Genomic DNA, 47763 nt, shown 5'->3' on the forward strand with positions numbered 1-47763 from the left:
TGCCGGTCGAGGTCGAGGTCGACAGCGACGTGATCGAGCTGTTGGCCGACGACAGACCGGTCGAGGTCGAGGTCGACAGCGAAGCGATCGAGCTGTTGGCCGACGACAGGCCGGTCGACGTCGAGGTCGACAGCGACGTGATCGAGCTGTTGGCCGACGACAGACCGGTCGAGGTCGAGGTCGACAGCGAAGCGATCGAGCTGTTAGCCGACGACAGGCCGGTCGACGTCGAGGTCGACAGCGAAGTGATCGAGCTGTTCGCCGACGAGAGGCCGGTCGAGAGCGAACCGATCGAGCTGGTGGCCGACGAGAGGCCAGTCGAGGTCGACGTCGACAGGGACGTGATCGAGCTATTGGCCGACGACAGGCCAGTCGACGTGGAGGACGACAGCGACGTGACCGAGCTGTTGGTCGACGAGAGGCCGGTCGAGAGCGAGCCGATCGAGCTGGTGGCCGACGACAGGCCGGTCGACGTGGAGGACGACAGCGAAGTGACCGAGCTATTCGTCGACGAGAGGCCGGTCGAGAGCGAGCCGATCGAGCTGGTGGCCGACGACAAGCCGGTCGAGGTCGAAGTCGACAGCGACGTGATCGAGCTATTAGCCGACGACAGGCCAGTCGACGTGGAGGACGACAGCGACGTGACTGAGCTGTTCGTCGACGAGAGGCCGGTCGAGAGCGAGCCGATCGAGCTGGTGGCCGACGACAAGCCAGTCGAGGTCGAAGTCGACAGGGACGTGATCGAGCTATTGGCCGACGACAGGCCAGTCGACGTGGAGGACGACAGCGACGTGACCGAGCTGTTCGTCGACGAGAGACCGGTCGAGAGCGAACCGATCGAGCTATTGGCCGACGACAGACCCGTCGACGTGGAGGACGACAGCGAAGTGACCGAGCTGTTGGCCGACGAGAGACCGGTCGACAGCGAGCCGATCGAGCTGGTGGCCGACGACAGACCCGTCGACGTGGAGGAGGACAGCGAGGTGACCGAGCTGTTGGCCGACGAGAGACCGGTCGACAGCGAGCCGATCGAGCTGGTGGCCGACGACAGACCCGTCGACGTCGAGGACGACAGCGAAGTGATCGAACTTTTCGTCGACGAGAGGCCGGTCGACAGCGAGCCGATCGAACTGTTGGCCGACGACAGACCTGTCGACGTCGAGGTCGACAGCGACGTGATCGAGCTATTCGCCGACGACAAGCCGGTCGAAGCCGACGTCGACAGGCTCGTGATGCTCGACGTCGTCGTGCTCGCGACCGAGTAGAGCTGGCTACCGTTGATCGCATCGGTGCTGGTCGACGTGACGAGACCCGCCGCGACGTTCTGGATGCGACGCTCGTTGCCCGCCGAACCAACGCTGACGACGCCGTTGGCGGCGCTTGCGCCCGCAAAGTTACCGAACGTCTGTCCACCGATCGTGGCGGAGTTGACCGAACCGGTGCCGCCCGTCGCCGTGTCCGCCGCACCAATCGTCGCCGAGTTGTTGCCAAGGGCGACGGAGTTTGCAACGTTGGCCGTCGACAGGTAGCCGAGCGCCATCGCGTTGCCGGCGGAAGCGGTCGATTGATAGCCCATCGCGACCGCATTGCCGTTGCCGCTGGCCGTCGCAAACGAGCCGATCGAAATGTTGCCGGCTTGAGAAGCATTGGATTGCTGGCCGATTGCAACGCTCTGGAGCGCACTCGCAGTGGCCACGCCCAGCGCAACGCTGCCGCCGCCGGCAGCGCTGGCGTTGACGCCGATCGCGGTTGCATAGTTCGCCGTCGCGGAACTCCCGTTCCCGAAAGCGGAGGCAGGCGCCGAAGCCCCGCCCGCATACGACGAGGCACCGATTGCGCTCGAACCCGCATAGGTCGCCTTGGCGCCGCTGCCGATACCGACCGAACCCGTCCCCGTCACGCTGTTGCCACTGCCCAGCGCAACCGCACCGGTGCCGTTCGCCGAGTTGCCGTTGCCGAGCGCGACGGCGCCCGTACCACTTGCCGAATTGCTGGTGCCGAGCGCGACTGCGCCGTCGCCGCTGGACGTTTGCGCGCGGCCGATTGCCACCGCGCCGCCGTTCGCGCTACCACTGTTGGCCGTCGTACCCGACGAACCGATCGCGACGTTCTGGCCGGTTGCGCCGGAAATGGTGCCATCGCCCTGTGCAATGCCGTATGCGCCGTTGGTCGTCGCACCGCGGCCGATCGCGATGCCGGACGTTGCGCTGGAGGTGACCGACGATTGGCCGCCGATCGAAATCGAATCCTGTGCGGCCGCCTGTGCGCCTGCGGTGGCGTTGCTGCCGATTGCGGTCGAGCCGACGCCGGATGCCTGCGTCTGGATGCCGTTGACCGCGCTGGTGCTGCCCAGGGCGGTTGCGTAGTTGGCGGTTGCTTTCGTGCCGCTGCCGACGGCGGTCGCGAAATTACCGGTTGCCGACGTACCTTGACCGAACGCAGATGCCGCAGTCGCGGTGGCCGAGGAGCCGGTACCGAATGCCGTTGCATTCGATGCGGTGGCGACCGTATTGGTCGGCGAGTTCGCGCCAATGGCGACCGCGCCGCCGGCGGAGGCGGTCGGGCTCTGGCCGGGAACGGTTAATCCGCTGGAGCCGGCGCCGATGGCAATCGAGGTTGCATTGGTCGCGTTCCCGCCCCCGGCGCTGTACTGCGCATGCGCAACGTTGCCGACGCCTGCCCCCGCGACGAGCACGGCGGCTGCGACGGCCTTCACGACAGCCGACTTGTTCGGCTTGCCCCGTGCCGAATCGTGTTCAGACGCAGCGACCCAGGCGCCGAGGGCTTCGTTCCAGATCGAGCGGTATGTGCGGTTCATGTCCTGCTACCTCCAAATGTGCACGCCACACACCGGTCTCTTTTGTTAGAGGAATGCTCCGTGCGCTCGCGCGAATCTCAAAATTGATGGGCGGAGTTTATTGGAGGAGGATTTTTTAGATTGCTAAAAAGTGATAAATATCGTGTTTGAAAAGTTAAAGGATGGTTAATGGGCGGTGTTTTGATGCATCAATGATGAATGAATTTGTAAGATGTAAGAATGAAAAATGTAGGATCATAGCCTCTCGATGGGAATTACATATTTTTCATATAAATCAATAAGTTACGTGTGTTTTGTGCGGTAGATTACAGATGTGATTGGGCCGAAAGCAAGGAAATTGAAATAGCAAACGTTTGCGAGCGAAGACTTCCTTTCTTGTTTGTAATGTGAAGAAGCGTGTTGCGGGATAATGTGATGCTCGTCTTGTTAATTTGTTAATTCGTGATTTGCTTGTCGATTTCTGATTGATTTATTGGATTGTCTGTAAATCAATTTAATTCAAAATGAAGAATGCCTGGCTGTGCTGATATGCGCATTTCGTTCGCTGCGATGGCCCGTGTGACGGGCGTTCCGGGCGGGATGGCTCGTCGAATTTGTAAAAAAGTGCTACAGGGCGATGGACCGGCCGGTCGTCATTCGTATTTCGAATTTGTCCTATTGACTATTTCGTTGATGTTGACATTCGTGTGGGGTTTGGCGAGGAGGCGAACCCGTCCGGGAGGCATTACCCGCTCCCGTTTTGCGCGTGCTGGCGGCCGGGTGTTAAAGCCGCTGGCGGACGCCCGCTGAATTGTTAAATCCTGGGTGTGACAATTTGTCCGCACGCCCCGAAGCGCCGAAGAAAAAAGGGCGTGAGTGAATGTGTCGGGTGCGCCACATCTGGCAGGTGGATGCAGGCCGGTGAGGTTTCCCACCGCATGCGATGTGGCGATGCGGCGATGCGGCGATGTGGCGACGTCGAGCGGGCGGTGGGCCGGGTAGCCCGACCGATGCCGCTCGCCATGCAAAGCGTGACGAGCGCGCATCGAGGTGTGAACGGGACGCGGGGCGTGGAGTACGGAGCAGAACGGATGCGTCGACCACTACGTATCGTTGCGCATTGTGCTGCTGCGCGCCCGGATGCGGACGATGCGATTGCCACCTGTCGGCTCCGGCCGGCATTCAGCCGGCCCGGACGTGATGATGGCCGAGGCCCGGTTGCCAGGATGCTCGACCGGGCAACCGGGCCCTTGCCCGGAGCGGTTGCCTTACTTCTTGAGAAACCGCAGCGCGAGCCGTGCCATACGCGGCACGAACAACGGACGCAGCAGGCGCTTGTCGTAACCGGCCATCCGCCGATCGTTCTCGGCGAGACACAGTTCGATCAGCTCGCGTGGCTTGAGCGCTTCGCCGATGTCGGCGGTGTTCGTCGCCGGGAAGTTCGCGTCGCGCGCGACGCCGTCGGCGTCGATCCCGCGCGCGATGCCGATGCGCTCGCGGATCAAATGCACCCACACGGCCGCGACCCGCGCGAAGAACCAGGGCCGGCGCCACCACGTCAGGCTGCGCCAGTACCACGCGTACCAGTTCACGAAGAACAGGATGTGGCGGCCTTCTTCCTGGATCACGGGCTCGAACGTGTCGACGAGTTCGGGCGGGAAATAACCGGAGCGCTGCGCGGAACGGAACAGGCCGAACGCGAAGAAGCTGTCGATGCATTCGCTGAAGCCCGTGACCATCCACGACCACTCGGGATCCTTCGGCGCCGGGTAGGGGGGCTCGGGGGCGAGCCGGATGCCGTATGCCTCGACGAGCTTCGACAGCACGACCTTGTGGCGCGCTTCCTCGCCGCCGTCCATCTCGAGCGCGCGGCGCAGCAGCGGATTGCCGACCGTCGCCGCATAGGTTGCGACGCGGATCGATGCACGACCTTCGGTTTGCACCGCGATGTCCCAGATCGGCAGCGACGTGAGCCGCTTGAGCTCGGCGGGCTTGAGCGCCGGCCAGTCGATGACCGCCGGCTTGTACGGGTTGTGTGTGTCGAGCAGCATGCGGCAGAACATCTGCATGTGCGCATCGGAACCGATCCGGACCGGACCTTGCCTCTCGAAGGTCCAGTTGCGCATTGCGTGATCTGCGGCTGCGTGCTGTTCCTGCAGCGTGTCACTCATGGCTATTGTTGTGCGATTACGGATCGAAAGATTCTTGCATAGCTTCCGTAATCGCGTATTTTCGAGCGGCCATGTGCACGCCGGCCAGGCGTGCGTCACGCGTGCGTGTCGACCCAGAGGCGGCCCCAGCGGGACGCGTAGGCAAGCGCGTGTTCTTCCTCGAAGAAGAAATCGATCGCGTCGAACGACACGGAGCGCGGCGACGGGCCGCTGCTTGCCTTCGCGATCGTCAGGTTGGCGGCGAACAGCCCGTTCGGCAACCGGGCGGCAGCGGGGGCGACTTCGTAGCCCTTGTAGCGGATCGTACGGTTCATGGCGTGCGCGGAGAGAGTTCGGATGTTCAGCGTACGAAAACCCGCCGGCCGCGTGAACCAATCTTTCGGCCAATGCAAATCACGCGGCGGGCCGAATCGTTATCGGCGCGGGGTACGGGGAAAGGGCGACCGGGGAGCAGCGTCGGCGTGCACGGCGCGTGGCCGTTCGTCCGAATGTGCACCGCCCGCGCCGACGAACGGGGTCGTCCGGGCGCGGGCGGTGGAAGGCGGGGAAATTACTGGTTGGCGATCTTCAGCACAGGCGCGAGCGCATCGACCGATGCCGCATGCGAGGCCGCGCGATGCGACGCGAACGCAAGCGCGAACTCGGCCGCTTGCGTGCCGACCGTCTCGAGCTGGGCGACGACCTTCGGGTCCGAGCAATTGTCGGCGCTGTCGAAGCGCGTTTCGAGCGTGTTCACGGTCGCGCCGAACGGCGTCGGCCAGCCGCGCAGCGCATGCACGATCGAACGCAGCGACGTCAGCACGGTGCCCGCCGCCTGCCAGCCGTACGCGGTGACGATCAGGCCGACCGCGCGTCCGTCGAGATAGGGCCGATCGTCCGCACGCAGTTCCTCGAGCGTATCGAGCGCGTTCTTCACGAGGCCGGAGACGCCGCCGTGATAGCCGGGCGTCGCGATGATGATCGCGTCGGCCTGGCGCACGGCGTCGATCAGTTCGCGCTGCGCGTCGGTCAGCGTTTTGTGTTCGGGGGCGTAGTGCGGCAGCGTATGCAGGAACGGGCCGTCGAACAGGCGCGTGCGTGCGCCGGCTGCCTGCGCGCCGCGCAACGCGAACGACAGCGCGCGTTCGGTCGACGACGCTGCGCGGGTGGTACCGCCAATGCCGACGACGAACGGGCGGCGGTGTTGATCGAATGCAGTCAAGGGGCGCTCCTTGGGGATGGCTTGCCCGGCTAAGCACAGGCTTAAAAACCAGATGGTAACGACCCCGCCGCCACTCTGAAAACGACTTTTCGTTCTATCGATATGCCGGGAGGCACGGGCAATCGTGTGCGCGGCCGCACGGATCGATAGCAGAAATGCTTGGTTGGGCTGGCCGGCCGCGGTCGATAAGATGGGCCCGTCTCCTCCATGATGTCTCTACTGACATGGGTTGGCCCCGCCGCGCGGATGCAGGCGGGGCTTTTTTTCGTCCCGGTCAGGAAAAGGGGCGCGATGCGCCGGGCCGTGGCCCGTTATTCGAACACCGGCCGGAAGAAGCTGCGCTCGTAGCTGACGATGCAGCGCGTTTCCTCGGCGTAGCGGAACGCGGCCTGGCAGGCCGGATCGTCCATCGAGCGTTCGCGGTAGCGCTCGTATTCGGCGAGGCTCGGGAACGAGAACATCGCGAGCGCAATGTTGTTTGCCCCTTCGGACGGCAGGAAGTAACCGTGATGCGTGCCGCCGAACTGCTCGACGAGCGGAATCCACATCTTGCCGTAGGTTTCGAACTGGTCGAGCTTGTACGGATCGATGACGTAGCGAAGGAAGCAGGTGATCATGGGCGCGCCCGGAGCGAAGAGAATCCGGCGAGTGTGGATGGCGCTGCAGCATGTGTCAACGGCGCGCGCCGGCGATCGACGCCGTCGCGCTCGATGCATTGCTTGCGTGCGCAACGATCGGTGTGCCGTCATGCGTTCGCAGTGACGCACGCGACGCCGCGGCGTGCACCGTCGCAACCGTTTCTTCCGCACGCACGTCCCCAAACTTTTACGACATTTTTTCTTGCGGGGGCCATCGGCGCGCTCATAGACTTCGGGCATCCCAACCACGGAGCATGGCAATGTCGATACCCTGGAACGCGATCGCCGAACACACGCCTGCCGCGCCGCCTTCCGCGTGCGCCGACCGGGTGATCGTGCGGCGTTTCGATCCGGCCTTCGACAGCTATGCCCACCTCACGCAGATGCTGCATCGCGCGTTCGCGCGGCTCGGCGCGATGGGGCTCAACTGTACCTGTGTCGACCAGGACGAGGCCGTCACGCGCCGTCGCGCGGAAGCGGGCGAGTGCTACGTCGCCGTGTGCGGCGGGCGCGTGATCGGCACGGCCACGCTGTATGCGACCGATCCGTCGTCGGCCTGCCCGCTGTACCGGCGCGAAGGCGTCGCGAGCGTGCGGCAGGTGGCGGTGGACCCCGATTGCCAGAGCCGCGGGATCGGCGCGTTGCTGCTGTCGTTCGCCGAGCGGTGGGCCGCGTTGCGCGGCTACACGCTGCTCGCGCTCGATACGCCGCATCCCGCTTCGCACCTGCTGGCGTTCTACGGCTCGCAAGGTTTCGACGTCGTCGACGTGATGCGCTTCGATGGCAAGCGCTACGACAGCGCGATCCTCTGCAAGCAGCCTGTCACGCATGTCGCGCGCCGGGTGTTGTCGGCGTCACCGGCGTCGCGCATGGCCGCGCGCATGGCGGCCGTACGGCGTGTTGCTCATGCGTTGCCGTCGCGCGTGGCCGCGCTGGTCCGGCGCGATCGGTACGTGCGGCGTGGCGCTGGCTGGGCGGCGCGACGCGCGGCCGGTGCCGCGAGTTGCCGCTCGTCGCCGTGGCGCCCGCGTCAGCACGGGCGCTACACCTTCGGCTGAACGCCCTGCTCCGGTTCCTGCTCCTGTTTTGCCGCGTAAACGCCGAATGAGCGGAGTGTGGCGCTCCCGCTCGTGTACGGCCCTCGAGACACCCCCGCCGCGCCGCGGCGAAACGGACGTTTACGCGCTTTTTATGCGCTGACGCGGCCTTTCATAAGATGGCCGCACCGATCCGCACGTCGGTGGCCGGATCGGACAGGTTCTTCACTGCGCGACGAGATCGCGTTCGGCGGCGGCCCGCACCTGCATCAAACCGCGTGCGCCGGACATACATTGCGTGGCGATCGAAGCCCGACGCGGCCGCGCCGCATCACTCGTCGCGGCCGCTCGACTCGCCGCCGCCTTTCGCGAGGCGCCACGCGATCGTGCCGAGCACGCCGACCGCGACGACCAGCGCACCCCACAGCACGTAGCGGCGCGGTGCGTCCGTGTCGGCGGCCGGCGCCGGCGTGACCGCCGATACCGGCAACGCCGCGCCGACGCGCGCGGGCCGCACTTCGGGGGCCATGCCGACCAGCAGCGCGTCGCGGCCGACGGCCGACGACACGAGCGACGCATCGCCGACGCCGAGCGTAAACGGCGGTGCGCCGCGCGCCACGAAAGTCAGCGCGGCCGGATGCCAGCCGATCACGACGGCCGGCTGGCCGCTGCCGAATCCGCCGTTGCGCATGTCGACGACGATCCGCCACGTGCGATCCGTATTCGCCGCGAACTCGAGCGGCGGATTGCGCTGCTCGCCGGCCTTGCCCTGCAGCCGGAACAACACGGCGCCCGCGACGTCGCGCCACGGCGCCTGCGCGTCGGCGCGGCTCTGCAGCGTCGCACGCGCGACGGTATTCGGTTGCGGCAGGTCGATGCGCACGCGGTCGACCGGATACGCGCCGTCGGTGTCGAACAGGTACTCGCCGGGCGTGCCGCCGGCCCGCACGCGCACGGCGTTGCGCCATTGGCGCGGCACGGACGCGGTGTCGGTTCCACGCGTATCGCGCGGGTGCGTCTCAACGTCGATCGACGCGATCGCGGGCGCGCCGTCGAGCCAGTCGAGCCGCAGGTAGCGCGGTGCCGCGCCTTCGAGTGCGATGCGTTCCTGCACGAGCATGTCGTCGCCGTGGCCGACTTTCAGCAACTGCGTGCTGCCGAGCGAGCGCCAGCTGCGCAGGTCGTCGCTGGCTTCGACGGCGACACGCCCCTGGTAGCTGTCGTCGCCCACGTGTACGAGCAGCGCGTCGATGTCGCCATCTGCATGCGACAGGTCGACGAGATCCGCGCCGTGCTTTGCGCGCGCCGGTGCGGCGACGCCCGCGCGCAGCGCGCCGTCCGGGCCGACCGTCACGCCGAGCGGCGCGCTGCCGTTGTCGGCGCGGGCGGGCGGCAGCGGGAACCAGTGCACCGGCGTGCGCGTCGGCGGTACGGCGGGCGCGGCGGCTGCGGGCGCGTCGAGCGAATACGGCACCGGCTCGCCCGCGCCGTTGAAGATGCGCACGTCGCCGAGATCGTCGCGCCGGCTCGCCGCATAAACAGGCTGCGGCACGGTGAGCTGGTAATACGCGGCGGTGCCGTCGAGGTCGAGCGAGAAGCGCTGCGCGGGCGGGCCGTCGGCCGCCGCGAACGACGCGAGCAGGCTCAGCCCGAGCAGCGCGGCGAGTCGTTTCATTGCAGGCCGTCCTGTTGCGCGGCGGCCTTCGGCGGCAGCGGCGAGAAATAGCCGATCAACAGCAGCAGCACGCCGATGCCGATGAACGACACGATCCGCTCGATGCCGGTCACGTGCGACAGGTCGAACAGGAACAGCTTGACGACCGTGAGCGCGAGCAATGCGGCGCCGACGAACCACAGCGGTCGCAGTCCGCGGCGCGTGGCCCAGATCGTGATCGCGAGCGCACAGAGCGTCCAGTACACGGACACCGACGCCTGCACGAGCGTCGATTCCGCCATCGCGCCGAGTTCGTACGGCACGCCGGCCCAGTGATGCAGCGTGCGCAGCAGGATCGCGTTCAGCCACAGGAACGCGGTCGCCCCGGCGGCGCTCAGCAGCTCGACGCGATGGTTGCCGAACGACCAGCCGAGCTTGCGTGCGCGCACGAACCACGACGCGGCGAGCGCATAGACGACCGCGAGCACGAGGTCGAGCGGGTTGAAGAGCGGCACGCGCGCCCAGCTGCCGCCGTCCTGCGTGAAGTTCGCGTAGAAGGTCCACACCCACATCACGACGATGAGCGGCAGCGACGCGAGCGCGCACACGCGGGCGATACCGTCGCGGCGCGTCAGCCACATCCCGGCGAACGCGAACAGGCTCCAGCCGACCATGAACACCTGCTGGATGCCGAACGACGACAGCACCGTGTCGATGTCGTAGGTCATGTGGAAGCGGTGATGCAACGTGCGCAGCATCAGCGCGTTGAACCACAGGAACACGGTGGCGATCGCGGCGTAGTCGACGATGCGCGGATGCCATGCGATGCCGAGCGCGCGCAGGCGGCGCAGCCACACGGTGAACGCGACGAACACCAGGCACTGCGCGATGTCGAGCGGGTTGAGCAGCGGGAGCCAGAAGAGCGGCGCCGCGTTGCCGTCGCTGATCACGCTGGCGATGCTCCACAGCCACAGCAGCGCGGCGAGCGGTGCCGCGCCCCACACCTGGTAAGCACGCGGGAACGCCGCGACGGGCCAGCGCAGACGCGAGCCGGGGCCCGACACCAGCAGGAGCAGCACACCGAAGCCGTAGGCCCATGCGCTCCAGCTCCATGCGCCTTCGGGCACGAACGTGCGCAGGCGCCAGAACCCTTCGAGCGACAGCAGCCCGCACAGGGTCCAGAACGTCAGCGTGTGCAGCGGCGCGATGATGCCTGCGGCGACGGCTTGCACGAGGCCGGGCGCGGTGCCGGGCCTCGTGCCATTTGCGGGATCGGCACTTGCCGTGCCGCGCGCCTGGCGCCACAGCAGTGCGAGGCCGGCACCGACGGCGACAGGCCATGCGAACGCGCCCATCCCCGACAGCGGTGCTTCATGCGCTTCGAACGCACGCAGCGCGAGCAGTGCCAGCACGGGCGTCAACGCGAGCGCGGGCCATTCGGCGAGCGGCCACGCCAGCCGGCGGCGCGCGACATGCGCAAGCCATGCGGTGCCGGCCGCGAACAGCGCGGTCGAATCGACGACGAAGCGGTCGGCATGCAGGTCGACGTGACGGCTCGCGTAGACGAGGATCTCGTGCAGCCCGCCGCTGACCCACCACAGCAGTCCCCACGCGGCTGCCGCGGCGCCGATCTCGGGCATCCATGCATGCCACGCGCGCGCTTCCGCGCGCCCGTGCAGCCACCACCCAGTGAACAGGCCGGCGAGCGCGATCAGCAGCATCGCGATGTATGGGCTGTTGAGCACGGGCAGCGCGGTGGCGTCGGCCGGCCCGAGCAGGCTCGTGAAGAACGCGCCGGCCGCGGCGAGCTGCATCAGCAGCCCGAAGCCGAACCGCAGCATGCGCTTCTCGCGCACGCCGAGCCAGACGACGGCCGCGCCTTCGATCGCCCACGCGGCGCTGGTCGTCGGGCCGGAGAACGCGAGCGGCACGGCCAGCGTCGCGAAGATCACCGCGAGCGCGAGCGTGGATTCGAACAGCAGCGCGAGGCGGTCGCGGCGCCGCGCGAGCCATGCGGTGACGACGACGTAGAACGCCGACAGCGCGACGGCGCTCCATGCGAGCCCGAACGGCATGTCCTTCACGAGCGACGCCTGCAGCGCGGTCGCGACGATCGGCGTGCCGAACACGAGCGTGCCGTCGACATAGTGCCGCAGCGCGAGCTCGCGCTTCACCGCATACAGCAATGCGATGCCGACATACATCAGGAAGAACAGGATCAGGAACGGCTCGGTGCTCGCGAACAGCGCGGGGCGATAGGCCGTCACGCCCCACGCGGAGCCGATCGTGAACGTGAACGCGAAGCCGAGCAGGTTCAGCGGGCGCCAGGCCTTGAACCACGCGATCGCGAAGATGCCCGCGTTCAGCAGTGCGTAGTAACTGAACAGCGCGACGTGGTTGCCGTGCCCGGTCGACAGCAGCACCGGTGCGAGAAAGCCGCCCGCGGTGCCCATGAACGCGAGCGGCAGCGCGTTCTGCCGCACCGCGAGGAACGCGCTCAGCGCGCATACCGCGACCATCAGCGGAAACGCGGCGCCGACGGGCAGCAGCGCGTAAAGCTTGGTCGCGGCGAAGATCGTCAGGTACAGGATGCCGACGCCGCCGCCCTGCAGCACGAGCCCGTACGCCGCGCGGCGCGCACGCACGCGCCAGCCGGTCGCGAGCAGCGCGGCCGCGGCGAGCGCGGTGCCCGCGAGGCGGAATTCGATCGGCAGCATGTTGTTGTCGGCCGCGTACTTGAGCAGGAACGCGACCCCGAAGAACAGCACGACGATCCCGACGCGCACGACCGTGTTGCCGCCGAGCAGCCAGTCGCGCGCGGCGCGGAATGCACGCTCGACGATGTCGGGCTCGCGCGGCTTGGGCGGCGTGGGGGGAACCGACGGTGCGGGGGCCGCAGCGGCAGGTGTTTCAGTCGCGTGGAGCGCGGCCGGTACCGGTACCGGCGCGGCGGTGCGAACCGGCGCCGGGGCTGGCGCAGGAGCCGGTGCCGATAGCGACGCCGGTGCGTCCGCGCGCGCGGCGGCCGGTTGGGCTGGCGGGCGCGGCGGCAGCGCGGCCGAAGGCGGGACGGGGGCGGATGAGATCGCGGACGGGGCAGCGGACACCGATGCGGTGCCTGCGGCCGTGTGCGCCGGCGCCGCGGTCGGGATCGAGCCGGCCTTCGCGCCGGCCAGCTGGCCGCGCAGCGACGCGACTTCACGTGTCAGCGTCTCGACGGTGGCTTCGAGCCGCGCGACGCGATCGGCGAGCGGAACCGGCGGCTGGGCGGGTGGTGCCTGCATCGCGGACGTGTCGGGTGCCGCGCCTTTGCCCTTGCGCTTGCGCTGTTGCAGCGTGTGATCGAGACAGAACCCGATCGCGGCGCCGAGCACGGCGCCGTTGACGGCGGAGAAATCCCCGATCAATGCGGCAATCCCGCCCACGACGAAGCCGATTGCGGTAAAAGCCCAGTTCATCTCGCCTTGCTCCCTCTCTCGTATCGTTATCGGCCTGCGATCGGACGTATGCCGGTCGAGGCGGTGTCGCCATGGCCGGCAGGCGAACCGGCATGCACGGCTGAAGGCGGCCGCTGCATGGCGGCCTGCGGTGCAATCAGCCTGTTGGCGGGGAATGTATCACAGCGGCTGTCGGGGATTTTCCGGGTTGGCGCGGTATCGCGGCGTGCACCTGCCGGTGTCGTCGTGCGGCTTTTTGCACGGTCATGCTTTTTATCGGTGAATGCCGCGTGCGCATTTGTCAGGCCATATGGCCGCGGGATCGGACGTGGAATTGTCGTAAAGCGACGCGCGCCCGATGCGAATTCGCGCAAAAAACGACGCGATATGCGCGACGCTGCTGCGCACAAGTCCGGCGCGCGATGCCCGCCGTTGCTGGCCGTGCGCGTATTGCACCGCCGCAATCGCGTGCCGCCGCGCGCCGCGGCCCGCCCGGCGGGGCTGGAGGCCGTGTCGTATTTGCGCAAGCGTTTGTCGTAATTCGTCGGCAGGTCGGGGTTTTTTCTGGCAACTATGTAGGCACGCTATGACATACGTGAGTCCCCGCTACACGAGGAGAAGGTTTCGATGGATGCCCCCAAGGTCGTGGTCGAAGGTCTGTGCAAGGTGTTTGGAAGTAACCCGCAGCAGGCGCTCGACATGCTTGCCGCCGGCGCGACGAAGGACGACGTGCTCAAGCGCACCGGCCAGGTCGTCGGCGTGCACAACGTCTCCTTCGATGTGCAGGAAGGCGAAATTTTCGTGCTGATGGGCCTGTCCGGCTCCGGCAAGTCCACGCTGATCCGCCTCGTGAACCGGCTGGTCGATCCGAGCGCCGGCAAGGTGATGATCGACGGGCTCGACGTCGCGTCGGCGCGCCGCTCGGCGCTGACCGCGCTGCGCCGCAAGGACATGAGCATGGTGTTCCAGTCGTTCGCGCTGATGCCGCATCGCTCCGTGGTGTCGAACGCCGCGTTCGGCCTGGAAGTCGCGGGCGTCGGCAAGAAGGAACGCGAGCGCCGCGCGATGGAAGTGCTCGAGCAGGTCGGCCTTGCGCCGTTCTCGCACAAGCTGCCGTCCGAGCTGTCGGGCGGCATGCAGCAGCGCGTGGGCCTCGCCCGTGCGCTGGCCGTGAACCCGTCGCTGATGATCATGGACGAGGCGTTCTCCGCCCTCGATCCGCTCAAGCGCCGCGAAATGCAGGATGTGCTGCTGCAACTGCAGAAGGAACAGCGCCGCACGATCATGTTCGTGTCGCACGACCTGGAAGAAGCGCTGCGCATCGGCAACCGCATCGCGATCATGGAAGGCGGCCGGCTCGTGCAGGTCGGCACGCCGCAGGACATCATCGCGAACCCGGCCGACGATTACGTGCGCGCGTTCTTCGACGGCATCGACACCAGCCGCTACCTCACGGCCGGCGACCTGATGCAGACGGGCGCCGTGCCGATCGTGTCGAAGTGCGATGCCGCGAACGTCGCGGCCACGCTGAACGGCAGTGCCGACTATGCGTTCGTGCTCGACGCGCAACGCAAGATCCGCGGCTTCGTCACGCGCGATGCGATCGGTCAGGACACACCGTCCGTGAGCCCGATCGAAAGCATCCGGCGCGATGCGTCGCTCGAACATGTCGTCGCGCGCGTGGTCGCGAGCCCGAATGCACTGCCTGTCGTCGACGACGACGGCTGCTACTGCGGCTCGGTCGATCGTGCGCTCATCCTGAAGGCCATCACGCGTTCGCGAGGCTCCCATGTCTGAAATGATTCCGCTCGGTACCTGGGTCGACCAGTCCGTTCACTACCTGCTCGACCATGACGCGAAGACGTTCGACGCGATCGGTCAAGCGATCGAGGGGCTCGCGGCCTTCGTCGAGCATGGCCTGCAGGCGATCCCGATGTGGCTGATGATGGCGATCTTCATCGGCGTCGGGCTGTGGCGGGTGGGCTGGCGCTTCGCGCTGTTCACCACCGCGTCGCTGCTGCTGATCTTCGCGACCGGCTTCTGGGACCAGACCGTCATCACGCTCGGCCTCACGCTGTCGTCGACGATCATCAGCCTCGTGCTCGGCATCCCGCTCGGCATCTGGGCCGCGAAGAGCAAGTGGGTCGCCGCGATCGTGCGCCCGATCCTCGACCTGATGCAGACGATGCCCGCGTTCGTCTACCTGATTCCGGCCGCGATGCTGTTCGGTCTCGGCCGCGTGCCGGGAATCCTGTCGACGGTGATCTTCGCGATGCCGCCGGCGGTGCGCCTGACGAGCCTCGGCATCCGCCACGTGAACCGCGAGATCGTCGAAGCCGGCCAGGCCTTCGGCTGCACGCCGTGGCAGCTGCTGTACAAGGTGCAGTTCCCGAATGCGCTGCCGTCGATCATGCAGGGCGTGAACCAGACGATCATGATGGCGCTGTCGATGGTGATCATTGCGTCGATGGTCGGCGCGGGCGGCCTCGGCAACGACGTGCTCGCCAGTATCCAGCGCCTCGACATCGGCCTCGGTTTCGAAAGCGGCCTGTCGGTCGTGCTGCTCGCGATCATTCTCGACCGCATCACCGAAAGCTTCGGCCGCGCGCCGGGCACCGTGAAGGCGCCGCTGTTCTCGGGCCTCAAGCAGCTGTTTCGCGTGAAGGCTTCACCCGCACAGGCCTGACCTCCGGCGGCCGGAAGCCCCGGCCGCTTACCTTGACGATAGAAAACGACTTCCGCGGTTTCGGCCGCGGGGGTGGCCCCCTGCAACCTTGTCGCCAGGAGACCGATGTGACGTCCGCCGTCGCTGTCGCGCCCGCCGCCTGCGTTTCACCGGTTTCGTCCCTCGCCCATTTCGGCTTCCTGACGCTGCCGAACTTCTCGATGATCGCGTTCTCGAGCGCTGTCGAAGTGCTTCGGATGGCGAACTACGTCGGGCGGGCCGATCACTACCAGTGGTCGATCTACTCGCTCGACGGCAGCCCGGTGCATGCCAGCAACGGCATCGCGGTACGGCCGACTCAGGCGCTCGACTACACGAAGCTGCCCGACGTGATGATCGTGTGCGGCGGCATCCGCATCCGCGACGTGGTCGACGAAGGAGCGCGCGATACGCTCGCGGCGCTTGCCGAACGCGGGCTGCCGCTCGGCGGCATCTGCACGGGCGCGTATGCGCTGATGTCGAGCGGTCTGCTCGACGGCTATCGCTGCACCGTGCACTGGGAGAACCTGTCGTCGCTGCATGCCGAGTTTCCGCAGGTCGGATTCGCCGACGAACTGTTCGTCGTCGACCGCGACCGGCTGACCTGCACCGGCGGCACCGCGCCGCTCGACCTGATGCTGAACCTCGTCGGCATGCGGTTCGGCCAGCAGCTGGCCGCGCAGGTATCCGAGCAGTTCATCCTGGAGCGCATCCGCAGCTCGACCGATACGCAGCCGATTCCGGTCGATGCGCGCGTCGGCTTCTCGCGCGCGGAGCTGATCGAGGTCGTGCGGCTGATGGAGGCGAACATCGAGGAGCCGCTGTCGCTCGAGGAACTCGCGCGGCTCGTGCGGCTGTCGCAGCGGCACCTGCAGCGGATGTTCAAGGTGTATTTGAACGTGTCGCCGACCCACTATTACCTGACGCTGCGCCTGAAACGCGCGCGCGACCTGCTGCGCACGACCGATGCGTCGATCGCGCGCGTGACGACGGTCTGCGGGTTTCATTCGCCGTGCCATTTCAGCAAGGCCTACCGCGCGCAGTTCGGCCATGCGCCGAGCTACGAGCGCAGGCTGCCGGGGCGCTGACTGTCGAGAATCATCCAGTCCGCGACGTCGCCGGGATCGCGGCGCGCGGCTTCAATAAACGATCCCGCATTCAAGCAAACGACATCACTTTGAGGAGAAGCAAGATGAAGCGCCTATTGATCGCAGCGGTGTGCGGGATCGGGATAACCGCGCCGATGTCGGCCGTTTATGCGGCCGATCCGCCCGTGTGCAAGAACGTGCGCTTCGCGGATGTCGGCTGGTCCGACATCGCGGCAACCACGGGCCTCGCCACGACGATGCTGCAGGGGCTCGGCTACAACCCGACGAAGACGATCGCGTCGGTGCCGATCACGTTCGCGGGGATCAAGAGCAAGCAGATCGACGTGTTCCTCGGCTACTGGTCGCCGACGATGGACCCGATCATCCAGCCGTTCACGAAGGCCGGCACGATCAAGGTGCTCTCCACGCCCAACCTGACCGGCGCGAAATACACGCTCGCGGTGCCCGACTACGTCTATCAGGGCGGCCTGAAGTCGTTCGCGGACATCCAGAAATACGCGGACAAGCTGAACGGCAAGATCTACGGGATCGAGCCGGGCAACGACGGCAACCTGCTGATCAAGAAGATGATCGACGGCAACCAGTTCGGCCTCGGCAAGTTCAAGATGGTCGAGTCGAGCGAGGCCGGGATGCTGGTCGAGGTGAATCGCGCGATCCGCGACAAGCAGTGGATCGTGTTTCTCGGCTGGGAGCCGCATCCGATGAACGTGCAGATGAAGATCGACTACCTGAGCGGCGGCGACGACGTGTTCGGCCCGAACTACGGCGAAGCGAAGGTGCTGACGGCGACGCCGCCCGACTACGCGCAGCGCTGCCCGAACGTCGCGAAGTTCGTGTCGAACCTGCAGTTCACGACGACGATCGAGAACCACGTGATGGTGCCGATCATGAACAAGGTAGAGCCGAACAAGGCGGCCGCCGAGTGGCTGAAGGCGAACCCGCAGGCGCTCGACAAGTGGCTCGCGGGCGTGACGACGCTCGACGGCAAGCCGGGCCTGCCGGCGGTGAAGGCGTATCTCGGCGTGCATTGAGCGACGCGGCCGGGCGTTCGCCCGGCCCGCAAGCGGCTTGACGGATCGGCGCCCCCCGTCCCGGAAAGATCCCGGGAGCCGGGGGGGCGTCGGCATGCCTGTCCGGCGTGAGCAGGCATCAGGCCACGACATGCATGAGCCACGCGTTGATGCGTCGAATCACGTCGCTCCAGTCGCCTTCGCGGGTTTGCCGCACGGCGGTCGCCTGCGCGATCCAGGGGCTCGCGGTACCCTCGACGCCCCAGCGCCAGTCGCCGCAGACGTGGGTCGGTACGCAAGTCCGCATACCCATCATGACCGCCAAGTTGGCGACGCCCGAATCGACCGCGACCACGGCATCCAGTTGGGCCATGCATGCGGCCGTGTCGCCGAAATCCCGAATCCCGGGGCGGTAGTGACCAACATTGCCGGCCGGCGTGCCCGCCAGCGCCGCGGCAGCGGGGTGATGCAGATTCACGAAATGCATGCTTTCCGCAATGGCCGGGTGTGCCACGATCGCGTCGATCGCATCGAGCGGCAGGCTGCGGCGGCCGGCCCAGCACCTGACGATGGCGCCTTTTTCGGGCCAATGTCGTTGGACGCAATCCCAGAACAGCCCGATCAGCTTCCTGCCCGGATGTTGCTCGCGCACTTGCGCGGCCCATTCGGCAGCGAGCCGCTGCTTGTGCGGCGGCGTCTTGATGTAGGGCGCGAACCATCGTTCCGGCCGGCGTGTCCGCCGGGCTTTCAGCATCGGCAAATGAAGCAGCGTGGCATGCAGGTCCGGCGCGAACCTGTCGACGCGTGCTTGCAGTTCATCGGGCAACGGCGCATGAAACTGCCCCGGATTGGGGGCGGCGACGACCTCGCAACGCGGCAGCGACGCCTGCATGAGCGCGTGGCTCTGCGGATGGCAGGTGAGCATGACGCGCGCGCCTTCGTCCAGCCAGTCGGCCACGCAGGCCGAGAGGAGAAAGTTGTCGCCGAAGCCGTGTTCATGCGTGATCAGGACACGCTTGCCGCGCACATCCGATTCGCCGTCCCATGTCGGGAGGTCGACCGGGCGGTAATTGGCGGACAGGCGCGGAACGTCGTCACGCATTCGCCAATAGGCGAAGCCGCGCGGATCGCCCGCCTTGAGCATCGCTTCTCCCATCGCGAATCCGATCGATGCGCTCATCTCGGCAGGACCGGATGCCGCCATCCGGAAGGCTTCGTCGAGCAACGCGATGGCCTGCGCGAGATCGCCGGCCATCATCAGGCTCATGCCCAGTCGCAAGCGGTGGAGTTCGGGCCGGCTGTGCCGCGACGGATCGCGTTTCCAGGCTTCGGCGGCTTCGACGTAGCGGCCCAGCAGGTAGAGCGCATCGGCACGGCGCGTCATGGAGACGGCGTCGTGCGGGTCGAGCGCCAGCGCCAGGTCGGCCCAGGGGAGCATTTCCTCCTCTCGCCGGAGGGCAGTCAGCAGTTCGCAGATCCGATGCAGGATCGCGAGATCACGTGAATCGCCCGCGTATTGCGTCTGCGCGGCACGCAGTTGCTGTTCGAGGTCGACCATGAATGCGATTCCGGCGGGCGCGCTCACCGTGCGGGGCGGGCGCAACGGGATCCGGCGCGAGCAGGGGGCCGGCGGTGGGCATCACGATGCCGGCACCTCGCCGGGGCGTCGATGCCGGCCGTGTCGTCGCAGGGGCTACACACGGAATGAGCCGTCGAAGATGACGGTGTCGTCGAACAGGATCGTTCCGGACGAAAACACCAGATCCAGGTGATGGCTGCCGCGTTCACCGCCGCCGAGGCCAAGGTGCAACCCGGGATGGCGTTCTTCGAAACTTGCATTGCGTCCATGCAGCCTGACGTTCAGGTTCGTCCCGATCCCGAACTCCTCGACGATCCTGTTTCCCGCGCATTTGTCGAGATACAACCTGAAATCGTCCTCGAGCTGTCGATTGGCCGATTCGACGCTGACCACCTGGCTCCGCTCGATCCCGATCTTCAATATCGGGTCGATGACACCGTACTTGATGGCAAAGGGCACCGTGCTCAGGAAGGTGCCGCCGAACAAGACGCTTCCGCTCAGGTCGAGTACGCGGGTCGCCACTTCGCCGGGCATCAGGTCGTAGTGGTTGCGGCCATCGAGGCTTTTCCATGTCTGATCCAGCGTTCCGTGCAGCGAACCGCCGAAGCCGTCGTGAAACTGCACGCGTCGAGCGCGTTGTGCCGCTGCAATGATGCGTTCGTTGCGGGCGGCAATGTCGTCGATGCTCTCGGAAAAGGCCTCCTTGAAGAATTCGCCGTATTCCCGCAGCAATACCGACTTCTTCCAGTGCTCGGCCATTTTCGGCTTGAGGGGCGGGATGAATGACGGCCCATGCGGGTTGATGTCGGAACGGATGGACGAGTCGTACATGAAGATGAACATGTCACACCGGTCGATTTCCTTTATGACCTGTTCGTGATTTTCCGTGTCAAGCTCGACGTAGGTGAACGAATATTCGAGTTTTTTCGGGCAGTGCCGGATAATCGATTGCGCGGTATTTTTCTGGCTTTGATCCGAGCCGACCAGGATGTTGGCGCCGGCTGAATGTTTCTGCACCATGGCTGGATGTCCGCGGACACACGAAAAGAAATTTTCGACACTTTTTTCCATGATTATCTCCGGGGTTTCCAGCTTCTGGATCAAAAAATGGCGGGTCGTTGCGATCCGCCATCATTCGGGCTGCCTGCTTATGCCCACAGAGCAGTTGCGAATGGAATGACTGCGCTGTCCTTCATCATCTCGACCCAGTCTTCATGCTGATCTTCCTGCATCCATTCGATCAGCGGGAGATCCTGCTTTTCCTGATTTTCGTTCATGATGATTTCCTTGTTTAGGAATTGAACTGCGAACATCGCAAATCGCCCCCGAAAATTCGAGGGCGGATTTAGCGATTGAGTGAGCGCATGGAATTGCGCCGATTATATGGGGTGGGTATGAATGATCGATTTCTGTTAATGGTCAGACAACATTAGCATTCGAATTTGCGGAGGGACAATGTAACGTAAACCCTAGGGTTGTTTTGATTTTGTGAATGCTGATGGTGGTATTGTTTGAGTTTCGAAAAAATGAAACGGGGTGTGTTTTTAAATGGGAATAAACGCACCGATTGATGCCGATTTCGACTGCTTGATTGCCGGGCGCTCGTTTCATTCCCCCTTCGTCGCCGCGGGCACGTCGAACACGCGATCGAACGCCCACTGGAAGACGAACGCGTAACAGAAGAAGAACGCAAACAGCCCGATGTCGACGACGAACGCGTCGAACCACGAGATGTCGAGCCACCACGACACGACGGGCACCAGGATGAAGATGAGCCCGCCTTCGAATCCGGTGGCGTGCAGGATCCGCCGCCCGAGCGTGCGTGCCGGCTGCCGGCGCGATGCTTCCCAGCGCTCGAACAGCGCGTTGAAGATCATGTTCCACAGCATCGCGATCGCCGACATCGTCGCCGACAGTGCGCCCGAATAGACGAGGCCCTGCTTGAAGAGCGCGGCGATCACGGGCGAGATGCAGGAAATCGCGATCGCTTCGTAGAGCACCGCCTGCGTGATCCTGCGCGATAGGCCTTGCACGTTGTTTCTCCGGTTCGACGCCATTCGCCGCGGCACCCTGCCGAGACGTCCCGCAAGGCTATTCGCGTTGCACGCCTGCTTCAATTCACCTAATCTCACCCCGATTCAATCGAATTCAACCCGGCCCGATCCGGCCCGCGAGGCCCCGTGTTCTCGAAACTTCCCCTGACCGCATTGCGTGTATTCGAAGCGTCGGCGCGGCTTGGCGCGTTCAAGGCTGCCGCGGACGAACTGTCCGTGACGCCGGCCGCCGTGTCGCACCAGATCAAGTCGCTCGAAAGCCGGCTCGGCGTGCTGCTGTTCGAGCGCGGCGCGAGCGGCGTGCGGCTCACGGAGGAGGGCGAGCAACTGTTTCGCGCGAGTCACGATGCGTTGCTGGCGCTGAGCCGCGGGCTCGATGCGGTGCGGCCGGAAGTGACCGGCGAGCGTACGCTCGTGCTGACCACCACGCCCGCATTCGCCGCGATGTGGCTGATTCCGCGTCTCGGGCGGTTTCGTCGCATCGATCCGCAACTGCACATCAAGGTCGAAACCGGTAACACACTCGTCGATCTCGAACGCGATGCGCGGATCGATCTTGCGATTCGCGCAACGTCGCGCACGTTTCCGGCGCTGCACGAGATTGCGCTGATCGACGAGTATTTCGGTGCCTATGCGGCCGCCGGGTTCGACGCGCACCGAACGGGCGAGCCGCTCGACCTGATCGAGACCGTGTGGGATACGCCGCTGCCGGTGTCGGTCGACTGGGCGTCGTGGTGTCGTGCGGCGGGCCGCGATGCGTGGCTCGAACGTGCGGTGTTTCGCCATTACGACGACGAGCATTACGCGTTACAGGCCGTGCTGCACGGGCAGGGCATCGCGCTGCTCAGCTCGGTGCTGGCTGCCGAGCATGTCGCGCACGGGGCACTGACACCGGTCGAGCCGTCGGTGCGGCTCGACGGCGCGCGTTTCGTCGCGCTGTGCCGGCCCGGGCGTGAGCGCGAGCCGCAGGTCAGGTCGTTTCTCGACTGGCTCGAGGCGGAAATCGCGCAGACGCGGGCGGCGGTGGTGCGGATGGGGGCGGGCGTCGAGCGCTAAAGCGGGGCGGCGCGGGCCGTGTGCGAACGGTGCGCCCGCACACCGTCACCCGAACCTGACGCAATAAACCGGCGGCAGATGCGCGGACACCAACTGCCAGTTTTCCCCGCCGTCATCGGATGTCCACAACCCGCCGGTCGTCGACGCCATCGCGAGGCGCGTGCCCGAATCGTCCACCGCGAGCCCGTGCCGATACACGAGGTCGTACGCCGGTGCGGGCGGCAGCCCGTTCGTGAATGGCTCGAAACTGCGCCCGCCGTCGCGCGTGCGCGTGACGACGAACCGGCCGTCCACCGGAATCCGGCACGCGTCCTTCACGGCCGGTACGAACCACGCGGTGTCCGGTTCGTGCGGATGCACGGCCACCGCGAAACCGAAGCTCGACGGCTGTGCCTCGATCCTCCGCCAGTGTTCGGCGCCGTCGGTCGAGCGGAAGATCGCGCAGTGATGCTGCGTCCACAGCACGTCCGGGTTGGCGGCGCACTGCACGACGCGGTGCGGGTCCTGCGCGTTGGGTTCGCCGCGTCGCTCGGGCGGCATGTAGTCGGCTTCCATGCCTTCCGCGGTCACACGCCAGGTCGTGCCGCCGTCGGCGGTTTGCCAGACGCCGCCGCACGAGATGCCGACCGTCACGTGCCGGCTGTCGCGCGGATCGACCATCACCGAATGGATGCCCGGCGCGTCGTACCCGCCGCCGCCCCATTCGGCGCGTTCGGGGCGATCCCACAGCGCGCGGTTGAGCACCCACGAATCGCCGTGGTCGTCGGAGCGAAACAGCCCGCCGGGGATCGTGCCGGCCCACAGCACGCCCGGCTCGTCGGCGCCGCCGGCTTCGAGCGACCAGATTTGCTGAAGCGTCCACGGCGGCTGCGGCGTGCCGGGCGGCTCGTCGTCCGCATCGCCGGTGCCGGCATGCGCACGGGCGCCGGCAGGCGCCGCGTCGGCCGGTTGCGGCGGGTAGACGGGGACCGCGCATTCTTCCCAGCCGGTGGCGCCGGCTCGCTGGCGATGCAGTTTCACGCCGAAATGGCCGAGGTTGAGCGCCGCATACAGCGTGCCGTCGCGCGGGTCGGCGAGCACCATGCTGACGGGCTCGCCGATGAAATGCGGTTCGCCGGGCGTCCAGCCGCCGTGGCCGTCGGGCTGCAGGATGAACAGGCCCTTGCGGGTGCCGACGAGCAGTCGATCGTTCATATGCGATGTCTCCTGAGGGGCCGTCCGGGCGTTCTCGCACCGGGTCCGGCCCGATATATCCGTCCCTTTATCCGCCCGTCAGCGCCTGTACGACATAGACCCGGCTGGCGTCGCCGAGCGCATCGGACAGGCGTTGCCGGTCGCGTATCGGCTGGCCGTCGATGAACACGGACAGATGCTTTCGCAGCGCGCCCTGGTCGTCGAGGATGTAGCCGCGCAGTCGCGGCTGCTCGCCGAAAACGGTGTCGAATGCTTCGCCGACCGTGCGGGCGTCGATTTCGCGCTCGGGGGTTTCGATATGCCGCTGGATCGAGGCGGCGAAGAAGAGGTGCGCCATGGCGGGAGCCGGCAGGAGCCGCGCGGAAGGGACGGTCTTTAGTTTAGGCGATCCGTCGGGGGCGCAAAGACGACGTCTCGTAGTCGCCGTGCGCCGGCGTGTCGATCCGTCGCGGTCGACACGATCACGCGGATCGGCAACAATCCCGCCCGGGCTGCCATCGCAGGCCGGATTCGGCCGCCATGCCGCGCGACGGCCGCATGCTCTCCACTTGCCGATGAAGGACATTCCCGCCATGCCGCGATCCGCGCTGTCGATCGTCAAACCGGCCGTCGACGATATCGTCGCGGGCCGCAAGCGTGTGGAGATCCGCTCGTGGGCGCCGCCGGCCATGCCGTTGCGCGATCTCGTGCCGGTGCAGAACACGATCTTCCTGCGACAGGACGGGCAGGAGGATCCCGACGGTATCGCGCTCGCGATGGTCGATGTCGTGGGGGGCACGACTGGACGCCCGATGAAGCCCGCTCGCAAGGCAAGCAATGGTGTGCCGGATACGTGTGCCGGGAACTGGCGAACGCCCGGCAGATCGCGCCGCCTGTTCCGCGCATCGCGAAGCGCGGCATCCATGCGTTGCCGGATGATTTCTGAAAGGTGTCCTGATGATTTCACCTGAATCCGGGACGGGCCGAACGCCCTTTCGACACAAGAGAGGGCGGTCGAAACGAAGCGTCACCCGGAGAGTGCCCGCCGCCCGCGCTAAACCGGAATCGATCGCCCGCGTATCCTGATCCCGATCCGCACGATGCCGATCACCGCATTCGACAGCCACGTGAGCAGGCGCGGCATCCCGCGTCGGCGGATATCGAGCAGCAGCACGATCCGCACCGCTTCGCTGTCGTTCCACACCTCGTGCATGAACGTATCGTCCCACAGCAGGAAGCTGCCTTCGTCGAGCCGGTATTCGTGGCCGTCCACCTTCAGCACGGCGGCCGGCGTGCCGTCCGCGCGCTTCGGCATCGACAGCACGAGATAGCCGCGCAGGATGCCGCGAAACGGCCCGCGATGCGGTGGGATGTGCTTGCCGGGCGCGAGGAACGACAGCGATGCGGACAGCACGTCCGGCGACGTCGCGACGATCGACGCGACGGTCGGGCAGCGCGACAGGTTGCGCGGGAACGGCTGGCCGTACGCCTGCATGATGAACATCCGCCAGTCGCGTGCATCGTTGGCCGAGATGTCGTGCTGCTCGCGCATGATCTCGTGGAAGCGCGGGATGCGCGCCATGTCGCGCGCCACGGCGAATGCCTCTGCCTGGATGGCGGGCCACGCACGGACGAAACGCCCGGCATCGGGAAACGCGGCCGTATCGAGCACCGCACCGCCGTCGATATGGCGGTCATACAGCGTGCGCAGCAGGCCGGCTGCATAGTCGTAAGCGACGGACATGGTCGATCGAGGCGCGATCCGAAAAGGGTGACGTCAGTCTGCCCGAAGCGGGTCGGGCGCTGCGTTACGTCAGGTTACGCCGGCTGACGAAAGAATGACAGATTCATGAAGGTTCGTTCCACGCCCCCCGGAGCCGCAGAAGCCGCGTGATCCGGGCCACGACATGCGGGAATAAATGCACACGCTCCGTCGTCATACGGGTGTAGCACGTCGTCTCGTTGACTTTTCGAGGAGTGGAACATGAACAAGCATTGGCTGGTGGCCGCCGCCGTGGCGGCGATTTCTTTCGCGGGTGTCGCGGCGCCCGCATCGGCGCAGGCACTGACGCGCGCGCAGGTCAGGCAGCAACTGATCGACGCCGAGAATCAGGGGCTGCGCTTCGTGACCGATACGTCGTATCCGGACGTGAGCCCGCTGTTCCGGCAGCAGGTCGAACGGATGCCGCAGCGCCAGGCCGGCGCGGCAGTCGGCAGCGAGCCGGCCGCGTCGTCCGATGCGGGCAAGCCGGCGACGATGGCGCCACGCCAGCATTCCGCCGCATGCGTCGGCCCGGCGAGTTTCTGCACGATCTATTTCGGCAGCTGACGCAGCCGCCTGCGTTCGCAGGGCAGGCATTCACCCAGGTTGATCGATATGGAACATGAAAGGAGTTCATGATGAAAGCATATATCGCAGTACTGACGATTATCGTGGCGATCGTCGGTCAGTCGGCCTTCGCGCAATCGGCCGCGCCGCTGACGCGCGCGCAGGTTCGCGACGAATTGATGCGCCTGGAAGCAGCCGGGTACGACCCGGCGAAAGGGGACGACGGCGAGTATCCGGCGGACATCCAGGCGGCGCAAGCGAGGCTTGCCGAACAGGACCGGGCCCGGATGGCGGCTGCCGCCGTGCATGCACCGGCGGCCGGTATGCCGGCGCAGAACAGCAACTAGGTGCCGATATGGTCTTGTGCGACTTCAGGCCGTCGTGTTCGCGGCGCGGCCGTCCGGCAGCCGTTCGTGCCGCCCGACGCGGTGGAAGGGCGCCGGCCGCCGTGCCCGTGATCGCGCGCCGCTTCGCTCGGCGTCGCGATCATCTGGCCGGCGGCGCGCGATGGTCAGGCCGGCCGGTCGCGCGATGAGCCGGGGCGACGACGCGTGCGGCCCTGGCGGCAGGCCGGTTCATGCGCGCCCTGCCATGCCGCGCTGCCGATCGCGCGATCACCAGGGCATCATGCGCTGCAGGACCTGGTCGCGCAGCACGAAGCGGTGCGCCAGCGCCGCTGCGACGTGCAGGCAAATGCCGGCGAACAGCACCCAGGCGAGGATGCCGTGCACGTCGCCCATTGCGTGGCCGAATCCGGAACCGGCCGCCGACAGCGCGGGCAGCGGCACGATCCCGAGCAGCGTCACGCCCCACGCGCGCGACGATGCGTTGATCCAGCCGAGCAGCGGCACGGCGATCAGCAGCGCGTAGAGCGCGAAATGCGTGACGCCCGACAGCGCGCGCATTGCAGGAGACAGGTCGTTCGCCGGCGGGCGATGCGTCGCGCGCCACAGCACGCGGCAGGCCATCGCGGCGAGCAGTGCGGTGCCCACGATCAGGTGCGCGGCGATCAGGCCGACGGGCTGCGTATCGCGATGCACGTCGGGCATCGTCCAGCCGATCGCATATTGCGCGACGATCAGCGCGACGATCAGCCAGTGAAGAAAACGCGCAACGGTGTCATATCGGGCGGGTGTGGACATGGAGACTCCTGCGTACGGCGGGGACAGTATCGGACGGAGGGATTCTACGACCGCATGCTTAACGAAACGTTAAGCATGCGGCATCTCACGCGGCGATCGGTCGTCGGGTGAGCCTGCCGGCGTCGCTTCGCCCGCGCCGGCCGACGGCAGTGCAACCGCGACACCGAGGCCCTGGCCGCCGATGCCGGGCCCGAACTGCACGGTGCCGCCCAGGTATTGCGCGATGCGCGTGACGATCGACAACCCGAGCCCGCTGCCGGGCGACTGCGCGCCGCTGCCGCGATAGAAGCGGTCGCCGAGCCGCTCGTGCTCGCCGGGGGCGACACCGGGCCCGTCGTCGCGAACGACGATGCATTGCAGTGCGCCGTCGTCGCGCACGCCGAGCTCGATGCGGCCGCCCGGGCGGCCGTACTTCACGGCGTTGTCGACGAGATTGTCGAGCAGGATGCCGATCAGGATCGGATCGGCGTCGATCGCGCGCTCGGAGACGGGGCCGGCCACGAGGTCGATGGCCTTGTCCGACGCCTTCGCGAGATGGCGGTCGAGGGCGGCTTCGACGAGTTCGCGAACGGCGACCGCGCGTGTCGGAATGCGTTCGTATTCGTCGAGCCGCGCGAGCAGCAGCAACTGCTCGGCGAGACGCGCACTGCGGTCGACGCCTTGAACGACCCGCTGCATCGCGAGCCGCTGGAGTGCCGGATCGTCGGTCGCGATGGCTACCTGGGCCTGGACCTTGATCGCGGCAAGCGGTGTCTTGAGCTCGTGCGCGGCGTCGGACGTGAACGCGCGCTCGCGCACGATCGATTGCCGCAGCCGGGCCAGCAGGCGGTCGATCGCGTCGACCAGCGGGCGCACTTCGTCCGGCACGGCGGCGATGCCGAGCGGTTCGAGCGATCGCGCGTCGCGCGCGCCGATCAGCGTCGACAGCGTCTTCAGCGGCGCGAGACCGCGTCCGATCAGGTACCAGAGGAGCAGCGCCAGCACCGGGAGCGCGACGATCAACGGCAGGACGATGCCGCGCGCGGTGCCGGTCGCCAGGTCGCTGCGCGTGTTCGCGATTTCCATCACGCGGATCCGGCGTCCCGACGCGTCGTCGCGCAGCGTGTGCGTACGCCATGACGCGCCGCGGATGACGATCGTTTCAGGAACACCGCGCGGGTCGTGCGCGTCGGGCAGGCCGGCGGCGCCGGCCGGGAGGCTCGACGCGACGACCTGGCCCCGTGCGTCGCGCACCTCGAACAGCACGTCGCGCGGAAGGCGATCGCCGTCGGTTTCGGAGCCGGGTTTCGAGCCGCGGCGATCCAGTTCGACACGCGCGTCCGGCGGCACACGGGCGAGGCGGTCGAGGTCGGCAGGCGAGAGATTGACCAGCAGCGACGCATATTCGACGAGGCGGGCGTCTTCCCATTCGCCGATCTCGCGCGTCGCATACCGGAAGCTGCCGAACACGGCGACGAGCCACACGACCGTCACGCAGCCGAGCGCCATCGACGAAACGCGGCGCCGTATCGAGCGGGACGTCATGCGAGATCGACGACGTAGCCGACGCCTCGAACGGTGCGGATCAGTTCCGCGCCGAGCTTCTTGCGCAGGTTCGACACATGCACCTCGATCGCATTGCTTTCGATACCTTCCTGCCAGCCGTACAGGGTGTCCTCGAGGCGCGAGCGCGACTGCGGCGCGCCCGGGTGGCTGACGAGCTGGACCAGGATGGCCCACTCGCGCGACGTGAGCGCGATGCGCGACGCATCGCGTGTCACCGTGTGGGCGGTCAGGTCGATCGTGATGTCGCGCCACACGATCTCGTCGCCGGCGCGGCCTTGCGAGCGGCGCACGAGCGCGCGGCAGCGGGCGAGCACTTCGGTCAGTTCGAACGGTTTCGCGAGATAGTCGTCGGCACCGTCGTCGAGGCCGCGGACGCGGTCGGCCACGGTGCCGCGCGCGGTCAGGACCAGCACGGGGACGGTATCGCCCGCATCGCGCAACGCGCGCAGCAGCTCGGTGCCCGATTTCCCGGGCAGGCCGAGATCGAGCACGACGAGCGCGAAGCGCGTGGTCGCGAGCGCGGCTGCCGCTGCGTGACCGTCGCGCAACCAGTCCACGTGATAGCCGGCCTGGGTCAGGCTGATCTCGAGACCGCTGCCGATCAGGTCGTCGTCTTCAACAAGGAGGAGTCGCATGGTCGATTCGGGGGCGGGATGCCTGCGATTGTACGAGCGCGCCGCGCCTGCCGTGCAACGGATTGTAATTGTGCTGGATCAAACTTCTTCCGATTCTGAAGAACGCTTAAGGTTCGGCGGCGGCAATCCCGCTACCATCGGCCACACCGCTTCCAGGGGGGATTTTCCGCTGCCCCTGATCCCGAACCGGGTCACGCCTGTCCGGCTTGCCCGTCAATCCGCGACCTTGCCGATCGATGTCCGGTCGACGCGAGTCGCCCGTACGGGAGATTCATTCTTCATGGCCCCCTCAACGATCGAGCGATGGCGCGCCTACCTGCTGATCGCCGCGCTGGCCGGCATGTTCGTTCAGTGCTTCGTGCTGGTTTCATGGCTGGCGCTGCGCGTACCCGAGGCATTTTTCACGACGATGACGTTTCGCATGTGGACCGTCGTCGCGATCGTCACCGCGATCCTTTCGGTCCGCAAGCTTGCCCGCGCGGCGTTCAGGGCGGCGCTGGATTGCGGATTCGTACACGTGACCGGAATCGATCGTCACACGGTAGCAGTGTCATCCGATTGCGCGTACCGTCGGCTGGTCATCCTTCATATCCGGCTCAACGGAAATCGGTTCCGCTACGCACACGGGTGAGCCCGCCTTCGCGCGTGCCCGCCCCGATGCACCACGGTCCCGCCGGGCCACCACTGGGGAATCGCATGGTGTTGCTGCATGTGCTGCACGCGCTGGCCGGCGCGATGTCGATCGTCTGCGGGCTGGGCGTATTGCTGGGTATTGCGTATACGGTCGTGGCCAGCGTGCTGGTCGGGCGGTTCTTTTCGAGGCCGGCGGCGCAGCCGCGCGAGTATCCGGGCGTCACTGTCGCGAAGCCGCTGCACGGCGACGAGTGGCAGCTCGTACAGCATCTCGAAAGCTTCTTCGTGCAGGATTACCCGGGCCCGGTCCAGCACCTGTTCGGCGTGCACGATGCAGGCGACGCGGCACTCGCGGCCGTCGAGACGCTGCGTGCACGCTACCCTGACGCGAACATCAAGGTCGTCGCCGATGCGCGGCTGTACGGGCCGAACCGCAAGATCGGCAATCTCGTGAACATGCTCGAACACGCGGAGTATTCGGTGCTGTGCCTCGCCGACAGCGACGTGCTGGTCGAGCGCGATTATCTGCGCGCGGTCGTCGGCGCGCTGCAGCAGCCGGATGTCGGCATCGTGACGAGCGTGTACCGCGGTGTCGCATCGCCGGGTTTCTGGCCCGGGATCGCCGTCGCGATGACGAACTACCATTTCCTGCCGGGCGTGATCACCGGGCTCTTCATCGGGCGTGCGCGGCCGTGCTTTGGCCAGACGATTGCGATCACGCGCGCGACGCTCGAACGTATCGGCGGCCTCGCGCGATTCGCGCATCACCTGGCCGAGGATCACGCGCTGGGCGAAGCGGTGCGGCAGGCGGGCGCGCAGGTCGTCATTCCGCCGTTCGTCGTCGGGCATGCGTGCGTCGAGGAGACGTTCTCGAGGCTGTACGCCCACGAGTTGCGCTGGAGCTGCACGATTCGCGCGGCGGACCGGCTCGGTCATGCGGGCTCGGTGCTGATGCACCCGGTGCCGCTCGCGCTGCTGGCGCTGCTGTTCTCGGGCGGCACGGCCGCCGCGTGCGCGCTGGCGGTCGCGGCGCTCGCCGCGCGGGTGCTGCTGATGCTGAGAACGAGCCGTGCGACCGGCGCGGGGCTGCGCGGCGCAATCTGGCTGCCGTTCGTCGATCTCCTGCAGTTCTTCGTGTTCGTGTCGAGCTTCTTCTCGTCGCATGTCGTGTGGCGCGGCACGCGCTTTCGCGTGAACCGGGAAGGGCTGTTGTCGGCGGCGAGCGAATCATGACGACGCAGACGAACGCCGGCGGCGACGCCGCCCGGAACGTCGCGCGCAGCGACGCGCGGCTTCGGCGCGCGGGGCAGGCCGCGGCGCTGGGCGGGCTGGCGCTCGCCGTGTGGCTGATCTGGCGCGAGCATCCGCTGGACATTCTGCATCGCCTGCAGATTGCCGGCGCCGGATTGCTGCTCGCGGCGCTGGCCCACCTCCTGCCGATGCTCGCGAATGCGTGGGACTGGCGGATGCTGATCCGCGGCCCGCGCCGGCCGTCGTTCGCGACGATGCTGAAACTCGTGTGGATTCGCGAGTCGATCAACGGGCTGCTGCCGGTCGCGCGGATCGGCGGCGAGATCGTGTCGTTCGGCATGCTGCGACAGGCGGGCGTGCGGCCGGCGACGGCCGTGGCCAGCCTCGTTGCCGACATGCAGCTGACGCTGATCAGCCAGCTGGTGTTCGCGCTGGTCGCGATCGGCTACGTGCTCGGGCACGTCTCGTCCGATGCCGCCCGGGTGGCCGGGAACCTCGCGATCGGCATGGCCGCGCTGGTGCCGGTGCTGCTGCTGTTCGCGCTGGTGCAGCATGCGCGGCCGTTCGAGCGCGCGATGCGCGTGCTGAACCGCGTCACGAGCGGGAAGGTGGTGGCGCTCGTCGGCGAATCGGCGCGTACCGATCAGTCGATCCGGATGATCTGGAGAAAGACCGGCATCGTCGTGCGCTACCTCGCGATCTGGCAAACCCTGCAGTTCGTGGGTTACGCGCTGGAAATCTGGCTCGCGCTGGTCTTTCTCGGCGCGGAGCCGACCTTCGCGCAGGCGCTCGCGATCGAGGCGCTGATCCAGCTCGTGAGCAGTATCGCGTTCCTGATGCCGGGCGGCCTCGGCGTGCAGGAAGGCGGCTTCGTGCTGATCGGCGGGCTCCTCGGGTTCGATCCGCCGACGTGTCTCGCACTGGCCGGCGCCCGCCGCGTGCGCGACCTGCTGTTCTATCTGCCGGGCCTGCTCGCGTGGCAGTGGGCGGCCGGTTCGGCGAACCGGCCGGGCGGAACGAAACGCGCGTCGTTGCCCATCGGGGAATCCGCGCGGCCGCATTGATGCGGCCGCGCAGCCCGTGCCCGCGCGGGCGGCGGCGCGGGAATCAGCGCCGTTCGTCGGCGAGATGGCTGCGGATCACGTCCGCGAACGACGTGTCGCCCTTCAATCCGAGGGCTTCCGCGTGCGACGTATCCCAGCGGCCCGGCCAGCTGCCGACGATCTTCTCGACGCGCTCGTCGGGCACATGGCGGATCAGCTTCACGACTTCGTCGCCCGCGACTTCGCGCAGCGCCGCGATCATTTCGTCGACCGATACCGACAGGCCGGGCAAATTGATCACGCGTTTGTTGCCGAGCTTCGCGCTGTCGATTTCGCAGCCCGCGACGAGCGCTTCGATTGCGCCGCGCGGCGACAGCAGCCACAGCCGCGTCGAACCCGGCACCGGGCACACGCTTTCCTCGCCGTTCAGCGGCTCGCGGATGATGCCGCTCGCGAACGACGATGCGGCCGCGTTCGGGCGGCCCGGCCGCACGCTGATCGTCGGCAGCCGCAGCACGCGGCCGTCGACGAAACCGCGCCGCGCGTAGTCGCACAGCAGCAGCTCGGCGATCGCTTTCTCCGCGCCGTAGGACGATTGCGGGTTCAGCGCGGTGTCGTCCTGCACGACGTCGGGAAGCGTGCCGCCATACACCGCGACCGAGCTCGTGAACACGACGCGCGGCCGGTGGCCACGGGCGCGGCACACTTCGAGCAGCGCGCGCGACGCGTCGAGGTTGATCCGCATGCCGAGATCGAAATCGGCCTCGGCCTGCCCGCTGACGATTGCCGCGAGGTGGAAGATCGCGCCGGTTTGCATGTCGATCGCGCGTTCGAGCACCGCGCGATCGGCGATGTCGCCGACGATCGACGTCACGCGCGCATCGCCGAAATCGCTGCCTTCGACGACGTCGAGCAGCACCAGCTCGTCGATCTTCTCGCTGCGGCCGTCGGGGCCGCTCAGTTCGCCGCGCTCGAGCAGCTTGCGCGCCAGACGCTGGCCGAGAAAGCCGGCGCCGCCGGTGATCAGTACTTTCATGTTCGTTACCTTCCGAGGAATGCGTGAATTAGCGGGAACAGGCCCTGAGCCAGCCGAGCCCTTCCGACGTGCCGGCCTTCGGGCGGTACTCGCAACCGATCCAGCCGTCGTAGCCGAGCGTGTCGATCAGCTCGAACAGATACGGGTAGTTGAGTTCGCCGAGATCCGGCTCGTGGCGGTCGGGTACGCCCGCGATCTGGATATGGCCGATGCCCGCGAAATCGCGCCGGAGCTTCGTCGCGAGATCGCCTTCGACGATCTGGCAGTGGTAGCAGTCGAACTGCACCTTCAGGTTCGGCGCGCCGACTTCCGCGCGGATCGCCTGCGCGTCGTCCTGGCGGCTCAGGAAATAGCCGGGCATGTCGCGCTGGTTGATCGGCTCGATCAGGATCGTGATGCCGTGCGCGGCAGCGGCCTGCGCGGCATGGCGCAGGTTCGACAGGTAGGTGTCGCGATGGCGCGCACGGTCGGCGCCCGGCGGCACCATCCCGGCCATCACGTGCAGCTTCCGGTTGCCGAGCACGCGTGCATAGTCGAGCGCCTGCTCGATGCCGCGCCGGAACTCGTCCTCGCGGCCCGGCAGCGATGCGGTGCCGCGTTCGCCCGCGGCCCAGTCGCCGGGCGGCGCGTTGAACAGCGCCTGTTCGAGGTGGTGCGCGTCGAGGCGCGCGCGGATGTCCTCGGCGGCGAAGTCGTACGGGAACAGGTACTCGACGGCCTTGAAACCGTCGTAGGCGGCAGCGGCGAAGCGTTCGAGGAACGCGTGCTCGGTGTACATCATCGAGAGGTTGGCGGCGAAGCGTGGCATGGCAGCGGGTCCTGTGAATGAATGGGGCGGGGCTTACGTCGCCCCGCGTCGAACGGCAACTCGGCGGTTCAGCGGTTCACGAGTTTCGCGGGCGTGAGCCACACGGCGATCGCGCCGATCACGAGCATCGCGGCCAGCACATACATGCCGGACGCCGTGCTGTGCGTGACGTCCTTCAGGTAGCCGATCACGTACGGGCTCGCGAACCCGGCGAGGTTGCCGACCGAGTTGATGATCGCGATCCCGGCGGCGGCCGCGGAGCCCGCGAGGAACGCGGTCGGCAGCGACCAGAACAGCGGTGCGCAGGTCAGCACGCCGCCCGCCGCGAGCGACAGGAACACGATCGACACCGCCGTATTGTGCGAGTACGACGCGGCGACCGCAAACCCGACCGCGCCCATCAGCGCGGGTACGATCAGGTGCCAGCGGCGTTCGCGGCGCTTGTCCGCGCTGTGGCCGAACAGGTTCATCACGACGATCGCGACGACGAACGGGATCGCGGACAGCAGGCCGATCTGCAGCGTATCGGTGATGCCGGTCGACTTCACGAGCGTCGGCATCCAGAACGTGAGGCCGTACTGGCCCGTGACGAACGCGAAGTAGATCAGCGACATCCACCACATGCGCGGGTCGGCGAACACGGCCTTCAGCGAGTGGCCGTGCTGCTGCTGTTCCTGCGGCTGCGCGGCGATCTCGTCCTCCAGCAGCTGTTTCTCGCGTTCGTCGAGCCACTTCGCGCCGCGGATGCTGTTGTCGAGATACAGGATCGTCGCGATGCCGACGAGCACGGCCGGCACGGCTTCGATCATGAACATCCATTGCCAGCCGTGGAAACCCGAGCCGCCGTGGAAGCGCTCCATGATCCAGCCCGACAGCGGGTTGCCGAAGATGCCCGACACGGGAATCGCGGACATGAACACCGCGATGATCTTCGCGCGGCGATGCGACGGGAACCAGTACGTGAGATACAGGATCACGCCGGGATAGAAGCCGGCCTCCGCGAGGCCGAGCAGGAAGCGCAGCACGTAGAACTGCGTCGGCGTCTGCACGAATGCGAACAGCCCGGACAGCAGGCCCCACGTGATCATGATCCGCGCGATCCAGATGCGTGCGCCGATGCGGTGCATCAGCATGTTGCTTGGCAGTTCGAACAGAAAATAGCCAAGGAAGAAGATGCCGGCGCCGAGACCGAACACGGTTTCGCTGAACGCGAGATCCTGCGACATCTGCAGCTTCGCGAAGCCGACGTTCACGCGGTCGAGATACGCGACCACGTAGCAGAGCATCAGGAACGGCACGATGCGCCAGAACACTTTCTTGTAGGTGCGGTCGAGTTCCGCGGCATGGGCGGGCGCGGCGGGCGAGCGGCCAGCGGCCGCGTCGAGAGCAGTCATCGTCGTCTCCAGGATGTTGTGTGCCGGCGGCGCGTACGCCGCCGGATCGTTGCGTGTGCTGACGGAAGGGCCCGCGCACACGGCGGGCATGGAAATCGTTGCGGGGTACGTCGCTACCAGCGCGCACCGAAGCTGGCGCGCAATTCGTCGAGCGCGGCCTCGTCGAGCGGTTCGGGTTTCGGGTTCGTCATCAACCACAGCCGAGCTGTTTCCTCGAGTTCTTCAAGTGCATACGACGCGTGCGACACCGATGGCCCCCACATCACCGGGCCGAGGCGGTCGAGCAGCACGCCGCGCACCTGGTCGGCGAGCGCCGCGACTTCCGCCGCGACGCCCGGATCGCCGGGGCGGCGGTAGCGGATCAGCGGAATGTGGCCGACCTTCATCACGTAGTACGGCGTGATCGGCGGCAGCACGTCGGTGTCGCGCCATACGCCCGCGAGCGTCAGCGCGACGAGGTGCGTCGAATGGGTGTGGACGACGCCGTTCGCTTCGGCATTGCGCGCGTAGATACCGCGATGCAGCGCGAGCGTCTTCGACGGCTTGCCGCCCGATACGGGCTGGCCGTCGAGGCCGACCTTCGCGATGTCGTTCGGGTCGAGCCGGCCGAGGCACGCGTCGGTCGGCGTGATCAGCCAGCCGTCGGGCAGCCGCGCGCTGATGTTGCCGGCGCTCCCGACCGCGTGGCCGCGCGCGTACAGGCTGGCGCCGACGACGCAGATCTCCTCGCGCAGTTTCGCTTCGTCGCTCATCGTGCGGCTCCGTCCAGCGCGCGCAGCGCCTTGTCGAAAAAGTCCGTGGTGCCGAAGTTGCCGGACTTCAGCGCGAGGCCGAGCGGCGCTGCGTCGATGGTGGCCGTCGCCGGTACGCCCGGATCGATCTGCGCGCCGATCTGCAGCGACTTCACGTCGAGCGCCTGCACGACGGCGCCGGACGTCTCGCCGCCGGCGACGACGAACTTGCGCACGCCGAGATCGCGCAGCCCGCGCGCGATCGCCGCGAGCGTGGCTTCGACGAGATGGCCGGCCGCGTCGACGCCGAGTGCTTGTTGTACGGCCTTCACTTCGTCAGGCGTCGCGGTCGCATAGATCAGCACGGGCTGCGGCAGGTGCGTGCGCGCGAACGCGAGTGCCTGGTCGACGACGGGTTCGCCGCGCGATGCTGCGAGCGGATCGATACGGAAGCTCGGCCGCGTGGCGCGCCATGCGGCGACCTGCGCGTTGGTGGCCTTCGATGCACTGCCGGCGAGCACCGCCGACAGGCCGTCGATACGCGGCAGCGACGCCGCGTTGTCGCGCTCGGGCAGCTGCTCCGCGCGGCGGAAATTCGCGGGCAGGCCGAGCGCGATGCCCGAGCCGCCGGTGACGAGCGGCAGGCCCGCGCAGGCTTCGCCGAGCACGTAGAGGTCGCGGTCCGACAGCGCGTCGGCGATCGCGAATCGTGCGCCTTCCGCACGCAACTGGTCGATCCGCGTGCGCACGGCGGCCGCGCCCAGCGCGATCGTGTCGTAGCGGATCAGGCCGACGGGCGACTTCGTTTGCCGCTGCAGCACGCGCACGAGGTTCGCGTCCTTCATCGGCGTGAGCGGATGGTTTTCCATGCCCGATTCGTTCAGCAGCACGTCGCCGACGAACAGGTGGCCGCGATAGATCGTGCGGCCGTTCTCGGGGAACGCCGGGCATGCGATCGTGAAGCCGCCGCCGGCCGCATCGAGCAGCGCATCGGCGACGGGCCCGATGTTGCCCGCGTCGGTCGAATCGAACGTCGAGCAGTACTTGAAGAAGAATTGCCGGCAGCCTTGCTCGCGCAGCCATGCGTAGGCGGCGAGCGATTGCGCGACGGCGTCGGCCGCGGGGATCGTGCGCGACTTCAGCGCGACGACGATCGCGTCCGCATCGATCAGCGTGTCGACTGCGGCGCCGTCGGCGGGCACGCCGATCGTCTGCACGGTGCGCATGCCGCTTTTGACGAGCATGTTCGCGAGATCGGTCGCGCCGGTGAAATCGTCGGCGATGCAGCCGAGCAGGGGACGGGAAACGGGAGCGGTCATGGCGGGTACGTCGTTCGAATCAGCGGGCGGGCGGCAGCGTGATGCCGGGGAAGGTCTTGATCACGGCGGAATCGTCCTCGCCGCCGTGGCCGGCGCTCGACGCGCTCATGAACATCTGGTGCGCGGTGGCCGACAGCGGCAGCGGGAACTTGCTGCGGCGCGCGGTATCGAGCACGAGGCCGAGATCCTTCACGAAGATGTCGACGGCCGACAGCGGCGTGTAGTCGCCGTTCAGGATGTGCGGCACGCGGTTCTCGAACATCCACGAATTGCCGGCGCTGTGCGTGATCACGTCGTACAGCGCGTCGGCATCGACGCCTTCGCGCAGGCCCAGCGCCATCGCCTCGGCGGCCGCGGCGATATGCACGCCGGCCAGCAACTGGTTGATGATCTTCACCTTCGAGCCGATGCCGTGCGCATCGCCGAGGCGATAGACCTTGCCGGCGATCGCGGCGAGCACGTCCTCGCAGCCCGCGTATGCGGCGGCCGGGCCCGACGTCATCATCGTCATCTCGCCGGAGGCCGCGCGCGCGGCGCCGCCGGACACGGGCGCATCGAGCATCTGCAGGCCGGCGGCCTCGATGCGTGCGCCGAGCGCCACCGCGAATTCCGGCGCGACGGTCGCGCTGGCGATCACGACGCCGCCCGGCTTCATCGCCGCGACCGCGCCGTGCTCGCCGAACAGCACCGTTTCGGTTTGAGCGGCATTCACGACGAGCGTGACGACGACGTCGCACAACGCGCCGAGTTCGGCCGGCGTCGCGCACGCGATGCCGCCTTCGGCCGCGAATGCCTGCAGCACGGTGTCGCGCACGTCGCATGCGTGCACGCGCAGGCCGGCGCGCAGCAGCGAGCGGGCGACGCCGAGGCCCATCGCGCCGAGGCCGATGACTCCAACATTTCGTGACATGGTCAACCTTGATCGATTCGGGAGAGGTTCGTGACAGCGGCGCCGCCGGTAACGGCCGCGGCCGCCGGCTTCAGCAGATGCCGGCTTCCGCGAGACGGCGGGCGGCGTTGTACATGTGCGTGCGTGCCGCGTTGCGCGCGGCCATCGGGTCGCGCGCGCGGATCGCGTCGGCGATCGCCGCGTGTTCGTCGCGCACCTGGCGCGAGAAGTCCTCGCGCGTCGCTTCGTTGCGCCGCGTGACCTTCACGCCGGCTTCGAGGTACTGGTTCAGGAACTGCAGCGTCTTCAGGAAATACGGGTTGCCGGTGACGGCCGCGATCGTGCGGTGGAACGCGACGTCTTCCGCGACGCCGTCGCGCCCTTCGGCCACGGCCTCGTCGATCTTGCGCAGCGCATCGTCGATGTCGGCCATGTCTTCGTCGGTGTGGTGCAGGGCCGCTTCGGCCGCGACCTCGGCCTCGATCGCACGGCGCACCGCGAGCAGGTGCGGCAGCGAGGTGGCCTCGACCGCTTCCGCATAGTCGATCCGCAGCGGCCGGATCGCACCGTGCTGGTTCACGTACACGCCGCTGCCCTGGCGCGGCTCGACCACGCCTTCGTTCTTCAGCCGCGAGATCGCCTCGCGGATCACGGTACGGCTCACGCCGAATTCCTGCGCGAGCACGGCCTCCGTCGGCAGCTTGCCGGTGGCCGAGAAGCTGCCGACTTCGATCTGCTTGAGCAGTTGCTGCGCGACATGGTCGCTCATCGCGCGGGCGGGAATTTTCTCGAACATGGTGCTCTGGTTTGTAAGGTTATGTGGTCATCATACAAATTTGAGCGCGACGAAGCATCCGGGATAACCCTCGATCAACGGAGGGCAACGTCGGTCAAATCAATTGAAACCGGTTCCATTTGAAGGGAAATCGGTGCGAGCGACTATCGCTTTGCGGTGGGTCAGCCGGGCGGGAAAGAGCCGTGCGGGTGCGTCGGCCGTCAGTCGGCGATGTCCTCGACGGAGTCGTCCGTCGCATCGGCCGTCGCGCCGGCTTCCGCCACTTCCCCGCCACGCTCCCGATAAGTCGCCGGCGGCACGCCGAACTGCTTGCGGAACTCGCGCCCGAGGTGCGACGCATCGGCGAACCCGCAGCTCGACGCGATATCGGCCACCGTGCGGTCGGAACTGGTCAGCAGCCACGCGGCCGTGCGCAACCGCACCTGTTTCGCGAACGCCTGCGGGCTCTTGCCCGTTTCCGCCTTGAACAGCCGCTCGAGCTGCCGCGTCGACAGGTCGAGCTTGTTCGCGAGCTCGTCGAGCGACAGCGCCCGCCCGACATGCTGTTCCATCAGGAGAATCGCGCGCTTGACCTTCGGGTGCGTCGCCGGCTCGAGGCCCGGCGGATGCGGCTGCGGGGCGTTCCCTTTCTGCATCTCGCCGACCAGCAGGATGCGCAGCGCCTTCTGCACGGTCGCGTGATCGAAATGGCGCAGCAGGATCGCGGCGGCGACGTCGATCGACGCGCGGCCGCCCGAACAGGTGATGCGGCGCCGGTCGATCACGAACAGCCGGTCGGCGATCAGCAGGTCGGGATCGGCGGCCGGAAAGCGCTCGATGAAATCCCAGTAATGGAACCAGCTCACGCAGGTGCGATAGCCGTCGAGCACGCCTGCGCGCATCAGCGTGAACACGCCGGTGCAGATCCCGACGACCGTTGCGCCGCCGGCCGCCGCGCGGCGGATGAAGTCGAGCGTCTCGGGGCCCGCCTGCGGCCCCGAATGCAGCAGCCCGCCGACCACCACCACGTAGTCGAACGGCTCGGCCGCGTCGAACGTTTCCCATGGCGTGATCTGGATCCCGCAGCTCGCGCGCACCGGCGCGAGGGTCTCGCCGATCACGCTCCACGCGCAGCGCACGGGCTTGCTGTAGTCGCCGTCGTCCGCCGACAGCCGGAGCATGTCGACGAAGCCCGAGAAGGCCGTCAGCGTGAAGTTCGGCAGCAGCACGATGCCGAAGCGGATGCGTCGCGGTGCGGGTTCTGCGAGGGGGGAAGCGGGTACGTCGGGTGTCATCGCGGCCAATCTCTTCACGCCGGGCAGGCGGTCTCACTCAGTCTGTCGGTACGGGTAACGCGGGTACGGCAGTCGGGCACGGCCGGGCGACGCGGATGCAGCCAGCGTCGCCGATCGGCTCCGTCCCGACTTGTGGTTTTCCGTCGCGAACCATCGCCAAAACGCACTTTCCGGCCCACTGGCGCGGCGCTTGGCGGCGGTATCCCACGCCGATGCCGTTTTTGTTCTATCGGCCGATTTTACGCTTTGATGTACTGGTGCCCAACGTCACTTGATGTATGTCCCCATCCAGAGGAAGCCAGATGAACGTCAGCGCGTTCGACCTGTTCAAGATCGGCATCGGCCCGTCCAGTTCGCACACGGTCGGCCCGATGATCGCCGCGTGCCGCTTCGCGTCGCACGTGGAGGACGCGAACCTGCTCGGTTTCGTGCGCCGCGTGCGCGTCGAACTATACGGCTCGCTCGGCGCGACCGGCAAGGGCCACGGCACCGACAAGGCCGTGCTGCTCGGCCTCGAGGGCCACCTGCCCGACACGATCGATCCCGACCTGATCGAGCCGCGGCTGGCCGCGATCCGCGCGGAGAAATCGCTGTCGCTGCTCGGCAAGCAGACGGTGCGCTTCGACGAAAAGGAACACATCGGCTTCTATCGCAAGCTGATGAGCGGCACGAGCATCGTGCACCCGAACGGGATGCGCTTCCAGGCGTTCGACGAGCACGGCCAGCTGCTCGTCGAGAAAGAGTATTACTCGGTCGGCGGCGGCTTCGTCGTGAACCGCGACGGCGATCGCGTGAACGGCGTGCGCGCGGCGGTCGAGGTGCCGTACCCGTTCCGCACCGGCGACGACCTGATGCGCCAGTGCCGCGAGCACGGGCTGTCGATCGCCGAGCTGATGATGCGCAACGAATGCGCGCTGCGTCCCGCCGACGAAGTGCGCGCCGGGCTGCTCGCGATCTGGCGCACGATGGCCGCCTGCGTCGAGCGCGGCTGCAAGGTCGAGGGCGACCTGCCGGGCCCGATGCGCGTGAAGCGCCGCGCGGCCGAGCTGAATGCCCGCCTGCGCGCGCGTTCGGAAGAGTCGCTGCGCGACCCGCTGTCGATGCTCGACTGGGTCAACCTGTATGCGATGGCCGTCAACGAGGAGAACGCGGCGGGCGGCCGTGTCGTCACCGCGCCGACCAACGGCGCGGCCGGCGTGATTCCCGCGGTGCTGCACTACTACGTGAAGTTCGTGCCGGGCTCGAACGAAGCCGGCATCGTCGAATTCCTGATGACGGCCGCGGCGATCGGGATCATCTACAAGGAAACCGCGTCGATCTCCGGCGCGGAAGTCGGCTGCCAGGGCGAAGTGGGCGTCGCGTGCTCGATGGCGGCCGCCGCGCTGGCCGCGGTGATGGGCGGTACGCCCGACCAGGTCGAGAACGCGGCCGAGATCGGCATGGAGCACAACCTCGGGATGACCTGCGACCCGGTCGGCGGGCTCGTGCAGATCCCGTGCATCGAGCGCAACGCGATGGGCGCGATCAAGGCGCTGAACGCGTCGCGCATGGCGCTCAAGGGCAACGGCCAGCACTACGTGTCGCTCGACTCGGTCATCAAGACGATGCGCGAGACGGGCGCCGACATGAAGACGAAATACAAGGAAACGTCGCGCGGCGGTCTGGCCGTGAACGTCATCGAATGCTAACGAAGGACCACAACATGAGCCGCTACTCGATATTCAGCCTGTTCCGCAACGGTCTCTCGTATCACGAGAACTGGGAAAAGCAGTGGAAGAGCCCGGAACCGAAGAAGGAATACGACGTCGTGATCGTCGGCGGCGGCGGCCACGGCCTCGCGACCGCCTACTACCTCGCGAAGGAACACGGCATCACGAACGTCGCGATCCTCGAGAAGGGCTGGATCGGCGGCGGCAACACCGCGCGCAACACGACGATCGTGCGCTCGAACTATCTGTGGGACGAATCGGCCGCGCTGTACGAGAAGGCGATGAAGCTGTGGGAAGGGCTGTCGCAGGACCTGAACTACAACGTGATGTTCAGCCAGCGCGGCGTGATGAACCTGGCCCACACGCTGCAGGACGTGCGCGACACCGAGCGCCGCGTGAACGCGAACCGCCTGAACGGTGTCGACGCCGAGTTCCTGACGCCCGCGCAGATCAAGGAAATCGAGCCGACCATCAACCTGAACAGCCGCTATCCGGTGCTCGGCGCGTCGATCCAGCGCCGCGCCGGTGTCGCGCGTCACGACGCGGTGGCCTGGGGCTTCGCACGCGGCGCGGACCGCGCGGGTGTCGACATCATCCAGAACTGCCAGGTGACGGGCATTCGCCGCGAAGGCGGCGCGGTGGTCGGCGTCGATACGGTGAAGGGCTTCATCAAGGCGAAGAAGGTGGCGGTGGTCGCGGCCGGCAACACGACGACGCTCGCCGACATGGCCGGCGTGCGCCTGCCGATCGAAAGCCACCCGCTGCAGGCGCTGGTGTCCGAGCCGATCAAGCCGGTGGTGAACTCGGTGATCATGTCGAACGCGGTGCACGCGTACATCAGCCAGTCCGACAAGGGCGACCTCGTGATCGGCGCGGGTATCGACCAGTACACGGGCTTCGGCCAGCGCGGCAGCTTCCACATCATCGAAAGCACGCTGCAGGCGATCGTCGAGATGTTCCCGGTGTTCTCGCGCGTGCGGATGAACCGCCAGTGGGGCGGCATCGTCGACGTGTCGCCGGACGCGTGCCCGATCATCACCAAGACCGACGTGAAGGGCCTCTACTTCAACTGCGGCTGGGGCACCGGCGGCTTCAAGGCGACGCCCGGCTCGGGCTGGGTGTTCGCGCACACGATCGCGCGCGACGAACCGCATCCGCTGAACGCGCCGTTCGCGCTCGACCGCTTCTACACGGGCCACCTGATCGACGAGCACGGCGCAGCCGCCGTCGCGCACTGAACGAGGAGAAGAAAACATGTTGCTGATCGAATGTCCGTGGTGCGGGCCGCGCGCCGAATCCGAGTTCTCGTGCGGCGGTGAAGCCGACATCGTGCGCCCCGTCAACAACGAGAACATGACCGACCGCGAATGGGGCGAATACGTGTTCATGCGCGAGAACAAGCGCGGGCTGCACAAGGAGCAATGGCTGCACGCGCAGGGCTGCCGCCGCTGGTTCAAGGCCACGCGCGACACGGTGACCTACGATATCAAGGGCTACGAAAAGTTCGGTGGCGACGCTGCCGGCAACGCACACGAAGAGGGCACGAGCAAATGAGCCAGAAAGACCGCCTCGGCACCGGTGGCCGCATCAATCGCGCGATTCCGTTGACGTTCACGTTCAACGGCCGCACGTATCAGGGCTTCCAGGGCGACACGCTCGCGTCCGCGCTGCTCGCGAACGGCGTGCACTTCGTCGCGCGCAGCTTCAAGTACCACCGCCCGCGCGGGATCGTGACGGCTGACGTCGCGGAACCGAATGCGGTCGTGCAGCTCGAATCGGGCCCGTACACGGTGCCGAATGCGCGCGCGACCGAGATCGAGCTGTACCAGGGGCTCGTCGCGTCGAGCGTGAACGCCGAGCCGACGCTCGAGAACGACAAGTACGCGATCAACCAGAAGCTGTCGCGCTTCCTGCCGGCCGGCTTCTACTACAAGACCTTCATGTGGCCGCGCAAGATGTGGCCGAAGTACGAAGAGAAGATCCGCGAAGCCGCCGGTCTCGGCAAGGCGCCGGAAGCGCTCGACGCCGATCGCTACGACAAGTGTTATGCGCACTGCGACGTGCTCGTCGTGGGCGGCGGCCCGTCGGGGCTCGCGGCCGCGCATGCGGCGGCCACGGCCGGCGCGCGTGTGATCCTCGTCGACGACCAGCGCGAGCTCGGCGGCAGCCTGCTGTCGTGCCGCGCGGAAATCGACGCGAAGCCGGCGCTGCAGTGGGTCGAGAAGATCGAGGCCGAGCTGCGCAGGCTGCCCGACGTGACGATCCTGTCGCGCAGCACCGCGTTCGGCTACCAGGACCACAACCTCGTGACGGTCACGCAGCGCCTGACCGATCACCTGCCCGTGTCGATGCGCAAGGGCACGCGCGAGCTGCTGTGGAAAGTTCGCGCGAAGCGCGTGATCCTCGCGACCGGCGCGCACGAGCGTCCGATCGTGTTCGGCAACAACGACCTGCCCGGCGTGATGCTCGCCGGCGCGGTGTCCACCTACGTGCATCGCTTCGGCGTGCTGCCGGGCCGCAACGCGGTCGTGTTCACGAACAACGATCGTGCGTACCAGACCGCGCTCGACCTGAAGGCATGCGGCGCGAAGGTGACGGTCGTCGATTCGCGCGCATCGTCGAACGGCGCGCTGCCGGCCGCAGCGAAGCGGCAGGGCGTGACGGTGTTGAGCGGCGCCGTCGTGACGGCCGCATCGGGCAAGTGGCGCGTATCGTCGGTCGACGTCGCGTCCAGCACGAACGGCCAGGTGGGCGGCAAGCTGCAGACGCTGCCGTGCGACCTCGTCGCGATGTCGGGCGGCTTCAGCCCCGTGCTTCACCTGTTCGCGCAGTCGGGCGGCAAGGCGTGCTGGAGCGACGAGAAGGCGTGCTTCCTGCCGGGCAAGCCCGTGCAGGCGGAAGCGAGCATCGGCGCGGCGGCCGGGGAATTCGGCCTGGCGCGCGCGCTGCGGCTCGCGGTCGATGCGGGCGTGGAAGCGGCGAAGGCCGCGGGCTTCACGGCCGAGCAGCGCCCGGCAGCACCGCAGGTCGCGGAAACCGTCGAAGGCGCACTGCAGCCGCTGTGGCTCGTCGGCAGCCGCGAGGCCGCGGCGCGCGGGCCGAAGCAGTTCGTCGATTTCCAGAACGACGTGTCGGCCGCCGACATCCTGCTTGCCGCGCGCGAAGGCTTCGAGTCGGTCGAGCACGTGAAGCGCTATACGGCGATGGGCTTCGGCACCGACCAGGGCAAGCTCGGCAACATCAACGGGATGGCGATCCTCGCGGGGGCGCTCGGCAAGTCGATTCCGGAAACGGGCACGACCACGTTCCGCCCGAACTACACGCCCGTTTCGTTCGGTACGTTCGCGGGCCGCGAGCTCGGCGATTTCCTCGACCCGATCCGCAAGACCTGCGTGCACGAGTGGCACGTCGAGCACGGCGCGCTGTTCGAGGACGTCGGCAACTGGAAGCGGCCGTGGTACTTCCCGAAGAAAGGCGAGGACCTCCATGCGGCCGTGAAGCGCGAATGCCTGGCGGTGCGCAACAGCGTCGGCATCCTCGACGCATCGACGCTCGGCAAGATCGACATCCAGGGCCCGGATGCCGTGAAGCTGCTGAACTGGATGTACACGAACCCGTGGAACAAGCTCGAGGTCGGCAAGTGCCGCTACGGGCTGATGCTCGACGAAAACGGGATGGTGTTCGACGACGGCGTGACCGTGCGCCTCGCCGACCAGCATTTCATGATGACGACCACGACGGGCGGCGCGGCGCGCGTGCTCACGTGGCTCGAACGCTGGCTGCAGACCGAATGGCCCGACATGAAGGTGCGGCTGTCGTCGGTCACCGATCACTGGGCGACGTTCGCGGTGGTCGGCCCGAAGAGCCGCAAGGTCGTGCAGAAGGTGTGCCAGGACATCGACTTCGGCAACGAGGCGTTCCCGTTCATGAGCTACCGGAACGGCACCGTTGCCGGCGCGAAGGCGCGCGTGATGCGGATCAGCTTCTCGGGCGAGCTCGCCTATGAAGTGAACGTGCCGGCGAATGCGGGCCGCGCGGTGTGGGAAGCGCTGATGGCCGCCGGTGCCGAGTTCGACATCACGCCGTACGGCACCGAAACGATGCACGTGCTGCGCGCGGAGAAGGGCTACATCATCGTCGGCCAGGACACCGACGGCTCGGTCACGCCGTACGACCTCGGGATGGGCGGGCTGGTCGCGAAGTCGAAGGACTTCCTCGGCAAGCGTTCGCTCGCGCGCTCGGACACCGCGAAGGAGGGCCGCAAGCAGTTCGTCGGCCTGCTGACCGAGGACGAACAGTTCGTGCTGCCGGAAGGCGCGCAGATCGTCGCGAAGGACACGCAGGTGTCGGCGGTCGATCCGACGCCGATGATCGGCCACGTGACGTCGAGCTACTACAGCCCGATCCTGAAGCGCTCGATCGCGCTCGCGGTGGTGAAGGGCGGCCTGAACAAGATGGGCGAGAGCGTCGTGATTCCGCTGGCCAACGGCAAGCGCATCACCGCGAAGATCTCGAGCCCGGTTTTCTACGATACCGAAGGGGTGCGCCAGCATGTGGAATGAAACCAGAAACCAGACGCAGGTGGCGGGCGCGGGCGGCGTGACGCTTGAATCGCCGTTCGTCGGCGCGGCCGACGTGCTGAAGCCGCACCAGGCGCGCGCATCGAAGAAATTCACGCTGCGCGAGCGGCCGTTCCTCGATCTCGTGAACGTGCGCGGCGAGTTGAGCGATCCGGCGTTCGTCGCCGCGTTCGAGCGCGTGGTCGGCTGCCGGCCGCCCGCGGCGCCGAACACGGTCGCCCGCGGCGCCGAGTACGACGTGCTGTGGCTCGGCCCCGACGAGTGGCTCGTGCGTTCGCACGGGCCCGTGCAGGCAGGCGTGCTGGAGGCGCGACTCGCGGAGGCCGTGCAGGGTACGTATGCGGCGGCCGTCGACGTCGGCAGCGGTTATACCGTCGTCGAGATCAGCGGCGAACGTGTGCGCGACGTGCTCGCACGCGGCTGCCCGCTCGATCTGCACCCGCGCGTGTTCAAGCCGGGCCAGTGCGCGCAGTCGCACTACTTCAAGACGTCGATCGTGCTGGTCCCGACCGGCGACGATGCGTTCGAGATCGTCCTGCGCCGCAGCTTCGCCGATTATTTCGTGCGCATCATGCTCGACGCGGCCGCGCCGCTCGCATCATGAAGCCGTTCGACGAACCGTTCGTGGCGATCGACGCGCCGCGCCTGCGCGGGCATGGCTGGAGCGTGTTCGTCGACGAACTGAAGGTGCCCGCGCGGATCGGCATTCATGCGCACGAGCATGAAGCGCCGCAGCCGATCGTGATCGATGCGCGGCTCGGCTATCGCTGCGAGCCGAGCGAGCAGGGCGAGTGGATCGATTACGACGGTTATTGCGCGCGACTTGCCGCGTTCCTGTCGCACAAGCCGCATACGCGGCTGCTGGAGACGCTCGTCGCCGATATCGCGGTGCTGTCGTTCCGCGAATGGCCGGCGCTGGAGTCGCTGACGCTGTCGGTGTACAAGCCGAAGATCCGGCCGGGTACGAAGCGCGTCGGCGTGTCGCTCGACTGGACGCGCGGGGATTATTTGCGGTGGACGGGGGCGGCG

General features: G+C 67.2%; 43 protein-coding genes and 1 pseudogene. 19 read left to right on the top strand and 25 right to left on the bottom strand.

Going from position 1 to position 47763, the window contains the following annotated elements; all coding sequences use genetic code 11:
• The 5 genes from FOZ70_RS36325 to FOZ70_RS36345 form a co-directional block, all read right to left on the bottom strand.
• On the bottom strand, nucleotides 1-2818 hold a 2818-nt coding region (locus FOZ70_RS36325), incomplete at its 3' end, for an ESPR-type extended signal peptide-containing protein (RefSeq protein ID WP_258025833.1).
• A 1247-nt stretch (nucleotides 2819-4065) separates the two neighbouring features.
• Nucleotides 4066-4968: a hypothetical protein gene (locus tag FOZ70_RS36330; RefSeq protein WP_042973130.1), complete on the bottom strand. Its 903-nt coding sequence runs from the start codon at nucleotides 4966-4968 to the stop codon at nucleotides 4066-4068.
• Nucleotides 4969-5063: 95 nt separating this feature from the next.
• Nucleotides 5064-5282 carry a hypothetical protein gene (locus tag FOZ70_RS36335; protein ID WP_021157097.1) on the bottom strand — a complete coding sequence of 73 codons (219 nt, stop codon included), beginning with the start codon at nucleotides 5280-5282 and terminating at the stop codon, nucleotides 5064-5066.
• A 236-nt stretch (nucleotides 5283-5518) separates the two neighbouring features.
• Complete coding sequence (locus FOZ70_RS36340) at nucleotides 5519-6169, bottom strand: NAD(P)H-dependent oxidoreductase (protein ID WP_042973131.1); 651 nt, start codon at nucleotides 6167-6169, stop codon at nucleotides 5519-5521.
• Nucleotides 6170-6480: 311 nt separating this feature from the next.
• Nucleotides 6481-6786 (bottom strand): NIPSNAP family protein, encoded by a 306-nt coding sequence (locus FOZ70_RS36345; protein ID WP_021157098.1) that lies wholly within the window; start codon nucleotides 6784-6786, stop codon nucleotides 6481-6483.
• A 281-nt stretch (nucleotides 6787-7067) separates the two neighbouring features.
• Here FOZ70_RS36345 and FOZ70_RS36350 point away from each other — a divergent pair, with 281 nt between their 5' ends.
• A complete protein-coding gene (locus FOZ70_RS36350; protein ID WP_219707822.1) occupies nucleotides 7068-7865 on the top strand; it encodes a GNAT family N-acetyltransferase in 798 nt (265 codons plus the stop codon).
• Between the two features lie 310 nt (nucleotides 7866-8175).
• On the opposite strand, the gene FOZ70_RS36355 is transcribed toward FOZ70_RS36350, so the two are convergent.
• On the bottom strand, nucleotides 8176-9519 hold the full coding sequence (locus tag FOZ70_RS36355; protein ID WP_219707823.1) for a DUF3999 domain-containing protein: 1344 nt from the start codon (nucleotides 9517-9519) through the stop codon (nucleotides 8176-8178).
• On the bottom strand, nucleotides 9516-12956 hold the full coding sequence (locus FOZ70_RS36360; RefSeq protein WP_219707824.1) for a DUF2339 domain-containing protein: 3441 nt from the start codon (nucleotides 12954-12956) through the stop codon (nucleotides 9516-9518). The genes FOZ70_RS36355 and FOZ70_RS36360 overlap by 4 nt, the downstream gene beginning before the upstream one ends.
• Nucleotides 12957-13004: 48 nt before the next feature.
• Here FOZ70_RS36360 and FOZ70_RS36365 point away from each other — a divergent pair, with 48 nt between their 5' ends.
• The 5 genes and pseudogenes from FOZ70_RS36365 (at nucleotide 13005) to FOZ70_RS36385 (ending at nucleotide 17779) form a co-directional block, all read left to right on the top strand.
• A complete protein-coding gene (locus FOZ70_RS36365; RefSeq protein WP_258025836.1) occupies nucleotides 13005-13475 on the top strand; it encodes a hypothetical protein in 471 nt (156 codons plus the stop codon).
• Nucleotides 13441-14732 (top strand): annotated as a pseudogene (locus FOZ70_RS36370) (glycine betaine/L-proline ABC transporter ATP-binding protein); the annotation flags it as partial. The gene FOZ70_RS36365 and the pseudogene FOZ70_RS36370, both read left to right, overlap by 35 nt.
• Nucleotides 14725-15621 (top strand): choline ABC transporter permease subunit, encoded by an 897-nt coding sequence (gene choW / locus FOZ70_RS36375; protein ID WP_021163994.1) that lies wholly within the window; start codon nucleotides 14725-14727, stop codon nucleotides 15619-15621. The pseudogene FOZ70_RS36370 and the gene choW, both read left to right, overlap by 8 nt.
• Before the next feature lie 107 nt (nucleotides 15622-15728).
• Nucleotides 15729-16727, top strand: a complete 999-nt coding sequence (locus tag FOZ70_RS36380; RefSeq protein ID WP_042978246.1) for a GlxA family transcriptional regulator — start codon at nucleotides 15729-15731, stop codon at nucleotides 16725-16727.
• Between the two features lie 104 nt (nucleotides 16728-16831).
• Nucleotides 16832-17779 (top strand): choline ABC transporter substrate-binding protein, encoded by a 948-nt coding sequence (locus FOZ70_RS36385; RefSeq protein ID WP_021163993.1) that lies wholly within the window; start codon nucleotides 16832-16834, stop codon nucleotides 17777-17779.
• 118 nt (nucleotides 17780-17897) lie between these two features.
• Here the strand turns inward: FOZ70_RS36385 and FOZ70_RS36390 are convergent, their stop codons facing one another.
• The 4 genes from FOZ70_RS36390 to FOZ70_RS36400 form a co-directional block, all read right to left on the bottom strand.
• A complete protein-coding gene (locus tag FOZ70_RS36390; protein WP_219707825.1) occupies nucleotides 17898-19316 on the bottom strand; it encodes a tetratricopeptide repeat protein in 1419 nt (472 codons plus the stop codon).
• Between the two features lie 135 nt (nucleotides 19317-19451).
• Complete coding sequence (locus FOZ70_RS36395; RefSeq protein ID WP_219707826.1) at nucleotides 19452-20357, bottom strand: leucyl aminopeptidase; 906 nt, start codon at nucleotides 20355-20357, stop codon at nucleotides 19452-19454.
• A gap of 128 nt (nucleotides 20358-20485) precedes the next feature.
• Nucleotides 20486-20614: a hypothetical protein gene (locus FOZ70_RS38375; RefSeq protein WP_021163990.1), complete on the bottom strand. Its 129-nt coding sequence runs from the start codon at nucleotides 20612-20614 to the stop codon at nucleotides 20486-20488.
• A gap of 330 nt (nucleotides 20615-20944) precedes the next feature.
• Nucleotides 20945-21370: a PACE efflux transporter gene (locus tag FOZ70_RS36400; protein WP_042978249.1), complete on the bottom strand. Its 426-nt coding sequence runs from the start codon at nucleotides 21368-21370 to the stop codon at nucleotides 20945-20947.
• Between the two features lie 147 nt (nucleotides 21371-21517).
• Here FOZ70_RS36400 and FOZ70_RS36405 point away from each other — a divergent pair, with 147 nt between their 5' ends.
• Nucleotides 21518-22447 carry a LysR substrate-binding domain-containing protein gene (locus FOZ70_RS36405; RefSeq protein WP_219707827.1) on the top strand — a complete coding sequence of 310 codons (930 nt, stop codon included), beginning with the start codon at nucleotides 21518-21520 and terminating at the stop codon, nucleotides 22445-22447.
• Between the two features lie 45 nt (nucleotides 22448-22492).
• Here FOZ70_RS36405 and FOZ70_RS36410 read toward each other — a convergent pair whose 3' ends face one another.
• A complete protein-coding gene (locus tag FOZ70_RS36410) occupies nucleotides 22493-23641 on the bottom strand; it encodes an exo-alpha-sialidase (protein WP_219707828.1) in 1149 nt (382 codons plus the stop codon).
• A 67-nt stretch (nucleotides 23642-23708) separates the two neighbouring features.
• A complete protein-coding gene (locus FOZ70_RS36415; RefSeq protein WP_059492576.1) occupies nucleotides 23709-23978 on the bottom strand; it encodes a MoaD/ThiS family protein in 270 nt (89 codons plus the stop codon).
• A 217-nt stretch (nucleotides 23979-24195) separates the two neighbouring features.
• Between FOZ70_RS36415 and FOZ70_RS36420 the strand changes: the two genes are divergently transcribed.
• Nucleotides 24196-24591 (top strand): ASCH domain-containing protein, encoded by a 396-nt coding sequence (locus FOZ70_RS36420; RefSeq protein WP_258025834.1) that lies wholly within the window; start codon nucleotides 24196-24198, stop codon nucleotides 24589-24591.
• Between the two features lie 83 nt (nucleotides 24592-24674).
• On the opposite strand, the gene FOZ70_RS36425 is transcribed toward FOZ70_RS36420, so the two are convergent.
• Complete coding sequence (locus FOZ70_RS36425; RefSeq protein ID WP_219707829.1) at nucleotides 24675-25364, bottom strand: aspartyl/asparaginyl beta-hydroxylase domain-containing protein; 690 nt, start codon at nucleotides 25362-25364, stop codon at nucleotides 24675-24677.
• 240 nt (nucleotides 25365-25604) lie between these two features.
• Here FOZ70_RS36425 and FOZ70_RS36430 point away from each other — a divergent pair, with 240 nt between their 5' ends.
• Both FOZ70_RS36430 and FOZ70_RS36435 read left to right on the top strand, forming a co-directional pair.
• A complete protein-coding gene (locus FOZ70_RS36430) occupies nucleotides 25605-25949 on the top strand; it encodes a DUF4148 domain-containing protein (RefSeq protein ID WP_059492578.1) in 345 nt (114 codons plus the stop codon).
• 71 nt (nucleotides 25950-26020) lie between these two features.
• Nucleotides 26021-26296 carry a DUF4148 domain-containing protein gene (locus tag FOZ70_RS36435; protein WP_219707830.1) on the top strand — a complete coding sequence of 92 codons (276 nt, stop codon included), beginning with the start codon at nucleotides 26021-26023 and terminating at the stop codon, nucleotides 26294-26296.
• Between the two features lie 267 nt (nucleotides 26297-26563).
• On the opposite strand, the gene FOZ70_RS36440 is transcribed toward FOZ70_RS36435, so the two are convergent.
• The 3 genes from FOZ70_RS36440 to FOZ70_RS36450 form a co-directional block, all read right to left on the bottom strand.
• Complete coding sequence (locus FOZ70_RS36440; protein WP_021156345.1) at nucleotides 26564-27091, bottom strand: cytochrome b; 528 nt, start codon at nucleotides 27089-27091, stop codon at nucleotides 26564-26566.
• Nucleotides 27092-27160: 69 nt separating this feature from the next.
• Nucleotides 27161-28615: an ATP-binding protein gene (locus FOZ70_RS36445; protein ID WP_059622423.1), complete on the bottom strand. Its 1455-nt coding sequence runs from the start codon at nucleotides 28613-28615 to the stop codon at nucleotides 27161-27163.
• A complete protein-coding gene (locus FOZ70_RS36450) occupies nucleotides 28612-29271 on the bottom strand; it encodes a response regulator (protein ID WP_021156343.1) in 660 nt (219 codons plus the stop codon). Before FOZ70_RS36450 ends, FOZ70_RS36445 begins: the two co-directional genes overlap by 4 nt.
• Between FOZ70_RS36450 and FOZ70_RS36455 the strand changes: the two genes are divergently transcribed.
• From FOZ70_RS36455 to FOZ70_RS36465, 3 genes are all read left to right on the top strand, one after another.
• Entirely contained in the window at nucleotides 29270-29902 is a 633-nt protein-coding gene (locus tag FOZ70_RS36455; RefSeq protein WP_175926584.1) for a hypothetical protein, read from the top strand. The two genes, FOZ70_RS36450 and FOZ70_RS36455, sit on opposite strands and share 2 nt — an antisense overlap.
• A 65-nt stretch (nucleotides 29903-29967) precedes the next feature.
• Entirely contained in the window at nucleotides 29968-31137 is a 1170-nt protein-coding gene (gene hpnI / locus FOZ70_RS36460) for a bacteriohopanetetrol glucosamine biosynthesis glycosyltransferase HpnI (protein ID WP_175926583.1), read from the top strand.
• The gene (locus tag FOZ70_RS36465) at nucleotides 31134-32219 is read left to right on the top strand and encodes a lysylphosphatidylglycerol synthase domain-containing protein (RefSeq protein ID WP_059650273.1); all 1086 of its coding nucleotides are present in this window, start codon (nucleotides 31134-31136) and stop codon (nucleotides 32217-32219) included. The genes hpnI and FOZ70_RS36465 overlap by 4 nt, the downstream gene beginning before the upstream one ends.
• A 43-nt stretch (nucleotides 32220-32262) precedes the next feature.
• Here the strand turns inward: FOZ70_RS36465 and denD are convergent, their stop codons facing one another.
• From denD to FOZ70_RS36505, 8 genes are all read right to left on the bottom strand, one after another.
• Complete coding sequence (gene denD / locus FOZ70_RS36470) at nucleotides 32263-33234, bottom strand: D-erythronate dehydrogenase (protein ID WP_219707831.1); 972 nt, start codon at nucleotides 33232-33234, stop codon at nucleotides 32263-32265.
• A 28-nt stretch (nucleotides 33235-33262) separates the two neighbouring features.
• On the bottom strand, nucleotides 33263-34042 hold the full coding sequence (gene otnI / locus FOZ70_RS36475; RefSeq protein ID WP_219707832.1) for a 2-oxo-tetronate isomerase: 780 nt from the start codon (nucleotides 34040-34042) through the stop codon (nucleotides 33263-33265).
• Between the two features lie 68 nt (nucleotides 34043-34110).
• Nucleotides 34111-35436 carry an MFS transporter gene (locus FOZ70_RS36480; protein WP_059818322.1) on the bottom strand — a complete coding sequence of 442 codons (1326 nt, stop codon included), beginning with the start codon at nucleotides 35434-35436 and terminating at the stop codon, nucleotides 34111-34113.
• Nucleotides 35437-35549: 113 nt separating this feature from the next.
• Nucleotides 35550-36188, bottom strand: a complete 639-nt coding sequence (locus FOZ70_RS36485; RefSeq protein WP_021156336.1) for an aldolase — start codon at nucleotides 36186-36188, stop codon at nucleotides 35550-35552.
• Entirely contained in the window at nucleotides 36185-37486 is a 1302-nt protein-coding gene (gene otnK, locus FOZ70_RS36490; RefSeq protein ID WP_059585788.1) for a 3-oxo-tetronate kinase, read from the bottom strand. Before otnK ends, FOZ70_RS36485 begins: the two co-directional genes overlap by 4 nt.
• A 19-nt stretch (nucleotides 37487-37505) precedes the next feature.
• Entirely contained in the window at nucleotides 37506-38402 is an 897-nt protein-coding gene (ltnD, locus tag FOZ70_RS36495; protein WP_330741982.1) for an L-threonate dehydrogenase, read from the bottom strand.
• A 64-nt stretch (nucleotides 38403-38466) separates the two neighbouring features.
• Nucleotides 38467-39171 (bottom strand): FadR/GntR family transcriptional regulator, encoded by a 705-nt coding sequence (locus tag FOZ70_RS36500; protein WP_048025492.1) that lies wholly within the window; start codon nucleotides 39169-39171, stop codon nucleotides 38467-38469.
• Between the two features lie 200 nt (nucleotides 39172-39371).
• Nucleotides 39372-40445, bottom strand: a complete 1074-nt coding sequence (locus FOZ70_RS36505) for a GlxA family transcriptional regulator (protein ID WP_027790627.1) — start codon at nucleotides 40443-40445, stop codon at nucleotides 39372-39374.
• A 302-nt stretch (nucleotides 40446-40747) separates the two neighbouring features.
• Between FOZ70_RS36505 and FOZ70_RS36510 the strand changes: the two genes are divergently transcribed.
• The 6 genes from FOZ70_RS36510 to FOZ70_RS36535 form a co-directional block, all read left to right on the top strand.
• The gene (locus FOZ70_RS36510) at nucleotides 40748-42133 is read left to right on the top strand and encodes an L-serine ammonia-lyase (RefSeq protein WP_027790628.1); all 1386 of its coding nucleotides are present in this window, start codon (nucleotides 40748-40750) and stop codon (nucleotides 42131-42133) included.
• Nucleotides 42134-42147: 14 nt separating this feature from the next.
• Nucleotides 42148-43392 carry a sarcosine oxidase subunit beta family protein gene (locus FOZ70_RS36515; protein WP_006480591.1) on the top strand — a complete coding sequence of 415 codons (1245 nt, stop codon included), beginning with the start codon at nucleotides 42148-42150 and terminating at the stop codon, nucleotides 43390-43392.
• Nucleotides 43393-43408: 16 nt separating this feature from the next.
• Nucleotides 43409-43708 carry a sarcosine oxidase subunit delta gene (locus FOZ70_RS36520; RefSeq protein WP_027790629.1) on the top strand — a complete coding sequence of 100 codons (300 nt, stop codon included), beginning with the start codon at nucleotides 43409-43411 and terminating at the stop codon, nucleotides 43706-43708.
• Nucleotides 43705-46716: a sarcosine oxidase subunit alpha family protein gene (locus FOZ70_RS36525; RefSeq protein WP_059487052.1), complete on the top strand. Its 3012-nt coding sequence runs from the start codon at nucleotides 43705-43707 to the stop codon at nucleotides 46714-46716. The genes FOZ70_RS36520 and FOZ70_RS36525 overlap by 4 nt, the downstream gene beginning before the upstream one ends.
• Nucleotides 46706-47338 carry a sarcosine oxidase subunit gamma gene (locus FOZ70_RS36530; protein ID WP_048025495.1) on the top strand — a complete coding sequence of 211 codons (633 nt, stop codon included), beginning with the start codon at nucleotides 46706-46708 and terminating at the stop codon, nucleotides 47336-47338. The genes FOZ70_RS36525 and FOZ70_RS36530 overlap by 11 nt, the downstream gene beginning before the upstream one ends.
• Nucleotides 47335-47763, top strand: a 429-nt coding sequence (locus FOZ70_RS36535) for a dihydroneopterin aldolase (RefSeq protein WP_219707833.1), incomplete at its 3' end; no start/stop codon positions are given. The genes FOZ70_RS36530 and FOZ70_RS36535, both read left to right, overlap by 4 nt.

The organism is Burkholderia sp. COPS (genome assembly GCF_019425585.1).
Taxonomy (GTDB): domain Bacteria; phylum Pseudomonadota; class Gammaproteobacteria; order Burkholderiales; family Burkholderiaceae; genus Burkholderia; species Burkholderia cepacia.

Coding starts and splice junctions, on each gene's coding strand:
- FOZ70_RS36425 (WP_219707829.1), bottom strand. CDS start 25,364: ATGTCCGTCGCTTACGACTATGCAGCCGGCCTGCTGCGCACGCTGTAT.
- otnI (WP_219707832.1), bottom strand. CDS start 34,042: ATGCCACGCTTCGCCGCCAACCTCTCGATGATGTACACCGAGCACGCG.
- FOZ70_RS38375 (WP_021163990.1), bottom strand. CDS start 20,614: ATGAACGAAAATCAGGAAAAGCAGGATCTCCCGCTGATCGAATGGATG.
- FOZ70_RS36485 (WP_021156336.1), bottom strand. CDS start 36,188: ATGAGCGACGAAGCGAAACTGCGCGAGGAGATCTGCGTCGTCGGCGCC.
- FOZ70_RS36480 (WP_059818322.1), bottom strand. CDS start 35,436: ATGACTGCTCTCGACGCGGCCGCTGGCCGCTCGCCCGCCGCGCCCGCC.
- choW (WP_021163994.1), top strand. CDS start 14,725: ATGTCTGAAATGATTCCGCTCGGTACCTGGGTCGACCAGTCCGTTCAC.
- FOZ70_RS36330 (WP_042973130.1), bottom strand. CDS start 4,968: ATGAGTGACACGCTGCAGGAACAGCACGCAGCCGCAGATCACGCAATG.
- FOZ70_RS36520 (WP_027790629.1), top strand. CDS start 43,409: ATGTTGCTGATCGAATGTCCGTGGTGCGGGCCGCGCGCCGAATCCGAG.
- FOZ70_RS36390 (WP_219707825.1), bottom strand. CDS start 19,316: ATGGTCGACCTCGAACAGCAACTGCGTGCCGCGCAGACGCAATACGCG.
- FOZ70_RS36455 (WP_175926584.1), top strand. CDS start 29,270: ATGGTCGATTCGGGGGCGGGATGCCTGCGATTGTACGAGCGCGCCGCG.
- FOZ70_RS36355 (WP_219707823.1), bottom strand. CDS start 9,519: ATGAAACGACTCGCCGCGCTGCTCGGGCTGAGCCTGCTCGCGTCGTTC.
- FOZ70_RS36430 (WP_059492578.1), top strand. CDS start 25,605: ATGAACAAGCATTGGCTGGTGGCCGCCGCCGTGGCGGCGATTTCTTTC.
- FOZ70_RS36525 (WP_059487052.1), top strand. CDS start 43,705: ATGAGCCAGAAAGACCGCCTCGGCACCGGTGGCCGCATCAATCGCGCG.
- FOZ70_RS36510 (WP_027790628.1), top strand. CDS start 40,748: ATGAACGTCAGCGCGTTCGACCTGTTCAAGATCGGCATCGGCCCGTCC.
- FOZ70_RS36350 (WP_219707822.1), top strand. CDS start 7,068: ATGTCGATACCCTGGAACGCGATCGCCGAACACACGCCTGCCGCGCCG.
- FOZ70_RS36360 (WP_219707824.1), bottom strand. CDS start 12,956: ATGAACTGGGCTTTTACCGCAATCGGCTTCGTCGTGGGCGGGATTGCC.
- FOZ70_RS36415 (WP_059492576.1), bottom strand. CDS start 23,978: ATGGCGCACCTCTTCTTCGCCGCCTCGATCCAGCGGCATATCGAAACC.
- FOZ70_RS36515 (WP_006480591.1), top strand. CDS start 42,148: ATGAGCCGCTACTCGATATTCAGCCTGTTCCGCAACGGTCTCTCGTAT.
- FOZ70_RS36450 (WP_021156343.1), bottom strand. CDS start 29,271: ATGCGACTCCTCCTTGTTGAAGACGACGACCTGATCGGCAGCGGTCTC.
- FOZ70_RS36410 (WP_219707828.1), bottom strand. CDS start 23,641: ATGAACGATCGACTGCTCGTCGGCACCCGCAAGGGCCTGTTCATCCTG.
- FOZ70_RS36435 (WP_219707830.1), top strand. CDS start 26,021: ATGAAAGCATATATCGCAGTACTGACGATTATCGTGGCGATCGTCGGT.
- FOZ70_RS36335 (WP_021157097.1), bottom strand. CDS start 5,282: ATGAACCGTACGATCCGCTACAAGGGCTACGAAGTCGCCCCCGCTGCC.
- FOZ70_RS36465 (WP_059650273.1), top strand. CDS start 31,134: ATGACGACGCAGACGAACGCCGGCGGCGACGCCGCCCGGAACGTCGCG.
- FOZ70_RS36395 (WP_219707826.1), bottom strand. CDS start 20,357: ATGGTGCAGAAACATTCAGCCGGCGCCAACATCCTGGTCGGCTCGGAT.
- FOZ70_RS36345 (WP_021157098.1), bottom strand. CDS start 6,786: ATGATCACCTGCTTCCTTCGCTACGTCATCGATCCGTACAAGCTCGAC.
- FOZ70_RS36500 (WP_048025492.1), bottom strand. CDS start 39,171: ATGTTCGAGAAAATTCCCGCCCGCGCGATGAGCGACCATGTCGCGCAG.
- FOZ70_RS36505 (WP_027790627.1), bottom strand. CDS start 40,445: ATGACACCCGACGTACCCGCTTCCCCCCTCGCAGAACCCGCACCGCGA.
- FOZ70_RS36440 (WP_021156345.1), bottom strand. CDS start 27,091: ATGTCCACACCCGCCCGATATGACACCGTTGCGCGTTTTCTTCACTGG.
- FOZ70_RS36530 (WP_048025495.1), top strand. CDS start 46,706: ATGTGGAATGAAACCAGAAACCAGACGCAGGTGGCGGGCGCGGGCGGC.
- FOZ70_RS36365 (WP_258025836.1), top strand. CDS start 13,005: ATGCCGGTCGAGGCGGTGTCGCCATGGCCGGCAGGCGAACCGGCATGC.
- otnK (WP_059585788.1), bottom strand. CDS start 37,486: ATGACCGCTCCCGTTTCCCGTCCCCTGCTCGGCTGCATCGCCGACGAT.
- denD (WP_219707831.1), bottom strand. CDS start 33,234: ATGAAAGTACTGATCACCGGCGGCGCCGGCTTTCTCGGCCAGCGTCTG.
- FOZ70_RS36445 (WP_059622423.1), bottom strand. CDS start 28,615: ATGACGTCCCGCTCGATACGGCGCCGCGTTTCGTCGATGGCGCTCGGC.
- FOZ70_RS36385 (WP_021163993.1), top strand. CDS start 16,832: ATGAAGCGCCTATTGATCGCAGCGGTGTGCGGGATCGGGATAACCGCG.
- FOZ70_RS36420 (WP_258025834.1), top strand. CDS start 24,196: ATGAAGGACATTCCCGCCATGCCGCGATCCGCGCTGTCGATCGTCAAA.
- hpnI (WP_175926583.1), top strand. CDS start 29,968: ATGGTGTTGCTGCATGTGCTGCACGCGCTGGCCGGCGCGATGTCGATC.